At 60.4% G+C, this 57,671-nt stretch carries 44 protein-coding genes and 1 tRNA gene (1 of these 45 only partly in view); 15 read left to right on the top strand and 30 right to left on the bottom strand.

The window, feature by feature from the left end; translation table 11 throughout:
- The 3 genes from RRF64_RS09820 to RRF64_RS09810 all read right to left on the bottom strand — a co-directional run.
- Nucleotides 1-1,068 carry the 5' portion of a pectinesterase family protein gene (locus tag RRF64_RS09820; protein WP_323845710.1) on the bottom strand. Its footprint begins 36 nt before the window's first position, so 1,068 of the gene's 1,104 nt are visible here — the first part of the coding sequence; its start codon is at nucleotides 1,066-1,068; the stop codon falls past the left edge of the window.
- 131 nt (nucleotides 1,069-1,199) lie between these two features.
- Complete coding sequence (locus RRF64_RS09815; RefSeq protein ID WP_323845709.1) at nucleotides 1,200-1,970, bottom strand: rhamnogalacturonan acetylesterase; 771 nt, start codon at nucleotides 1,968-1,970, stop codon at nucleotides 1,200-1,202.
- Between the two features lie 129 nt (nucleotides 1,971-2,099).
- Nucleotides 2,100-3,443, bottom strand: a complete 1,344-nt coding sequence (locus tag RRF64_RS09810; RefSeq protein ID WP_323845708.1) for a pectate lyase family protein — start codon at nucleotides 3,441-3,443, stop codon at nucleotides 2,100-2,102.
- Nucleotides 3,444-3,453: 10 nt separating this feature from the next.
- On the opposite strand from RRF64_RS09810, the gene RRF64_RS09805 reads away from it, so the two are divergent.
- A complete protein-coding gene (locus tag RRF64_RS09805) occupies nucleotides 3,454-3,720 on the top strand; it encodes a hypothetical protein (protein WP_323845707.1) in 267 nt (88 codons plus the stop codon).
- Nucleotides 3,721-3,836: 116 nt separating this feature from the next.
- Here RRF64_RS09805 and RRF64_RS09800 read toward each other — a convergent pair whose 3' ends face one another.
- The 3 genes from RRF64_RS09800 to RRF64_RS09790 all read right to left on the bottom strand — a co-directional run bounded on the left by RRF64_RS09800 (nucleotide 3,837) and on the right by RRF64_RS09790 (nucleotide 11,918).
- Nucleotides 3,837-6,842, bottom strand: a complete 3,006-nt coding sequence (locus tag RRF64_RS09800; RefSeq protein WP_323845706.1) for a TonB-dependent receptor — start codon at nucleotides 6,840-6,842, stop codon at nucleotides 3,837-3,839.
- An 81-nt stretch (nucleotides 6,843-6,923) separates the two neighbouring features.
- Complete coding sequence (locus RRF64_RS09795) at nucleotides 6,924-9,581, bottom strand: fibronectin type III domain-containing protein (RefSeq protein ID WP_323845705.1); 2,658 nt, start codon at nucleotides 9,579-9,581, stop codon at nucleotides 6,924-6,926.
- A 258-nt stretch (nucleotides 9,582-9,839) separates the two neighbouring features.
- Nucleotides 9,840-11,918, bottom strand: a complete 2,079-nt coding sequence (locus RRF64_RS09790; protein WP_323845704.1) for a pectate lyase family protein — start codon at nucleotides 11,916-11,918, stop codon at nucleotides 9,840-9,842.
- 456 nt (nucleotides 11,919-12,374) lie between these two features.
- Between RRF64_RS09790 and RRF64_RS09785 the strand changes: the two genes are divergently transcribed.
- Both RRF64_RS09785 and RRF64_RS09780 read left to right on the top strand, forming a co-directional pair.
- Nucleotides 12,375-12,596 carry a DUF2061 domain-containing protein gene (locus RRF64_RS09785; RefSeq protein WP_323845703.1) on the top strand — a complete coding sequence of 74 codons (222 nt, stop codon included), beginning with the start codon at nucleotides 12,375-12,377 and terminating at the stop codon, nucleotides 12,594-12,596.
- Between the two features lie 98 nt (nucleotides 12,597-12,694).
- Nucleotides 12,695-14,080 (top strand): M28 family metallopeptidase, encoded by a 1,386-nt coding sequence (locus RRF64_RS09780; RefSeq protein WP_323845702.1) that lies wholly within the window; start codon nucleotides 12,695-12,697, stop codon nucleotides 14,078-14,080.
- A gap of 177 nt (nucleotides 14,081-14,257) precedes the next feature.
- On the opposite strand, the gene RRF64_RS09775 is transcribed toward RRF64_RS09780, so the two are convergent.
- The gene (locus RRF64_RS09775) at nucleotides 14,258-14,659 is read right to left on the bottom strand and encodes a RidA family protein (RefSeq protein ID WP_323845701.1); all 402 of its coding nucleotides are present in this window, start codon (nucleotides 14,657-14,659) and stop codon (nucleotides 14,258-14,260) included.
- 97 nt (nucleotides 14,660-14,756) lie between these two features.
- Complete coding sequence (locus RRF64_RS09770) at nucleotides 14,757-15,650, bottom strand: LysR family transcriptional regulator (protein ID WP_323845700.1); 894 nt, start codon at nucleotides 15,648-15,650, stop codon at nucleotides 14,757-14,759.
- Between the two features lie 232 nt (nucleotides 15,651-15,882).
- Here RRF64_RS09770 and RRF64_RS09765 point away from each other — a divergent pair, with 232 nt between their 5' ends.
- The 3 genes from RRF64_RS09765 to RRF64_RS09755 are packed head-to-tail and all read left to right on the top strand — an operon-like array spanning nucleotide 15,883 to nucleotide 20,022.
- Nucleotides 15,883-16,569, top strand: a complete 687-nt coding sequence (locus tag RRF64_RS09765) for an ABC transporter ATP-binding protein (protein ID WP_323845699.1) — start codon at nucleotides 15,883-15,885, stop codon at nucleotides 16,567-16,569.
- The gene (locus RRF64_RS09760) at nucleotides 16,545-18,947 is read left to right on the top strand and encodes an ABC transporter permease (RefSeq protein ID WP_323845698.1); all 2,403 of its coding nucleotides are present in this window, start codon (nucleotides 16,545-16,547) and stop codon (nucleotides 18,945-18,947) included. The genes RRF64_RS09765 and RRF64_RS09760 overlap by 25 nt, the downstream gene beginning before the upstream one ends.
- On the top strand, nucleotides 18,940-20,022 hold the full coding sequence (locus RRF64_RS09755) for a lipocalin-like domain-containing protein (RefSeq protein ID WP_323845697.1): 1,083 nt from the start codon (nucleotides 18,940-18,942) through the stop codon (nucleotides 20,020-20,022). The genes RRF64_RS09760 and RRF64_RS09755 overlap by 8 nt, the downstream gene beginning before the upstream one ends.
- A gap of 182 nt (nucleotides 20,023-20,204) precedes the next feature.
- Here RRF64_RS09755 and dsr1 read toward each other — a convergent pair whose 3' ends face one another.
- The 5 genes from dsr1 to RRF64_RS09730 all read right to left on the bottom strand — a co-directional run bounded on the left by dsr1 (nucleotide 20,205) and on the right by RRF64_RS09730 (nucleotide 25,798).
- Entirely contained in the window at nucleotides 20,205-24,038 is a 3,834-nt protein-coding gene (gene dsr1, locus RRF64_RS09750) for an anti-phage defense-associated sirtuin Dsr1 (RefSeq protein WP_323845696.1), read from the bottom strand.
- 357 nt (nucleotides 24,039-24,395) lie between these two features.
- Nucleotides 24,396-24,542 carry a hypothetical protein gene (locus RRF64_RS09745; RefSeq protein ID WP_323845695.1) on the bottom strand — a complete coding sequence of 49 codons (147 nt, stop codon included), beginning with the start codon at nucleotides 24,540-24,542 and terminating at the stop codon, nucleotides 24,396-24,398.
- A gap of 51 nt (nucleotides 24,543-24,593) precedes the next feature.
- Nucleotides 24,594-24,803: a hypothetical protein gene (locus RRF64_RS09740; RefSeq protein WP_323845694.1), complete on the bottom strand. Its 210-nt coding sequence runs from the start codon at nucleotides 24,801-24,803 to the stop codon at nucleotides 24,594-24,596.
- A 103-nt stretch (nucleotides 24,804-24,906) separates the two neighbouring features.
- Nucleotides 24,907-25,485, bottom strand: a complete 579-nt coding sequence (locus RRF64_RS09735; protein WP_323845692.1) for a hypothetical protein — start codon at nucleotides 25,483-25,485, stop codon at nucleotides 24,907-24,909.
- A 64-nt stretch (nucleotides 25,486-25,549) separates the two neighbouring features.
- On the bottom strand, nucleotides 25,550-25,798 hold the full coding sequence (locus RRF64_RS09730) for a hypothetical protein (protein ID WP_323845691.1): 249 nt from the start codon (nucleotides 25,796-25,798) through the stop codon (nucleotides 25,550-25,552).
- A 707-nt stretch (nucleotides 25,799-26,505) separates the two neighbouring features.
- Between RRF64_RS09730 and RRF64_RS09725 the strand changes: the two genes are divergently transcribed.
- Nucleotides 26,506-29,070: an arylsulfatase gene (locus RRF64_RS09725; RefSeq protein WP_323845690.1), complete on the top strand. Its 2,565-nt coding sequence runs from the start codon at nucleotides 26,506-26,508 to the stop codon at nucleotides 29,068-29,070.
- Between the two features lie 190 nt (nucleotides 29,071-29,260).
- Here RRF64_RS09725 and RRF64_RS09720 read toward each other — a convergent pair.
- From RRF64_RS09720 to rpsU, 7 genes are all read right to left on the bottom strand, one after another.
- A tRNA-Ile gene (locus RRF64_RS09720) sits at nucleotides 29,261-29,337 on the bottom strand.
- A gap of 84 nt (nucleotides 29,338-29,421) precedes the next feature.
- Complete coding sequence (locus tag RRF64_RS09715) at nucleotides 29,422-30,492, bottom strand: autotransporter outer membrane beta-barrel domain-containing protein (protein WP_323845689.1); 1,071 nt, start codon at nucleotides 30,490-30,492, stop codon at nucleotides 29,422-29,424.
- A gap of 204 nt (nucleotides 30,493-30,696) precedes the next feature.
- Entirely contained in the window at nucleotides 30,697-31,086 is a 390-nt protein-coding gene (locus tag RRF64_RS09710) for a diacylglycerol kinase (RefSeq protein ID WP_323845688.1), read from the bottom strand.
- A gap of 120 nt (nucleotides 31,087-31,206) precedes the next feature.
- Nucleotides 31,207-33,081 carry an RNA polymerase sigma factor RpoD gene (gene rpoD / locus RRF64_RS09705; protein WP_323845687.1) on the bottom strand — a complete coding sequence of 625 codons (1,875 nt, stop codon included), beginning with the start codon at nucleotides 33,079-33,081 and terminating at the stop codon, nucleotides 31,207-31,209.
- A 193-nt stretch (nucleotides 33,082-33,274) separates the two neighbouring features.
- Nucleotides 33,275-35,242: a DNA primase gene (dnaG, locus tag RRF64_RS09700; protein WP_323845686.1), complete on the bottom strand. Its 1,968-nt coding sequence runs from the start codon at nucleotides 35,240-35,242 to the stop codon at nucleotides 33,275-33,277.
- Between the two features lie 36 nt (nucleotides 35,243-35,278).
- A complete protein-coding gene (locus tag RRF64_RS09695) occupies nucleotides 35,279-35,725 on the bottom strand; it encodes a GatB/YqeY domain-containing protein (RefSeq protein ID WP_323845685.1) in 447 nt (148 codons plus the stop codon).
- 195 nt (nucleotides 35,726-35,920) lie between these two features.
- Nucleotides 35,921-36,136 (bottom strand): 30S ribosomal protein S21, encoded by a 216-nt coding sequence (gene rpsU / locus RRF64_RS09690; RefSeq protein WP_020411530.1) that lies wholly within the window; start codon nucleotides 36,134-36,136, stop codon nucleotides 35,921-35,923.
- A gap of 319 nt (nucleotides 36,137-36,455) precedes the next feature.
- On the opposite strand from rpsU, the gene tsaD reads away from it, so the two are divergent.
- From tsaD to folK, 3 genes are read left to right on the top strand one after another with little or no spacing between them, the layout of a single operon-like run.
- Entirely contained in the window at nucleotides 36,456-37,490 is a 1,035-nt protein-coding gene (gene tsaD, locus RRF64_RS09685; RefSeq protein ID WP_323845684.1) for a tRNA (adenosine(37)-N6)-threonylcarbamoyltransferase complex transferase subunit TsaD, read from the top strand.
- A 3-nt stretch (nucleotides 37,491-37,493) separates the two neighbouring features.
- Nucleotides 37,494-37,880 carry a dihydroneopterin aldolase gene (gene folB / locus RRF64_RS09680; protein WP_323845683.1) on the top strand — a complete coding sequence of 129 codons (387 nt, stop codon included), beginning with the start codon at nucleotides 37,494-37,496 and terminating at the stop codon, nucleotides 37,878-37,880.
- Nucleotides 37,881-37,882: 2 nt separating this feature from the next.
- A complete protein-coding gene (folK, locus tag RRF64_RS09675) occupies nucleotides 37,883-38,380 on the top strand; it encodes a 2-amino-4-hydroxy-6-hydroxymethyldihydropteridine diphosphokinase (protein ID WP_323845682.1) in 498 nt (165 codons plus the stop codon).
- 75 nt (nucleotides 38,381-38,455) lie between these two features.
- Here folK and RRF64_RS09670 read toward each other — a convergent pair whose 3' ends face one another.
- Nucleotides 38,456-39,568, bottom strand: coding sequence for an NADH:flavin oxidoreductase (locus RRF64_RS09670; RefSeq protein ID WP_323845681.1), 1,113 nt, complete (start codon nucleotides 39,566-39,568; stop codon nucleotides 38,456-38,458).
- A gap of 128 nt (nucleotides 39,569-39,696) precedes the next feature.
- Between RRF64_RS09670 and RRF64_RS09665 the strand changes: the two genes are divergently transcribed.
- Nucleotides 39,697-40,158 carry a winged helix-turn-helix transcriptional regulator gene (locus tag RRF64_RS09665; protein ID WP_323845680.1) on the top strand — a complete coding sequence of 154 codons (462 nt, stop codon included), beginning with the start codon at nucleotides 39,697-39,699 and terminating at the stop codon, nucleotides 40,156-40,158.
- 38 nt (nucleotides 40,159-40,196) lie between these two features.
- Here RRF64_RS09665 and RRF64_RS09660 read toward each other — a convergent pair whose 3' ends face one another.
- The 5 genes from RRF64_RS09660 to RRF64_RS09640 form a co-directional block, all read right to left on the bottom strand.
- Nucleotides 40,197-41,279 carry a type 1 glutamine amidotransferase domain-containing protein gene (locus tag RRF64_RS09660; protein ID WP_323845679.1) on the bottom strand — a complete coding sequence of 361 codons (1,083 nt, stop codon included), beginning with the start codon at nucleotides 41,277-41,279 and terminating at the stop codon, nucleotides 40,197-40,199.
- A 102-nt stretch (nucleotides 41,280-41,381) separates the two neighbouring features.
- Nucleotides 41,382-42,638, bottom strand: a complete 1,257-nt coding sequence (locus RRF64_RS09655; protein ID WP_323845678.1) for a sensor histidine kinase — start codon at nucleotides 42,636-42,638, stop codon at nucleotides 41,382-41,384.
- Complete coding sequence (locus RRF64_RS09650; protein WP_323845677.1) at nucleotides 42,625-43,317, bottom strand: response regulator transcription factor; 693 nt, start codon at nucleotides 43,315-43,317, stop codon at nucleotides 42,625-42,627. The genes RRF64_RS09655 and RRF64_RS09650 overlap by 14 nt, the downstream gene beginning before the upstream one ends.
- Before the next feature lie 66 nt (nucleotides 43,318-43,383).
- Complete coding sequence (locus tag RRF64_RS09645) at nucleotides 43,384-44,127, bottom strand: pteridine reductase (protein ID WP_323845676.1); 744 nt, start codon at nucleotides 44,125-44,127, stop codon at nucleotides 43,384-43,386.
- Nucleotides 44,120-45,370, bottom strand: a complete 1,251-nt coding sequence (locus RRF64_RS09640; protein ID WP_323845675.1) for a multifunctional CCA addition/repair protein — start codon at nucleotides 45,368-45,370, stop codon at nucleotides 44,120-44,122. Before RRF64_RS09640 ends, RRF64_RS09645 begins: the two co-directional genes overlap by 8 nt.
- Before the next feature lie 533 nt (nucleotides 45,371-45,903).
- On the opposite strand from RRF64_RS09640, the gene RRF64_RS09635 reads away from it, so the two are divergent.
- Nucleotides 45,904-46,470: a helix-turn-helix domain-containing protein gene (locus RRF64_RS09635; protein ID WP_323845674.1), complete on the top strand. Its 567-nt coding sequence runs from the start codon at nucleotides 45,904-45,906 to the stop codon at nucleotides 46,468-46,470.
- A 75-nt stretch (nucleotides 46,471-46,545) separates the two neighbouring features.
- Here the strand turns inward: RRF64_RS09635 and RRF64_RS09630 are convergent, their stop codons facing one another.
- The 3 genes from RRF64_RS09630 to RRF64_RS09620 form a co-directional block, all read right to left on the bottom strand.
- Nucleotides 46,546-48,135 (bottom strand): SpoVR family protein, encoded by a 1,590-nt coding sequence (locus RRF64_RS09630; RefSeq protein ID WP_323845673.1) that lies wholly within the window; start codon nucleotides 48,133-48,135, stop codon nucleotides 46,546-46,548.
- Nucleotides 48,135-49,415, bottom strand: coding sequence for a YeaH/YhbH family protein (locus RRF64_RS09625; RefSeq protein WP_323845672.1), 1,281 nt, complete (start codon nucleotides 49,413-49,415; stop codon nucleotides 48,135-48,137). The genes RRF64_RS09630 and RRF64_RS09625 overlap by 1 nt, the downstream gene beginning before the upstream one ends.
- Before the next feature lie 130 nt (nucleotides 49,416-49,545).
- The gene (locus RRF64_RS09620; protein ID WP_323845671.1) at nucleotides 49,546-51,468 is read right to left on the bottom strand and encodes a PrkA family serine protein kinase; all 1,923 of its coding nucleotides are present in this window, start codon (nucleotides 51,466-51,468) and stop codon (nucleotides 49,546-49,548) included.
- 367 nt (nucleotides 51,469-51,835) lie between these two features.
- Between RRF64_RS09620 and galE the strand changes: the two genes are divergently transcribed.
- Nucleotides 51,836-52,864, top strand: coding sequence for a UDP-glucose 4-epimerase GalE (galE, locus tag RRF64_RS09615; RefSeq protein WP_323845670.1), 1,029 nt, complete (start codon nucleotides 51,836-51,838; stop codon nucleotides 52,862-52,864).
- Nucleotides 52,865-52,906: 42 nt separating this feature from the next.
- On the opposite strand, the gene RRF64_RS09610 is transcribed toward galE, so the two are convergent.
- Nucleotides 52,907-54,019: a CapA family protein gene (locus RRF64_RS09610; protein ID WP_323845669.1), complete on the bottom strand. Its 1,113-nt coding sequence runs from the start codon at nucleotides 54,017-54,019 to the stop codon at nucleotides 52,907-52,909.
- Nucleotides 54,020-54,163: 144 nt separating this feature from the next.
- Between RRF64_RS09610 and RRF64_RS09605 the strand changes: the two genes are divergently transcribed.
- Entirely contained in the window at nucleotides 54,164-55,411 is a 1,248-nt protein-coding gene (locus RRF64_RS09605; RefSeq protein ID WP_323845668.1) for a beta-barrel domain-containing protein, read from the top strand.
- Complete coding sequence (locus RRF64_RS09600; protein ID WP_323845667.1) at nucleotides 55,411-57,558, top strand: peptidase domain-containing ABC transporter; 2,148 nt, start codon at nucleotides 55,411-55,413, stop codon at nucleotides 57,556-57,558. Before RRF64_RS09605 ends, RRF64_RS09600 begins: the two co-directional genes overlap by 1 nt.
- The last annotated feature ends 113 nt before the right edge of the window (nucleotides 57,559-57,671 follow it).

The following is a 57,671-nucleotide window of genomic DNA, read 5'->3' as shown; positions in this document are numbered from 1 at the left end:
GATTTTTTCCCGCGTATATCTTGCGGCCTTCACTTCGCTCAACTGGCGCCGCCGGGCACTGACCGCGGCGCCCGGGCCGCGGCTGCGGTATTCAAAAAAGCGCGTGTCCTCCGGCTCGAACATCATGCTCTTGCTGCCGTCGCGGCTGGTGCCGCGCATCGAGGCCCAGCCGTCCCGGCTGATATGGTCGTCCATATAGGTTTCGATAAAGATGCTCGCACCGATTGCATCGGGATCCGCATAGCGGCCGTCCGCAAAGGTCGTCGTGGGATGCCAGGGCCGGCCGAGGGGAACCGAACTGACGGGCACACCCGGTTCCCTCAGCAGCCGGCAGTTGAGGAATACCAAGCCGTAGGGGTTGCCGATATTGGTGCTGGGTGCGGTCACGTAGCCGGACGGGCTGACCTTTGTCGCGCGCCGGCGGCTGACGATATCGCTGTGCTCGAACAGCGCCGTGCCGGCGCCGAAGATGAAGTCCACATTGCCCTCGATGACGCTGTGCAGAAAGTAGCTGCGGCCGCGGTTGGCATACAGCGTGTCCTGGTAGCCGGAGAGTCTCACATTGCGGAAGGCGGCGCGGTCGGCCTCACCGTCCAGGGCCAGCGCCACCGCCTGGGTGCCGCGGATTTTCTCCGTCGCCCTGCGGTCGCGGGCGTCGTTGGCGAGGAAATCGAAGCTGTTCTCCAGGGTTAGATTTTCAGCGCGGAAGTCGGGCGCCAGCACCGTCAGCGTCGCGGAGCGGAAGGTACCCCAGGTCTCCTCCGAACCCGGCATCTTCTGGCCGGCATAGGCGTCGTAGCGGATCACCGTCTTGTCCCGGTCCTCCCCCAGCAGCGTGATGTTGGGTTTGTCGACGGTCAGTTTTTCCCGGTAGTGGCCGTTGCGGATAAATATCACATATGGCTTTTCCGCCGAAGGTGGCGCGGCCTCGAGCGCCGCGCCAATGGACCGGTAAATTTCTTGCCCGGATTCTGCAGCCCCGTTGGGATCGACAATGGCCTGGTAGCCAAGGGCGGCTGTTGCGGAGTGGAAAAATACTGCCAGAACGGCAGTGAGCAGGTATCGCATTACGGATTTCTCTGATTCTGTTGTTGCCCCCTTGTAGGAGCGGCGGGGCGGCCATCCGCCCATGGCCGCGATTGATGCCGGAGGATTCGGGCAGTCCGATCGCGGCCAACGGCCGCTCCTACAGGGGTTTTTCAGTATTTCAAAGTCAAATGCTTCGGATCCGGCTCACGCAGTTTACCGGCCAGCGGATGCTCCATTTTCCGCAGCTCCCTCAATACCAGCTGCGCCACTTCCCGCGCACCCAACTGATTGAAGTGGGTATCGTCGCGCACGCCATTTGGATAATTGGGATGGGTGTCCGGCGGGATATGCATAAAGCGCAGCGCCGAGGCCTCGTCACCCTGGGACTGGAAGTAGTCGCGGGAGATGGCCTCCATATCGATAAAGTCCACCTTCTCGGCCGCGGCCACTTCCCTCGCCAGCGCGGCGTAGGGGTGGGTGTGCTTCACCTTGCCTTCCTCGTCGAAATAGCGGCGGGTGACCGGGGTCATCAGCAATGGCCTGGCCCCCCGGGCGCGGCTCTCGCGAATAAAACGGCTCAGGTTGGCCTTGTACTGGCCCGGCGTCGTATAGCGGTCGGTCTTGTGTTCGACCTCGTCGTTGTGGCCGAACTGGATAATGACATAGTCGCCGGGGCGCAGTGCCTTCTCGATGCCCTGCCAGCGACCCTCCTCGATAAAAGTGCGGGTGCTGCGGCCGTTCCTGGCCCTGTTATCGACTTTGACGCCGTCGCCGAAGAAGGTGGCAAAGGGCACGCCCCAGCCGGTCTCCGGGTAGTCTTTGACTTCCTTGATGGACATGGTGGAGTCGCCGGCCATAAAAATGGTCTGCGCCTGCGCCTGCGCCTGCGCCTGCGCCAGTGTCGAGATAAATAGCGGTAGTAAGCAAAGCCATTTTCTCATTTACGGACCTCAGTGATTTACGTCCTTGTAGGAGCGGCCCATGGCCGCGATCACTCCGCGATTAACGGATGGATCGATCGCGGCCATGGGCGGATGGCCGCCCCACCGCTCCTACAAGATAATTCCGAACTACTGACAGGCGACCTTGCCCAGACCGAGCACATAGTCCTGGTCGTTCGCCAGCGGTGAATTGAAGGGCATTTCGCCCCCGGTACCCGCGGTTGCGCTGATGTAGTCCGCCAGCGCCTGTCCGGCGGCGATTTTCTGTGCGGTGATCGTATCCCGCGAATCCTGGGAATAGTCCGCCGGCAGATCCGCCACTGCGCCGCTGGCGGCGGTGAGGTCGCGGAAGTCGGCGGCGTCCAGGTTGCAGGCGGCGTCCGCCAGCCAGATGCGCGTGCCCTCGACGCGGAAGTTACCGCCATCTATGTCGGTCACCAGGTTGGCTTGCAGGTAGTCCAGCGAATCGGTGCCGATGCCCTTGTTCACCAGCAGCATATTGTCCTGCCACAGGACACTGGCGCCGACGCGCAGGCTCAGCAGCTCGCGGCGGTAATTCATAAACAGGTTGTTGAACATATGCGAACTGCCGCGGCGAATCAGCGGCACCCGCCGACCGCCACTGCCGAAGGTATCGTAAAGGGCATCGCGGGTGACGAAGGCATTGTGGTGCATCGTCGTGCGGATATTCGCGTTCTCCGCGCGGTCGTCGCTCGAGCCGTGCAGGCTCGCCCGTTTCACGTCCAGCAGGCGGTTGAAGGACATGGTGACATGGTGGGCGCCGCGTTTGATGTCGAACGCGGAGTCGCCGGTGAACTCAAAGGTATTCTTGTGAATCCAGAGATCTTGCGAGCCGCTGGTGGCGCGGATCATATCCGGGTCGAGACCGTGGTCTTCGGTGTGGCCGGCACCGCGAAAGTCCAGGTGGGTGAGGACCACATTGTCGGAGCCGTTGCTGTCGGTGCCTATGGCAAAGCCGCTGAAACGGAAATAGGCCTTGCTGAGGCGGCCGTCGATGGTCTTGTTGCTGCCGATCAGCGGATTGCGGATCGGCAGATTGCCATCGTTCAGGCGCTTGTTGAAAAACTCCGCCAGGCAGGCGCTTTCCGCAGTATAGCCGTTGGTCTCGCACCACTGGCGATAGTCGAGGCACTGCGCCTCGGTGCCGCCGATGGCGTTCTGGACCGACGCTGCATCGCAATAGTTGCGATACAGGGCGACTTCGCTTTCTTCGGCGAAGTCGAACTTGTCGAATACTATCCAGTTGTGGGCATCGCCGTTAATCGCATCGACAATCTGCTGCTCAACCGACGTACTGCCGCTCTTGCTGATAACGGTCAGCTTGCTGTTGCCGTCCGGATCGTAACCGCCACTCGCATTCTCGCCGTAGCCGACCGCGCGGCCCAGGGTTTGCCACAGGCACTCGACGATTTCCTGGTCGGTATCCAGCTCTGCAGAATCTCGCCAGTTCACGTTCGGATCGGTGGCCAGTGAGCGGCAGGCCTCGCTGATACCTGCCTCACCGCCGGAAGACGAGCCGCCACCCGAGGAGGTGCTGCCTCCCGACGACGTCGAGCCGCCAGACGAAGAGCCGCTGGAAGTGGATCCGCCGGAAGACGAACTGCTGGGAGATCCGGCATTTGCCGGCGGAATGGTATTGCCGGAACCCGAGCCGCCACCGCAGGCAGAAAGGAGCAGGGCGAAGCTGCTGAGCGCAGCCAGGGCGTACATCCGATACGTCATCGAGTAATCCTCAACAGAGCCACTGAGGCGCGGTAAGAAAAAATTGCGCGGTCATCGACCAAAAAAAGGCCCCGCGAGGCGGGGCATAAGGCTAGGGCATGATGATGCGCATTAACTGCTGGTTTAGAAATCGACTGACAGGCCGAGCTGGTAACCGGGGCCGTACTGCTCGACATCGAACAGCATGCGGCCACCAGAATAGCCGTTGCCGACGAAATAGTACTGGCCGACACTGTCGGTAATATTGATGGCATCCAGGTAAACCCGTACGCCGTCCATCACCCGGTAAGTGGCCTTCACGTCGAAGGTCACCGCTTCATCCTGGTAGATGTCGGCCCAGGCCTGACACTGGGTCGGCAGTCCGGACAGGGCGTCCGCAGCCTTGTCTGCGGCGGTACAGCTGCCGATGCGCTTGAGGATTTCGCCGGTGTAGTTGGCGATAAAGCGCACGGACAGATCGTCGTTCTCCCAGCCGAGGGTCAGGTTGGCGGCCAGGTCTGCCTGCTCCGGCAAGCGAATGCTGTCCTCGCGCACGGTATCGCCCACCTTGCCGTCGCTCTTCTGCACGGTCAGGTTGGACTGGATAAAGAGGTTGTCCAGCCAACGGCCTACCGGATGCGCCTCCCAATAGCCGTCGAAGTACTGGCTGTAACTCAGTTCGGCACCGTACACGGACGCGCTTTCACCATTTAGATAGGTGTTGGCATTGCTGAGCATAAGGTCGGCGGGGATCTGGAACATGGTCACCTGTTCCACCGGCAGGCGGAACGGCAGATCACTGATGGCGATATCCACTCCGGAAGCATCGACGATAAAGTCGCTGATATCCTTGTAGAAGAGCGCACCCTCGAGGAAAGTGTCCTCGCCGTAGTAGCTCAGCGACAGGTCCAGGTTGGTGGCCCGCATCGGATCCAGGTCAGGGTTGCCGATGCGCACGGAATTGTCCGCGGCCATCGCCAGAAACTGCGCCTGATAGTCCAGGTCCTGGCCATTGTCCGGTGTGATATCCGCGGGATCGTCGCCGCAGAGCGTCTTGTTCTCGAAATCCGCCGGGTCAAAGTTCGGATCCGTATTGCAGAACACAACCCGGTCGGTGACCTCGAAAAAGGCGCGGCTCTTGCCGAAGTCCGGGCGGCTGAAGCTGGTCCACAGGGCGGCGCGGCCAAGCAGCTTTTCACTCAGCTCGTGGCGGTAGTGCAGCGCCGGCAGGAAGTTGTCGTACTTGTTGCCGATCTCCTCCAGTGGCAGCGCAATGTCGAGCGACGTCAGCCCGTTGGGGTCCTCGTTGCGGTCGTTGCGCAGCGCCATATAGCCGGTGGATTCGAACTGGGTGCTCTCGTAGCGGGCGCCGGCGATCAGGGTGGCATTGTCCAGTACCTGGAACTCCGCCATCAGGTAGGCGGCGGAGGTGTCTTCGCTCAGCTCGTAGTCCAGCTTGGTGGAATCCAGCTCCTGCTGTTCCGGGTCGTAGTTGTCGCCGATGGCGCGGGTGGCGGCAATCAGGCGTTCCGCTTCGCGCTGAGTGATAAAGGCGTGGTCGAAGTTGGCGTTTTCGGGAATATAGTTTTCGAAATCGCCCAGTCGGGCACCCGCCAATTCCTGACAGAGCGCATCGCCATTACAGCCGGCCACGCTGCGATCGAAGGGCACGATGCTAGCGCGGTTCTTGTCGTTGCTGCGCTCCCGCTGCTGGACCCTGATGCCGCCCTTGACGTAATTGAGCGGGCCGCCCTCGGCCCAATCCCTGCGCAGGTTCAGCCCGAACTGGTCCACGGCGTCTTCACGCAGGCTTTCCTCCAGGAACAGATTGTCATAACCCAGGTTGGGCTGGGCCGCACTGCCGTACTGATAGCCGTTCGCGCCGGAAATGGCGCCGCTGGTAATGCTGCCGCTGTCCGCCAGCTCGGTGAGCTGCGGCCCGGAAATGATTTGCCCGTTCAGATAACCCTCGTCGGACTGGCCCAGCGCGTTCAGCTCGCGCAGGCGGAACTGCACCCGGCGACCGTCCGGCTTTTCATTTTCGCTGCGGGACGTCACCAGCTCGTAATCCAGTTCCCAACCTTTGCCGAAGCGATTTTCGCCGCCGAGCGCCAGGGTGTTGGTGGTCACTTCCGATTCCTGGATAAAGAACTGCTGTTGCAGATCCACACTGCCGCCGCCGAATACATTACCGTTCGGATTCAGGAAGGCCACATCGTCGGAGTCGTCGTAGTTGAAGCGGTAGTACTCGCGCAGGGCGATATCTTCATCCGAATAGCTGGTGTGGTTGAATTTCAGGTGATAGCGGCTTTCGTCGTCGGGCTGGTACTCCAGATTGAGCAAGGCCGCCAGGCGTTCGCGTTCGGCGTTTTCCTGCCGGGTCTCGAACTCCCATGGAATCAGCATGGTCTTGTCGCCGACGGTGACAAAGGTCGGCAGCGTGTCGGCATGATGCCGGGTCTCGTAGCCCTGGGTGACACGTTTCTCCCAGGAAGCGGTGTAGGCCACGCCAAGCGTGTCATTCAGGAACAGGTTGGTACCCTGCAGCGTGAACTTGGGCGAGTTGTCCTCGGCCTGATCCTGGTAGTAATTCTGCGCGTTGATCTTGAAGGTGTTCTGGCCGCGATCCAGTGCCGACAGGGTCTTGACGTTGATGGAGCCACCGATCGCATCCAGGTTCATGTCCGGGGTCAGGGACTTGTTCACCTCGATGGACTGCAAGACGTCGGAAGGCAGACTGTCGAGGGAGAAGGCGCGGTCCTCCAGTGTCTCGTTGGCGCCGCCACCGGCGTTGGCCATGGTGCCGCCGTCCATCGTCACGCTGACCAGGCCCGGGCCCAGGCCGCGCAGGGAGACGAACTTGCCCTCGCCCTCGCTCTTCTGCAGTGTGATGCCGGGCATGCGCTGCAGCAGTTCCGCCACGTTCTGGTCGGAAAAGTTGCCGGCGTCATCCTGGGTGACGATGGAGCTGAAGTTGTCCTTGTCGCGCTCGGCGGCGCGGGCATTGATATCGGCACTGCGCACGCCCTCGACGTAGACCTCTTCCATCGCTGCGTCGCTCTGACTTTCCTGCTGTTCTTCCTGGGCGAGTGCCTGCAGGCTGGCCAGGGCAATGGCCAGCGGCAGGATTTTTTTGCTGTGATGTTTCATTGTCTTTTTTCTCCCATCCATATTCGGGCGCACCTTGCCGGCTGGAGCGTATTTCCAGCCGGCGGCTCGCAGCCCGTGTTATTAGTCCTGGGTAATGGTGATTTCATCGAACTCCAGCGTCAGGTCGTCTCCCGGCGCGCCGTAGACGCCCACAAACCAGCTGGAGGGGAAACCAACGCTGCCCTCATCCTTAAAGGCCGAACTGTTCAATTGGGTGAAGTCGTTGGGGAAGTCCGCGGGCGCGGCCGAGCGGATCACGCGCGGGGTGCCCGCTTCGTCGACTATCTGGATACGCAGGTAGTCGCCGATGGCGAGTGCGGCGCTGGAGCGCGAGCGCTTGGATTCCGCGGTGTCGCCGACATCCAGCTTGTGCGCGCGCGAGCCATCGAAGGCGGGCGTGGCGGTCTCACTTACCCAGTAGTCGATGGTGGCGAAGCGGCCCACCTCCTGAAAGGAAGCTGCGGGAGTCACGCTCTCCATCACCGCGACGCCGAAGCGGTAGCTGTTGCTGCTGGTCACAAACGGACTGCCATCGGTGGTGGTCACGGATTTCAGCCGCGCGGTGAACGTGAAGTTGCCGGACACCTCGCGGTAGGCGAAGAACTTGCGCACGGAATCCGAGCTTACGCTGCCGCCGGCGGCGGCAATGGTGACCTTGTCCGCTTCGTTCAGCAGTACCGAACCGGAGGGCGCGGTACCGCTTTCGCCGCCGAGATCCAGCGCCGCGCCGGTCCAGGCTTCGGCGCCGGCCGCATAGGCGCCCAGTTCGCCGATGGTGTCGGGCAGCTGGTCGACCAGTTCGGACGGGGCCTTGGCAGCGGTGGCGGCGTCGGTGGTCCAGACAATCCAGTCCACTTCCGCCAGGTGCGCCGAGCTTGAGTCTTCTCCGACCCTGAATTTGTTTTCACCGCCGGCATCCCGGCCGGTGCTGGTCACGTCGATCACCGGTGCGTCATTGCCGTCGATGTAGACCTTGGCCGTTAGGGTGTCGGCGTCGGTCATCGTGAAGGCGATATGGTAGATATGGAAGTCGCCGTCCTGCAGCGGTGCCTCGGCCTTCACATCCTCGGTGCCGTCGGTGAACTTCTCCAGGTGAATGCGGCCGAGCTCTTCGCCCTGGTCCGGGCGCAGCATCATATTCACGCGCTTGCTGGCTTCCGCGAAATAGGTCTGCATTTCGAAGCCGCGCTGTGCCGGATCGGCGGCTTTGATGCGCGCGATTGCGGTGAAGTGCTTCGGATAACCCGCGGCAAAAATATCGGCAATTTCACCGCGGCTCTTGTATGCGGCATCCGCGGTGGTATCGAGCAGGGCGGTGCCGAGCTTTTCATTTTCGGCACTGGTGACCGCCGTAAACAGCGTCGGATCGGAGCTGCCAAAATCGAAAGTTCCCTGTACCGAGGTGTCGTAAACCACTGAGCCGTTTTCGCTCGGGGACAGGCAGCCGTCGTAGACACTCCAGGGAATGGCCGTGTCCACCTGGGTGGTGGGCGCACAGCTGTCGCCCACCGGCGCCGGCGGCGCTTCCGGGGTGGCGGTACCCGCCTCACTCCAATCACTCCAGCCGGCGGCGTTCCTGACCCGCAGGAATACGAAATAAGGGGTGTCGTTAGTTAGTCCTTCGAGCGTATGTGGTGAGCTGACGTCTTCTAACGGGGTCGCCTTGGTAACGTCGTTCTCATTACCGTAGGCAAGGTCGTATTGCAACGCACCGACGATGCCATTCCAGGTAACGCGGATACTAGCGTCGCCGCCGCTGACGCTCGGGGCTTCCGGAGTTGCGGGTGGGCTCGCCGGGGCAAAGACGTTACAGGCCGGCAGCGCCGCCTGGCCGTTCTCGCTCTGAGCTTCGATCAGTAAGTCGTCGATCATCACCGTGGCCGAGCTGTCGGCGCGGAACTGCAGGAAGGATGTGGCGGTGCCCACCAGCTCCGGACGGGAGTCCAGCACTTCACCGGCCACCAGGGTATTGCCGGGAATGTTGACCTCCACGCGCTGACCGGGCACCAGCAGATTGGCGTTCACGTTGAAAATGCGCGAACCGCGGCTGCCGCCGCCGTGGAAGGAGTTGGCCTCGCCGGTGCTGTTGTTGTCCACATAGATCTGCATCAGGCCCGAACCATCGGCTTCCTTCACGCAGAAGGAAACGCGGTAGCTCTGGCTCAGGTCCAGCTCGCCCCAGGTGGTCAGGTCATCGGAAGTGGTCGAGTTGATTTTGGGGTCCGAGGCGCTGTTGTCGGGCTTGGTCTGGCCGATGGCGAAGCGCGCATTGTGGATCAGCAGGGCCGGATTGCCGCTGTCGTTCTTCAGTCCCAGGCGGTCTGCCAGGTCATCGATATAGCCGTCGCCGGCAACGGAAGCGTCGTCAAAGAAGCAGCAGGTGGGATAGTAGAAAGATGGCCACTCGTCACCGTTCACTGCCGCAACCGCTTTGTAGTCGGGGCTGAACAGGGTGATGTTGTCGTTGCGGTCCATATTGGCGAACTGGTCGTCGCCAAAGCTCTCACTCAGGATTGGCCCTTCACTTGCGCCGCCGGAGGAGCCGCCGCTGGAAGAACCGCCACCCGACGATCCTCCGCTGGATGAGCCTCCGCTGGATGAGCCCCCATCAGAGGCAGAACTGGCGGGCGGCGTGTTGACGACATCGCCCTCGTTGTCCGAATCGGCGCCGCCGCCGCCACAGGCGGTCAGGCAGCTGAGTAGAAAAAGGGAGGCCGCGGTGCTGTGCCAGGCTTTCATGGTTGATCCTCTCTACGTCATCGCTAGTTATTGTTATCGAGCTCGAGTACCCAGAGTCTCAGCTTTGTAAACCTTGTGGTTTGGCAATCTAAGCAGATTGGTCAGACATATTCAACCGGGAATAGAAATTGGTAATGCTGCCCATGGGAAGGTGAAACGGTGGGGGAGTTAAGGGATATAAGGCAGGTGAGGGCCAAACGAAGAAGGCGCCCCGCGGGGCGCCTCTCGATCCTGTGAGATAGGATGGTTACTGCGTCGCTAGTTGCAGCTGCCCGCCGCCGGGTCTATGCCGGTCACGGACAGGTTGTCGATATTGGCCAGGCCCGAGCTGCCGCTGGCCTGCAGGCGCAACCGGTTGGTTCCGGCGGCGAGGCCCACGTCCACCGTGCCGCTGTCGGCGTAGCCGGTCCAGGCACCGGTGTCGGGCATGGTGATGCCGGCCACCTGGCCGCCGTTCACCAGCACGTTGGCGGGTCTGTCGCCGCCGCCGTTGGCGAAGCGCCACTGCAGGGTGTAGACGCCGGCCGCAGGTGCGGACAGGGACCACTCGACGCCGGTGCCGCTGGCGTTGTCGGTATTGGCATAGCCGCTGCCGGTGTAACCGGCGTGTTCATTCTCCACCGCGCCATCTACCGAACAGTAGCCGCTGGCGTTTTCCTGCAGCGTGATGGTCGCGCTAGTGCCGCCACCGCTGGAACCGCCGGAAGACGATCCTCCAGAAGACGACCCTCCAGAAGAAGAGCCGCCTGAGCTGCCAGAGCCCCCTGAAGAGGAACCGTCACCGGTCGCGTTGTAGACCTCGAACTCGGCGATCTGCGGCGCGCCGCTGGCGCTGTCGATCGTCAGGTTGAGCTTGTCCATGCTGACGTCGCCGAGATAGACCTGCATGGCCGCGCCTATGCCGGTGCCGGATGCCAGCTCCTGACCGTTGTCGTGGTTGATCAGGCGCCAGCTCTGCACCGCGCTGCCGATTTCGCGGATGATCACCGTGTTGAAGTTGCCGCCGAAATCTTTCACCGAGATGCGCTCGCCGCTGGCCGAGCCCGGTTGCCAGTAGCTCTGCAGGTCGCCGTCGATCACATTGCCGTAGCTGCTGCCGCCGCCCTTGCTGCTGCCATCGGCGCCGCCGCCGAGCGCCAGGTTCGGACCCAGTTCACCGGGCTCGCCACCGGAACTGCTGGAACCTCCTGACGAGGAGCCACCGCTCGAAGATGAGCTGGAGCTGCCGGATGAGCTGCCCCCCGAAGAGGATCCGCCCTGGCTCTGGCAGTTGCCGTCGGATACCAGCAGACCTTTGTTGGCGCCCGCCGTGGCCAGCACTATCTGCGGCACGCAGCCGGCATCGTCCAGCGGGTACGAATAGGGAATGCTGATGGAGGTGGTCGACACGGGATTGGGGCCGGCCGGGTGGTTGTCATCGCCGTCCGCCGTCCAGGTGATATTGGAAAAGATATTGCCGTTTACATCCCAATAGCCCATGTCGTTGGTGTAGAAGGTGCCCAGTACGTCCTTGGAGTCCTCGAAGTAATTGTTGTCCGCCCGAATGCGTCCGCCGATGCGCGGATTCATACCGGAATCCCTGATGCCGCGGTAGTGGTTGTTGAATGCATGCGCGGTGGCGTGGCGCAGCAGCGGCACCCGCGACTTCAGGTTCTCGAACAGGTTGTGGTGGTAGGTCACGGGACCGTTGGTGTCGTCGCTGTCGCTGGAACCGACCAGGCCGCCGCGGTCCGATCCGCGCAGTATGCTGTAGGACAGGGTGACGTACTGGGTCGTGGCCTTCATATCGAACAGGCCGTCGTAGCCGTCGCTCTCACCGCCGGAGGCCTCGAGCGTGACGTGGTCCACCCACACATTGAACACGTCGCTCTCCATGCCGATGGCATCGCCGCCGTTGGAAGTCGGCGAGCCGGATTTCTTCACGTTCCGCACATGCAGGTTCTGCAGAATGATGTTGGAGGCGTTGCGGATATGGATGCCCAGCTCGTCGAACAGCGCGCCGCTGCCGACGCCGATGATCGAGACATTGCTGACATCCTTGATCTCGATCTTGTCCTCGGCGGTATTGCAGCTGGCACCAGAGACCTTGCTGGTATTGCCGTGATTGATGGTGCCTTCGACCTGGATGACGATCGGCGTGTCGCTGGCGGCGCGGTTGCACAGGGCCGCGTGAATCTCCGTGCCGGAGGTCGCGTAGACGACGGCACCGCCCGCACCGCCGGTGGTGCCGCCGTTCTGCGAGGCGAAGCCCACCGGTTGCGCCGACGTCGAGGCCGACATTAGCAATCCGCCCAGCAGCGCCCCGAGCGCTGCCGGAATTTTTACTTTGGTTTTCATGTGTCTATCCGCGTTCTTATTCGTTGTTGGATGGATTCGACAATCAGTCACTGCGGCCGGGACCGCGGGAAAAGCACAGCCGGCTGATCATCATCGCTGAACTGCATTCCCCCGACTGGCGGGCCGACGTACCGCGCGGCACCGGGGTGACACTTTTGGTTGTCCAATATCAAAAGTGGCTAGACCAAAAGTGATAGGGAGGTTAGTCAGGTGGGATTTTCCTGTAAAGCCTCTCGGTGTGAATTTTGCCTTTTGATGTCTCTCGAGATGGCGTATCTGTGGGCTACGGCACAATCCCGCGCGGAAGCGGGCGCCAGGGCGCGCGGCGTACTTGGCAATACCGCACCGGCACTATCGATAGCGGTGGACAATTAAGCCGACAAATTTTGATCATTTCTCCAGGTGAGAATGATTCGCAATAATTCCGCATCGCAACCAGCAACGTGGGGCAGCACCATGTTAAAGACCATCAGCTTTGCCATAGTCCATATGACCGTCGCCTTCGCGGTCGGCTTCCTGATGACCGGCGATATCCTGGTCGGCAGCGCGCTGGCGCTGGTGGAGCCGCTGTGCAATACGGTGGCCTATTACTTCCACGAGAAGTTCTGGAAGCGCCTGGAGCTGGGCCGGCACGGGGCGCAGAGGGCTGGCAGCTACCGGGATTCGCTGTACGCCTGATCGCGAAGCGGGGTTCCAACGGGCAGGATCATCACGTCGATCTGCGTTAGCATGTGCCCCCCATAACATGCATAACACTGCCCGCCTGGAGGTCCACCTTGCCCCGTTTCGCCCTGATTCCCACGGTTCTGCTCACCCTCGCGGCCGCGCCCGCCCTGTCACAGCCAAATGCCGATGCGGCGCTGCTGGAAGAGATCCGGCGGGATGTCTCCGCGGACCGCATTGAGCAGGATATCCGCACCCTGGTGGGCTTCGGCACCCGCCACACATTGTCGGAAACCGAGTCCGACACGCGCGGTATCGGTGCCGCGCGGCGCTGGGTTTACGAGGAGTTCAAGCGGATCAGCGCGGCCTGCGATGGCTGCCTGGAAGTCTATTACCAGTCCGATTTTATTGAGGGCGAGCAGCGTATCCCCGAGCGCACCGAGGTGGTCAACGTGATCGCTGTTCAGCGGGGCACCGTGGATCCCGGGCGCTATGTGATCATGTCCGGCGATATCGACTCGCGCGTGTCCGATGTCATGGACTCCACGTCGGACTCGCCCGGCGCGAATGACAATGCCTCCGGTCTCGCCGGTGCCATCGAGGCGGCGCGGGTTTTGAGCAAGCACAAGTTTGCCGGTTCGATCGTCTACGCCGGCCTGTCGGGGGAAGAGCAGGGCCTCTTCGGTGGCAAGATCATGGCCGCCGCGGCGCAGAAGGGCGGCTGGCGTATCACCGGTGTGCTGAACAATGACATGATCGGCAATATCGAGGGCATCAACGGCGTTATCAACAACACCACGGCGCGGGTCTTCATGGAAGGCACCCGCATGAACGAGAGCGCCGAAGAAGCGCGCATGCGGCGCTTTACCGGCGGCGAAGTCGATTCCCCCTCGCGCAACCTCGGCCGCTATGTGCACAAGATTGCCGAAAACCATATCCCCAACCTGGACGTGATGATGATTTACCGCCTGGACCGCTTCGGTCGCGGCGGCCACCATCGCCCGTTCAACGACCTCGGTTATCCCGGCGTGCGCATCATGGAAACCAACGAGAATTACAATCGCCAGCACCAGGACCTGCGCACCGAGAATGGCATCCGCTACGGCGACGTGATCGAGGGCGTCAACTTCGATTACGCCGCCAAGCTGACCTCGCTCAACGCGCTGACCATGGCCGCCCTGTCCAGGGCGCCGGCGCCGCCGGCGAAAGTCAGCATCGAGGGCGCCGTCTCCCCCAACACCACGCTGAAATGGCAGGCGGCAGACAAGCGCGAGAAAAGCCTGCTGGCCGGCTACAAGATCTACTGGCGCCTGACCGACGAACCCACCTGGACCAACAGCCGCTATGTGGGCAATGTCGATGCATACACGCTGGAGAATATCGTGATCGACAATTATTTCTTCGGCGTGGCTTCGGTGAGCAAGGACGGCTTCGAGAGCCCGGTGGTATTCCCGGGGCCGGCGGGCTCCTTTTATCCAGATGAATCCGGCTCGCAATAGCTGGCTGGGAATAGGATGTTGCCCCCGATAGCGGCGCTGGATTTAATAGTGCTTTTGGCGTTGTTAGGTGGCTGAACAAAAAAAGGAATCCACCGGCGTGGCGCCCTGGCCGTATGGCAGGGCGACTCCCGCTGGCGCGATCAAATTGCAATTGCGATGCGCAACCTCCGGCTGTCCCTATTTTGACACTTTTGCCACTGCTTCAATTTCAATCAAAGTATCCGGGGTTGCCAAAGATGCGACCCCGATCCCGGTCACTGCGGGCCGGGCTGCGCCCAGATATCCGGCGATGATGGGCACTATCCTTTCCATATGCTCTGCCACCTCTCCCCTGACATAGACACGCAGTTGCAAGATGTTTTCCGCGGATGAATTTGCGGCCTCCAGTACGGTCAGCAGATTCTTTGCCGCGCCTTCTGTCTGTGCTTCTATGCTGGTATTTTTCACCGCGTAGTTGCTATCCCAATCCACCTGCCCGGATACGAATACCAGCCCAACTTCTGTATCAACCTTGGCGTGCGACATACCGGATGGCGTGCCGTCATAGAGACCTGCGGGATTGACGTTCTGAATACTCATGGAAACCTCACAATCTGGTGCGATAAGTGCAGGGTCAGGTTAGAGGCGCGGAGCTGAGTTATCCATACAGAAGGGCTTGTGGCCGATACAAGCAGCGCTATATTGACGCGGAAAACCGTTTGCTGACCAGATCGAGCAGCCAGGCCATGAAGGAATCGCTCCTGGCGCCGGGATGGTACGCCACTACGACTTCATAGCCCGGTGGATATTTTTCAAGAGGAATTTCAGTCAGCCCCTCACATGGTAGCAGCCGGGAAGGGATAAAGCCGACCAGGTCCGTTTGTTTCAAGTACTCCTGTGCCATGAAGAAAGATGGGACTGAGACGACCACATTCCGGCGCAGGCCCTGCCGTGTGAACCAGGCATCGGCCGATCCCTTGAAGCTGCCGGTTCCGGGTGATGTCACGACGAAATCATGTTCTACCAGTCGCTCGAGCGATAAGGAGCCATCGAGATTGATCGCTTTGTTTGCCGATACACAGAGGTATTTTTCGGTAAACAATGACGCGGAGATCAGGCCTTCGGGCACATATCCTTCGGAAGTAAATGCCAGGTCAATCTCTCCCTGCTGCATTTTCTTTGTCAGATTGACGCTCTCGATGTTGGCGACAATGACTTTCACCCCGGGCGCTGATTGTCGCAGCGTCTTGATCAAGTTCCCGACGATGACCCTCTGCGTATAGTCGGTGGCGGAAATCACCAGGGTTCTTGCTATTTGATTGGGCGCGATGGATTCAGGCAGCGGGATTTCGTTGAGATGACTAAGTACCTTGTGAATATGAGGTTCAATCAGTTTTGCATAGGGGGTGGGTTTGACGCCGTGGCCAGTGCGGACAAAAAGCTGGTCGCGGAGAATCTCTCTGAGTTTTTTAAGCTGCAGGCTGATCGCCTGTTGTGAGAGATCGAGGTGCTCCGCTGCGGATGATATGTTTTCAAACCTGTACAAGGCGTCGAGTGTTCGCAGGTGGTGTATTTCGAGTTTCTCTATCATGCTGAACTGGCCTGACGACAATGCGATTTTTGGGCGCTGAATCGAACCTGCAAGGATTCTGGCAATTGTGGTGGATAGACAGTGCAAGCTTACTCCGACAATGATCTGGCCGCCTCCCGTTTGTGGCATAGCCGGGAGCTGAAGCCGCAATCCGGCCTGGCTCTATACTGTGGCAGCCAGTAACTGGCGGCCTGTCACTTTCAACCGGGGACCGATCCGAAGCGATGGAGCCATGAACGATGTCCTGATACAGGCGCGGGATCTCTGTATGTCCTACCGCACCGGCCGCGAGCGGATCGGCGTGCTGCGGGGATTGTCGCTCGAGCTGCGGCGCGGCGAGGCGGTGGCCGTTATCGGACCCTCGGGCTCCGGCAAGAGCACGCTGCTGAATCTGCTCAACGGCCTGCTGCGCCCCGACAGCGGTCAGCTGCGCGTGTTCGGCCGCGAGCAGGCCGAACTGGGCGAGGGCGACTGGGCCGCATTGCGCCGCACCCGTATCGCGACCCTGTTTCAGGACGGCAATCTGATCCCGACGCTGACGGTGGCCCGCAATATTGCCTTTCGCGCCGGGCTCGCCGGCCTGGAACAGCACGGCGGCCAGGCTCTGCTCGAACGCCTGGATATTGCCGACACCGCACAGCGCTATCCCGATCAGATTTCCGGCGGTCAGCGGCAGCGGGCCGCGCTGGCCTGCGCCTTCGCCATGCAGCCGGAACTGATGCTGGCCGACGAACCCACCGGCAGTCTCGATCAGACGACTGCCCAGCGCGCGATACCGCTGTTCTTCGACGCCATCCGCGAGCGGGCGCTCGGCGCCCTGATCGTCACCCACAACCCGGAGCTGGCCCGGCGCTGCGACCGGATCCTGGAACTGCGGCAGGGAGCCCTGAGCCCATGGGACTCGGCAGTGTCTTCCTGAGCCATTACCGCCGCCATCCGGGTCAGCTGGCCGGCTTGCTGCTGATCCTGATCTGTGCGGCGATGCTCTGGAGCGGGGTCCGCTCACTGACTGGCCGGGCTGAGCATGCCGTCGAGCAGTCCAGGGCCGCGCTGGAACCGCGCCTGAGCGTGGTGCGCGTCGATGGCCGCCCCGTCGACGTGGCGGATTTCGCCCGCCTGCGCCGGGCGGGCCTCTGTGTATCGCCCCGGCTGCAGGTGAGCTTCCCGCTTGCCGATACGCCGGACGTTGTCGGTATAGATCCGTTCACTGCCGGTTGCCTGCGCCAGTACAGCGTCGGCACCGGCGTCGGCATCAGCGTCGTCGATGAACTGCTGGCCGGGCTTGACCGGCCAACGCTGCTCGGCGCTGCCGCGGACCTGGCGCGCTGGCAACAGCTGTCGCTGCCCGGCAGCGGCGATTACCGGCTCGACGCAGTCGAGGGCCTGCCGTCGGGACTGCTGCTGTCAGACATTTCAGTAGCCGCCGGACTGGCATCGGTCGGACGCGCCACGCTCGAGATTCTGCTGCCGGCAGCCGAGCTCGACAGATTGCCGCTGCCTGAAGGCTACAAAGCCCGGATCGAGGATTACGGCGTCGAACCGGATCCGCTGGTGGAAGCCTTCCTGTTTAATCTCAATGCGTTGGGGGCGCTGGCACTGCTGGTGGCGGCGCTGCTGGTGCGCAGTGTCTATCGTTTTGCGCTGGAGCAGCGGCGGCGCACGCTCGAGATTCTGGTGCGGCTCGGTGTGCGGCCCGCGCGGCTGCGGCTGGCGCTGGTCGCGGAGGTATTGCTGCTGGCGCTGGCCGGCGCCAGCCTCGGCGTCCTGTTCGGCGAATGGCTGGCGGCGGCCATGGCCGACGGATTCCGGGGCACCCTCAGCGGACTCTTCGGTATGGACACCCTGGCGCAGCGCCCGCCCGCGGCAGCAACCTGGCTGGGCGTGCTGCTGATCCTGGCGCTGGTCGTCGGCTGGGCCTGCGTCGATCTGCTGTTGCTGCGTCGATCTGCGCAGCCGGCCGCGACACAGATGGGCGAGCGGCGCTGGCGGGCAGCGCTGATCGCGATGCTGTTTCTAATGCTGGCGTCGCTGGCCGTGCTGCTGGCGGCGGAAAAACTCTGGCTGATATTCCTCGCCACCGCTGGCTGTCTGGTCGGCGCCGGCCTGCTGCTGCCCGCGTTGCTCAATCTGCTGCTGGCGCGGGCGGAGCGCCGCTGCCGGGATCAATTATCGGGCAGCGGCGCCCCGCTATTGGAGTGGTCCTGCGCCGAAATGCGCGCGCTGTGCCGGCTGCAGCAGCTGCCGCTGACGGCACTGGCGTTCGCGATCGCAGCGGTGATCGGCGTGCAGGCGATGGTCGCCGGGTTCGAGGCAACCTTCGCTCGCTGGCTCGACCAGCGCCTGCGGGGCGATCTCTACCTCGATCCCGGTCGCCCCCTGGTGGAGAGCGCGGCCGATGAGTGGGGCGGACGGCTGCAGGCTCTGCCCGGGGTGACGGCGGTACTGCCGATGGTGCGCGGCCGCGGCCTGCTCGGCGGGCTGCCGGTCGATGTAATGGCGCTCGATCCGGCCTCGCCGCTGGTGCGCGGCTGGCCCTTCCTCGCCGCCGCGCCCGATCCCTGGCCGGCGCTGGCGGCGCGGGGCGTGCTGATCAACGAGCAGCTGGCCCGGCGCCAGTCGCTGGCGCTGGGTGACCAGGTCCGCTTCCGCCTCGGCACCGAGCCGCAGGCGCGCGAAGTGATCGGCATCTACGCCGACTACGGCCGCCCCGAGGGCGAGCTTATCGTGCCGGTCGCGACCTTGCCGGACGCACTGCCCGGGCGCTACACGACCTTTGTGCTCGGGTTGAACGGGGCCGGCGGCATCGACTGGCAGGACTGGCCCGAGCAATACCCGTGGCTGGCCGGCAGCCGCCTGCGGGATCAGGCGGGACTGAAGCGCGCGGCCAACGCCGCCTTTGCGCGTACATTTCAGATGACCCGGCTGCTGAACGGCCTGACGCTGGCCCTCGCCGGCACGGCACTGGCGCTGATGGGCTTGGTGATTTTCCGCATACGCCAGCGCAGCTATACATTGCTGCATGTCTATGGCGTGCCGCGGCGGCGACTGCGCCGGCGATTGATCGCCCACAGCATGCTGATTACCGGCTTGCTCGGACTGTTGGCGACCCCGCTAGGGATTTTCCTCGGCTGGGTGCTGGTGGCGCGGGTCAATCCGGCGGCCTTTGGCTGGGCCCTGCCACTGCAACTCTACCCCGGCTTCTGGCTGCAGGTCTGGCTGGCCTGCCTGCTGATCGGCGGCTTTGTCGGCGCGCTGATGCGCGACCCGGTGCGACTGGAGACGCTGAAGAATGAATAGCGCGGGGCGGCTACTTCTGCTGCTTGTGCTGCTGCTGAGCGGCTGCGAACAACCCGCCGACCGTGAGGCGTCCCTAACCGCGCTGCGCGAGTCGCCGGAAGGTTTCACGCAGGCGGCGCCGGGCATGACCGTCAGCCTGCCGGAGGGTATGGGGGCGCACCGGGATTTCCGTCTCGAGTGGTGGTACCTGACCGCCAACCTGCGCAGCAGCGACGGCGAGCGCTTCGGCGTGCAGTGGACGCTGTTCCGCATCGGTCTGCGGCCTGGGCCCTATCAATATGGAGCGCAGGACAAGGAACCGGGCTGGCGCCGCGACGAAATCTGGCTGGCCCACGCGGCGCTGAGCCGTCCCGGCGATCACCGCTTCGCGGCCCGCAGCGCCCGGGGCGGCACCGGCCAGGCCGGCGTAACAGCGCAGCCATTCACGGCCTGGATCGATCACTGGCAGCTCGATAGCCATGAGGAGGGCCGCTGGTCGCTGGCCGTGGAGGGCGACGACTTCGCCTACCGGCTGCAACTGCAGCCGCGCCTCCCCGCGGTGCTGCACGGCGAGCGCGGCTTCAGCGCCAAATCCGCCAGCGGCGGCGGCTCCATGTATTTCAGCTACCCGCTGCTGGCGATCGACGGCGAGGTGACAGTCGACGGCCGGCGTTTCGAGGTAAGCGGGCAGGGCTGGTTCGACCGGGAGTGGAGCAGCCAATACCTGCAGCCCGATCAAGAGGGCTGGGATTGGTTGGCACTGCACCTGGACGACGGCCGCCACCTGATGCTGTTCCGCATCCGCGGCGCCGAACCCTATTTCACCGGCACCCTCGTCGCCGCCGACGGCAGCGCCCGAAGCCTCGGCGCCGATGACTTCAGCCTGCAGCCGCGCGAATACCGCGACAGCCGCTTTGGTAAAGTGCCGGTGGTCTGGCAGCTGCAATTGCCCGCGGCCGGGCTGGATCTGGATATCCGCTCCTGGCCTGGCGATTATTGGAATCCGGGGCGTTTGCGCTATTGGGAGGGGCCGGTCGGCGTCAGCGGTAGTCACGCTGGTGAAGGCTATCTAGAGATGACTGGGTATGGAGGCTGACAAGAGAATGGCGCTTGGTCAATTGAACTTGGCTCCTAACTTATTGATATGTTTAGAGCTTTTTGTTCAATGGCGGTGCTGGTGCCCCCAAATGTGCCCCCAAGTGTTCACGGCTGTAGATATTTTCAGGAATCGAAATTGGCTGGAGGGCCAGCCAATGACGATTTCCAACGACGAATTTGTTAGAGGCTACGCCGTCGTGAGTATTCAACAAGCTTCTTGAGCCGGACATCCTGTTTAAGGCTTGGCATGTTCTCTTCAATCGCGTCCAAACACTTAATCAAGTCACTTGAAGCCCACGGCTGGTCATCAATAAGAGCATCTAAAAATTTCAAGGCGTCCTCAGGGAAACGTTTCGGTAAGCCAGATTCTTCCATAAGATGGACGACGTAATCGGGATGCTCAATGGGGCAGAGCCAGTCGTATATTGCCTTAAGTGCTGATGGGAACTCACCTCTCGATGCTATAGCCAATCTCGATAGACTTTCTGCAATGCTGTTTGAAGCAAGATTACTTGATTTTGGCCAAATATTCTGCCAGAAGGGTTGGATGCGATTTTTCCAGTATTCTTCACGTTGTTCTTCTGCGCTTTCAAGTGCGTGCAAGAGTGCGTGTGCAATTTCATTTAGGCCTTCTTGGGGCAGCGCTCCAACTGCCAACTGAAAATCTGCCATGCTGTAACCCTCGAGATTGGTCAAAGCCACAAAGGTCAAGAAAGCGGCAAATTGACGGCGATGCTCACCTAAGTCTTCATAGTGATGGGCTGTTTCGATGAACTGTGACTTGAATGCCAACAGGAGCGGAGGGTAGATTCGAGGCGACCACAAGAAACCCTCCCAAGATCCTTTTGCTTCGATTGGGCTGTTCTTCCAATCGAATAAAGGTAGCAGGTTCTCTTCCGTCCAGACTCGGTCGACGCGAAACAAAGGGATCAAATGAGATGCTAATATCACTCTGCCAGGTCGAAATCGAACTACATTGCTGTTACATATTTTAGTGAAAAATGGCTCGATATTAGCGGGCAGACTATCGTTATCGCTTGGTTGTTGATTGAGCCATAAATTCAGTAACCCTTGGGTAATGCGGCCGATTGGATTGTTAATGGCACTGAAAACAGGCTGCTTTTCTGCATCTTCATCTTCATCTTCATCTTCATCTTCATCTTCATCTTCATCTTGATCTGGAATCTCCAGTATGCGCTCACACAGATCTAGAAAGATGGGTTCTGGAGCGATGATTGTCTTAGATGAGGCCTCTAGCCACCAAGTAATGCTGTACAGCACCTCCTCAACAATATTTTTGGGCATGGTGTGCACAAGTGGTGCTGCATATCTCCATGAGCGTTTCACTTTGCCTTTATCACTCCAAGCTTGGAGAGCTGTTCTCCAGCGATCTTCAGGCCAAGTTCCCTCTTGGGCTAGATCGCAGAGCGCAAAAAGGCTGTTTAGCAAGTGAGTGCTGCACGTTTCTCGCCATGTGTCCTCATAGAACACCTCGTCTTTCGGCAAGGGTTGTTTCAGCCATGTTACTAAATCCTTGCGTTTGGACGGCGCGATATCGACTTTGCGACGGCTTTCAAAATCCGGAGAGCCTGTACCGCTAGTCCATCGTAGGAATTCTTCTCGCTCATGCAGCTCAAAGCGCCAGTCAGGATATTTTTGTTTGGCGGCGGTGAGCCAAGTGTGAGCTTTTACTCCGAGAGGAAGTCCAGATGCCTCAAGTTTGGCAAGTCGGATCCAAGTAGCGTGCCTCCGAAGGTTTTTCCATTTGTTTGGCTCGATCTCGTCTTCGAACACTGCGCGTGGAGGACCCTTCAGGATGGCCATTTCCAAACATTTTTGGGTGTTTGGAGAGAGAGGGTTGCCCTGTAGTACTAAGAGGCGCATGACTTCTCGGTGAAACTCAGGCAGCCATATCGTATCGTCTGCTAACAACCAATTGGCCCATTCTTCGGGCTTTATGCTGTCCTCCTGGCTGGCAGCAAAAAGAGCGAGCCGCTTAAAGGTTGGGTATGGAATTTGGAACCAGTTCTGTGCAATTCGAGTTGCACGTGCTGAGTTGACACGGCGAACTTCCAGCCATGCATCACGCAGAAGCTCAATGAGCACTACCCACTCACGAAATCCTCGATTCTGCCAATGAGGGCTGATTGATGATAAGTCCCAGAAAGAACGATCATTTTGAGCATTTGCTTCGCCTAGTTCAGAAAGTAAATCTAGCGCGTCAAGCAGGAGTTTCTGAAAGTCATCAATAAGTTTCGGAAGTGAATCTCTCCAGTATTTGTCATCTTGATTCCGGAGTATGGAGCGCGGATGGCCTGACGCCAATACAAGCTCCCAATCTACCAATTGTCTCAGTCGCTGAGGAGTTTCAACTTCATCATCGATGCCTGGCCAAACATGACGCTCGTCGAGAGAAATTCTTGGTGATAATAGTTTTCGAAGCTCTAGCCTTAGACTGGTAGATAAGCCATCCCGCTTTAGCCTAGATCTCCATTCGTAGAGGTTGCTACTGCTCACCGGTGACTTTATCAGGCCAGTCAACATCAACCGCCAAAGTGTTTCCATTAGGGGGGTCGGGATCGCGTTGGGGGCGTTAGCTCGAATTTCGTCTAGTTCATCAGCTCTTTCCTCGCTTTTTAGCTGTGCGAAAAAGGTTAGCTTTTCTTGTATAAGCCAATGCCAGCGCTCGTTTAATTTACCACCATTTTTGGATAGCCAAATTATTAGTTTGGGATCATTTAGGTGACGGACGAGCCAGCGTGCAAGCTGAAACATGACGTCGTCCCATCGAGTGCTAGTATTTTCCCGTGATGATAGCGACATCCATTCTGTAAGGCTGTAAGGAGCTGGGCGGCGAATCAGGCTGAAGCGAAGCTTTGCATCCACTTTAGATCGTGGAGGTACTCCGAAGCGGACTAAGTCACTATGCTGGTACCGGTCTTCAAAAAAGGTTTCTAGCCATGCCAGTGGTGGTGCGGGGTTGAAGTCAGCGAAACGTCTTGCCGGTAAACCAGACTCATCTGATAAAGCCCAGATCATACGGCCAACAAAATTATCTTGTTTTGTGCTGTTTGATGGGTGCGCCAGTGCCTGATTGATTACTATGCGTTCTTTTCCAAGGGTATGATCACGATAAACCGCAGACCAGGATTTCAGTGTGTTATGTAGCGCAGAATGGTCGTGTGTGCCTTGCGGAACTTCATAGAGTATGGGGTTTACACCCTTGGCAGCCCATTCAATTTTTTGGCTTTGCTCCTGTCCAGGTTTGTAGTCTCCAAATGCATAAGCCTCTGGAGTTACTTCGCCTAACATGCGATCAGCTGCCAAGGCATCCATCATGTAGCGTAGAACTGGATCATTAATACTATAACCCACGAAGCAAACTACATAGTTGCGGAATAGCTCGCTAATGAATCGCGAGGCCCATCGCTCGGTGAGATAAGCCAGACCGAAATCACCGCTTGTGAGTACTAGTCGATGAAGGGCAGTGTCATCATCATTTTTTTGTAGAAGGCCGTGTAAGTAAACCAATCCATCCCAGCGGCTATTTTTTGGGATAGGTAGCATAGGTGCAGCAAAGACAGTATGAGGCTGCTTGGTGCGCCTCGCTACGTACTCAAATACACGATCAAAGTTTGTTGTTACCATCCGCAGAATGCCTTCACGATTGCGTGCCAGGTGTAGCAGTGCGGCATGAGTGTCCGTGGCACCTATTCTGCGAAGTTTGGGTTTTAGTGCGGTTGCTAGTGCGTTGCGCACGGTTAAGCGCTGACCAGAAATGCGTCTCTCGAGAAGATCTAATGTGGCGTCAAACTGGCCCCGTGAGTAGGCTTCCTTTTCAATATCTGATAGTTTTGTGCCGACCAAACTATAAATCTTATCGACAAGTCCTTTAAATCCCGGCAGTCCTGCCGGGTAGGATATGCCAGCACCGCAAAAGAATACTACGCGTCCTTCCTCGTGGGCTTGGAGTAGTGCGTCAGGTATATCTGGTCCATCAGGTACAAACTGCATACTCTATTTTTCTTCCGGCTAAAGAGGTATTTGTTTTTTTGTCACAATAATGATTCTAACGCCTTGCCTCAGTGCTGGCTATTAAGATGCTAATTCATAACTCTGTAAGCTGTACGAAAGTGCCAAGTTCGCTGAGGTGACCTGGTCAATCTAGAGTTCGTCCAGAAAATCGAGGTTATTACCCAATGTTCACCTCGTTTAATAGTTGGGGTCAGAGCAAAGTTTTGACGCCGTTAATAACTGCTTGATCCGGGTAAAGAATTCATGCTGTCAGACGAAGGCTGTTTCAGGTAGCCCTGTGATATGAGTCGTCGCATCGAACGGAACTTGCCGAATGCGGCTCCTCGTTTCGTCAACCTACCAGAATTCGACCTCGTCGGGGATGGCGTGAAAATGCGTGCGCACATAGTATTCGGCCAGCGATTCACCCGTCTTGGGGTTCAGGTCCCGTTTTACTGTAAAGAGCTTTTTATAGCTGCGTGGCGCCAGAAAGAAATACAGCATCGCCTGGTCCCAAGTGGTGAGCTTGGCAGAAGGGATATTGCCGCTCTCGGTTTATGTGTGTGACTTGCATTCGATGATCACCTTCTGCTCCTTGCAGCCGAGATCGAACTTGTGCTGTTTCTGATTGAGGTGGCCAATGGGCAGCCAGAAAGGCCGGATAAGCGACGGGTAAGAGGCTGTCAGCAGCGAGTGCACCAGCTCCTCGAAATCCGCGCCGACGGCAGTGTTGCTCAGTGCGTCTCTTCTCTGGTGGTTTGTCATTCCATGCAGCCCCGGTCCTAATAGATGGCGTATTGCCAGGCGTATAGTTGTATTTTTTAGCTGAACTTACGGACTAATAACGTGCGCGCGCTGGGTCGATTTCCTAGGGGGTTACTGCCTGCGCAAATGCGTCTTCCTGTGAGAATCCTTCCATTAGCAGCTCGATGATCAGTTCACGGCTGTCTTGCACTGACTTCGGCAGCGTGGCCTTATGCTCGCGATAGTAGGTGAACATCAGGTCTTTTGCGGCCTTTTTCGAACGCTTTTTCCTGGGCGTTATTTGCTGCTGCACGCCTTCGATATAGAGATCGAATTCAGTGGAAACATTTGACCAGTCACGCGCATACACCTCTTCCCTGGCCTGCACAGGATTGTAGTGTTGGGTGTACCCGGAGCCACACTCGCCGGATCCCTTGTTGATAATCAGGGAGGTCAGGTCGGGGAGTTCTCTTTCATCGGTGAAAAGCCGTACAATATCCAGCCTTCTTCCGGCTGATACCGCGATCGCGTTTTGGACCTCAGGTCTCTCCGGGTATTCCGCTTTGGCCTTATCTACCAGCTCGCCATAAGTCATGCAATGTTTATGCTTGGCGAGGCCGATCAAAATTGGATAGTAAGCCGCCGCCAACTGCACGTCAGTTAGAGTGACATTTTTATAAAGGCCTTCCTTGTTTTTGCTCATATCAACACCTTTTGCCTGTCTCAACCAAGAGCAAAAATCTGCGTGCTCTGCTTCAACGGCATGTTTATTTGGCTTTTCTGGCCCTGATCACGAGAGTGTTTTTAACCGGGTCGATTTCATATTTAACTATTTCAAACGACCACTCATCAAAAGTCATCTCTTTGAGAAAGCTATGAGTGTCTGCCGATAATAGCTTGATGACTTCGTTTGGCCACATGGATTTAGGCGGTATGTATCCATCGTGGTCCAGAAATTTAACCTCAATATTCATCGGGCCTGGGTTCGAAAATAGCGATAGGTATTCGGGGGTCATATTTTGTTCTTTTAAAAATCATGAATTTGCTAGGTTCCAAATAATAGAGGTCCAGAGAGGTGAGAGTAAAGTCATGCGGGCCGATTTACGCACAGTGACAAGCTTCGCTGGAAAAAGCTAAGGGACAAGATGGGATTGCGTTCTCGACTGACGTGAGTGAATCCGAAGGCCAAGTGGATTGGATCAGTTTGGCTGAGGTAAACCGGGCGGGGGAGAGGAAATGGTGGCCTTCCGTCACTTGAAGTTCAGTGCTAACTGATTGATTTATAAGGTTGTGTGGCTGTAATCGGTAGGCGGGTACCCCCGCATGTACCCGCAGTTGTATCCGCTGGGCTGTCCACGTTCTTGGTGATGGTACCGGCCTGTGACTCACTGCTAGTTGTTGTGGGCGGCGTCGGCAGGTCCTGGAAAATGTACTCGCTCACGCTTTATAACTCCAATGCCTTCACTGATAGCTCGCCATGACAGCTCGCCTTCCCCAGACTTACGTGCGCAGCGGCAGCCCTTCGACTTCTGCCGGCATCAGAATCGACACGGCCGCCGGCGTGGCGCGACTCCGGAAGCGGGTGATGTGCCCACACCTCAGATCAAGGTGCTTACGCTGATGACCGCATGATTGCAACGCTATGCGTGTTTACTAGGCTTCAAGGGGGCAGCAACAGCTGTTCGCAGTTTATGAACCGGTAATCAAGCATCGAGGACTGATCATGAAAGTCGTGCCATGGATGGTGGCAGTTGTCGCCTTCGCGGTCGCAATTCCGGGGGTGGCGCAGCAGGTGACTGGCAAGCCCGGTTCACCGAGTGCGACGACGACGATTCCGGGCAACCAGCTGCCCCCACCAGCGCCGAAATTTGGTGGCGTGATCAAGGAGGGCGCCCTGCAATCCACACCCTGGTGGCCGCCGCGGGTGGTGCCGCCCAAGGACGCGCCCAACATCCTGCTGATCATGACCGATGACGCAGGCTTTGCGATCAACAGTGTCTTTGGGGGCGTCATTCCGACCCCGTCGATGGAGCGCATTGCCGAAAGCGGGCTGCGCTACAACCGGATAATGTCCACCGCACTGTGCTCGCCGACACGCGCCGCATTGATTACCGGGCGCAATCATCACTCGGTCGGCTTCGGCGTGATCGCCGAGCAGGCCACCGGCTTTCCCGGCTACGACAGCGTCATCGGCGTGGACAATGCGACGATCGGCCGCATCCTGCGCGACAACGGTTACGCGACCAGCTGGTTTGGCAAGAACCACAATACACCGACCTACCAGGCCAGCCAGGCCGGGCCCTTCACGCAATGGCCTACCGGTATGGGCTTCGATTATTTCTACGGCTTCGTTGGCGGCGATGCCAACCAGTGGGGGCCGAACCTGTTCCGCAACACCACACAGATCTATCCCTTCAGCGAGCACCCCAGCACCCTGAAGATGGACCGCTCTGATCCCAATGCGAAGATCTGGCCGGTCACCGGCCAGGAGTCGTCCTGGAACCTGATTACGGCGATGGCCGATGACGCCATCGACTGGATGACCCGCATCCACCAGACCGACCCGAACCAGCCGATCTTCCTCCACTATGTGCCCGGCTCCTCGCACGCACCGCACCACCCGACGAAGGAGTGGGTGGACAAGATCCACGCCATGCACCTGTTCGACGATGGCTACGAGAAGCTGCGCGAGCGCATTTTCGAGAACCAGAAAAAGCTCGGCGTGATCCCGCCGGACCAGAAGCTGACGCCCTGGCCGAAAGACATACTCCCGCCGTGGGATACGCTCAGCGAAGATGCCAAGAAACTCTACATCCGCCAGGCCGAAGTCTTCGCCGCCTACGTGGCCTACAACGACCACGAGATCGGCAGGGTGATCCAGGCCTTCGAGGACCTGGGCAAGCTCGACAATACCATCGTTATCTATATCAATGGCGACAACGGCACCAGCGCCGAGGGCGGGCCGGAGGGCACCTTCAACGAAGTAGCGTTCTTCAACGACGTGCAACCACCGGTAGACGTACAGATGAAGTACTACGAGGCCTGGGGCACCGAGTTCGCCTATAACCATATGTCTGCGGGCTGGTCCTGGGCCTTCGACACGCCGTTTGACTGGTTCAAGCAGAACGCCTCCCGGCTCGGCGGTGTCAACCAGAACATGGTCATTTCCTGGCCGAAGGGCATCAAGGACAAGGGTGGCCTGCGCGAGCAGTTCATGCATGTTATCGACGTCGTGCCCACCCTGCTGGAAGTTACCGGCATCCCCGCGCCCGAATACGTGGACGGCATCAAACAGAATCCCATCGAGGGCACCAGCTTCGCCTACACCTTCGACGCCAAGAACGCCAAGGCAGAATCGCGCCACAAGACCCAGTACTTCGAGATGATGGGCCAGTGGGCGCTGTATCACGAGGGCTGGCTGCTGAGCACCAAGGTCAACCGGGCGCCGTGGCAGGCCTTTGGCGAGGCCAATGCGGACCCGCTCAACAATCAGACGTTTCAGCTCTACAACCTGAACGAGAGTTGGAACCAGTCCGAGGACATCGCTGCCAAGCACCCGGACAAGGTCAAGCAAATGCGGGAAATGTTCGTCGAGGAGGCCAAAAAATATCAGGTGTTCCCGCTCAGCGCGTCGGTGGCGGCCAGGGTGGCAGCCGCGCGCCCGAGCCTCACTGCCGGCCGCTCCGAGCTGGTCTACACCAGACCGATGACCGGAACTCCGCAGGGTGATGCACCGTTCTTGCTCAATACCTCCTACACCCTCACGGCGGACATCACTGTGCCGGAAGGCGGCGCCGAGGGCATGATCGCGACCTCCGGCGGGCGCTTCGCGGGCTGGGGTTTCTACCTGCTGGAAGGCAAGCCGGTGTTCAACTGGAACCTGCTCAACCTCGAGTGGGTGAAATGGGAAGCACCGCAGGCGCTCGCCCCGGGTCAGCACACCATCGAGTTCGACTTCAAATACGACGGCCTTGGCCTGGGCACCATTGAGTACAACAGCTTCGCCGGTGTCGGCAAGGGCGGTACCGGCACGCTGAAAATAGACGGAAAGGTGGTCGCCACGAAGCGGATGGAGAAGACGATCCCGATTATCCTGCAATGGGACGAGAGCTTTGATATCGGCTCCGACACGATCACCGGCATCGACGATACCGACTATCTGCCACCTTTCCCGCTGACGGCGAAATTGAACAGGCTGACGATCAAGATCGACCGTCCGCAGTTGTCACCGCAGGACATCAAGAAACTGGAAGCGGGTATGAACAAGGCCGCCCTCGGCATTCAATAGCGACGTTGGAACAATCGGGGACAAAGTAAGGATTCGGCGCCCCATGACGCTTTGCAGTTCCGCTAAATAAAATTAATTATTTTCCGACAAATGGCACTGGAGATTCAGTGTCGATAATCGACTGGGGATTAGCTTTAGAGAGTCGATTGGATACACGCACCGTAGAGCGCATAGCGGCTAGAGGAGAAGATGGTGGGCCCTCCGGGACTTGAACCCAGGACCTGCCGATTATGAGTCGGATGCTCTAACCAACTGAGCTAAGGGCCCACACAGTTGCCTGCATATAGGTCGCAGGCGGTTGGGCAAAGTACTCGATTTTCCCTTGTAAATCAACGCCTTTTCCCCGGCGGGCTACCAGGCGAAGGCGAAGCCCAGGTTGGCGCCGGCTGCCTCCCAGTCCAGGTCGTCGACCGAGCGCTGGTAGCTGACATTGATATAGGCGCCGCCCCAGTCGCGCTGCAGCAGCACCAGGCCGCCACCGATTTCCGCCCAGGTCGAGCCGCGGTCGTTTTCCAGGTAGAGGCGGTTGTCGAACTGCAGTTCATCGTGGCCGTCGAGGGTGTGCCAGAGGTTGCCGAACAGGTAGTACTGGTTGTCGCCCTCGCGATTGTAGCCGCGCAGGCCCGCGCGAAACGTGAGCTCCGGCGTTACGTCCGGCTCCACGCGGGAGAAGCCGTCCTGATATTCATTGAAGTTGGTGTAGTTGGCGATCAGCTGCAATTGCGGCTCGAGGTTGAGCCGCGCACCCGCCTGAAAGGTCAGCCCCTGTTCGATGGAAATGCTGAGCTGCGGGCCGTAGATGCGATCGCCGATGTCGCGGCTGGAACGGCTGTCCAGTTCCACGTAGGCGACCTTGGTCACCACATCCAGATAACTCTGATTGATCCGGTAGTCGGTAAAGTAGCCGCCGATATAGTGGCTCTCCAGCTCGTTGCGGCCGGCATCGAAATTTCTGATGCCGCGGACGAAGCCGTTGACGTCGCCCGCGGCGCGGCTGCTGCCGACAAACAGCCCCATCTCCTGGGAGCCGCGGCAGCTGGGGCCGGCGTAGATGTTGCCGCCCAGCTGGAATCCGCCCAGGTGGCCATCGAAGCGGCTGTAGACATCGCCCTCCCAGTCCAGGTCGCCACTTTGGTAGTAGAGGCGCAGCCAGCCGTTGTTTGCACCCTCGCTCCAGAAGCGCTGCTCTCCGCGCCGCTTGTGATAGCTGCCGAGCTCGGTCAGCGACAGGTATTGGGCCAGGGATTTGGCCTGGGCGTAGAGGGGAATTTCCGGGCGATACAGTGAAGCGGGTTCTGCGCCGTCGCAGACCGCGCCGCTGTCGCTGCAAGCGGCGAAGAGCGACTGGGGGGTGGCAAAAGCGGCGGCCAACAGCAGGCCGGCACAGTGGCGCAGTATGTCCTTTGCGCGCGAACAAGACATAAACCTTCCCTGGTTTATTGGTGGGATTCTTTTAGAGCAAAAAGTCTAGATGAGCCGCGTGCGGATGCCGGCGGCAGAAGAAAATTTAGGGGACTGGGGGGCGCAGTCGCACTCGCAGTCAGTGAGAGCGGGTCATGCGGGCCGCGGGGGCCGGCATGTATGGTCAATCGCCTGCAGGGCAGGCTCCCACTGGGGGCGGGGCGGTCAGGCGATCCAGCGCGGCAGCAGAATGGTGCCCCAGGTGAACAGCCACAGCAGCAGCGCGAGGGATACCGCGGCGGAGCCAGTGTCCTTGGCGATTTTCGACAGCGGGTGTTTCTCCGGACCTATGCGGTCGATGGCCGCTTCCACCGCGCTGTTCAGCAGCTCGACGATCATCACCAGCAGGGTGGCGCCAATCAGGATGGCGCGCTCCAGGCCACTCTCGCCGAGCCACAGCGCCAGCGGGATCAGGAATATGGCCAGCGTCACCTCCTGGCGGAAGGCGGCCTCGTTGCGCCAGGTGGCGAGCAGGCCGTGCCAGGAGTAGTAGGTGGCGTCGATCAGTCGGGAGAGTCCGGTCTTGCCCGGCTTGTTGATGAATTCTTCTTGCATGGTGGTTTTCTTTCGGCGCATCTTCGCTGCCGGCAAACAGTGACATCGATCTGCCGGCTGTCATCGTCTTGTCACAAAAACATAAAAAAGCCCGGCGGGGCCGGGCTTTTAGTTTAGCGCTTATTCGTCGAGGAAGCTGCGCAGATGTTCAGAGCGGGACGGGTGGCGCAACTTGCGCAGCGCCTTGGCCTCGATCTGACGGATCCGCTCGCGGGTCACGTCGAACTGCTTGCCCACTTCTTCCAGCGTGTGGTCGGTGTTCATGTCGATACCGAAACGCATACGCAGGACCTTGGCTTCGCGCGCGGTCAGGCCGGACAGTACGGCGCGGGTGGCGTCGTGCAGGCCGGTCTGGGTGGCGGTGTCGATCGGGGACGCCTGGTTCTGGTCCTCGATGAAGTCGCCCAGATGCGAGTCCTCGTCGTCGCCGATCGGAGTTTCCATCGAGATGGGCTCCTTGGCGATCTTCAGCACCTTGCGCACCTTGTCTTCCGGCATGTCCATGCGCTCGCCCAGCTCTTCCGGCGTCGGCTCGCGGCCCATCTCCTGCAGCATCTGGCGGCTGATGCGATTGAGCTTGTTGATGGTCTCAATCATGTGCACCGGGATGCGGATGGTGCGCGCCTGGTCCGCGATGGAGCGGGTGATCGCCTGGCGAATCCACCAGGTGGCGTAGGTGGAGAACTTGTAGCCGCGGCGGTATTCGAACTTGTCCACCGCCTTCATCAGGCCGATGTTGCCCTCCTGGATCAGGTCCAGGAACTGCAGGCCGCGGTTGGTGTACTTCTTGGCGATGGAGATCACCAGGCGCAGGTTGGCCTCGACCATCTCCTTCTTGGCGCGGCGGGAGCGCGCCTCGCCGATGGACATGCGGCGGTTGATCTCCTTGATCTGGCCGATGTCCAGCTGGGCGCGATCCTGGCACTGGGCCAGCTTGCGCTGCGCGCGAATGATGTCTTCCGCCACCTGGCGCAGGGCATCGGAGTAGTCGCGCTTCTTCTTGATGATGCTCGGGATCCAGTCCTCGTTGACCTCGTTACCCGGGAATTCCTTGATAAAGGTCTTGCGCGGCATCTTCGCTTTCTTGATGCACAGATTCATGATGACGCGCTCCTGCTCACGCACGTCGTCGAGAATGTTGCGCACCTCGTTGTACAGCGGATCGAACTGGCGCGGTGCCAGCTTGAAGTAGCGGAAGATCTCGCCCACGGCTTCCATGGCCTCACCGGCCTGCTTGGAGTCGCGGCCGCTCTTCTTGATCGCGGCATCGGCTTTCTTCTGCGCGGCGACCAGCTGCCTCATGCGTTCGGCCAGCTCTTCCGGGTCGATGCCGCCGGCGGTCTCTTCCTCTTCTGTCGAGGAGGAGTCATCCTCGTCATCGTCGCTGTCGGAATCGCTGTCGTCGCTGTTGCTGGAGTCGGTGCTGCTGCTGGTGTCGTCCTGACCCGCCTGCGCACCCGGGGGCACGTCTTCGGCCGGGTCGAGCCAGCCGGCGACCACATCGGCGATGCGGCGCTCGTCCTTTTCGATCAGGTCGTATTCGTCGATCACGTGCTGTACGGCGCCGGGCCAGTAGGCGAGGGCGGCCATCAGTTCGCGCAGGCCCTCTTCGATACGCTTGGCAATGGCGATCTCGCCCTCGCGCGTGAGCAGCTCGACGGTGCCCATCTCGCGCATATACATGCGTACCGGGTCGGTGGTGCGGCCCACGTCGGATTCCACCGCGGCCAGGGCGGCGGCGGCTTCGGCGGCGGCGATCTCGTCAGCGGAGCTGTCGCCCTCGGCCATCAACAACTCTTCGGCATCCGGTGCGCTCTCGAACACCTTGATACCCATGTCGTTGATCATGCCAATGATGTCTTCCACCTGATCGGGATCGGAGATGTCCTCCGGCAGGTGGTCGTTTACTTCTGCATAGGTCAGATAGCCCTGCTCTTTACCGCGGGCGATCAGTTCCTTGATGCGCGAAGTCTGCTGTTGGGTTTTGTCGGTCATGCACAACCCTGAAAAGTAAGGAGAAAATACGGGACAAAGACGCGGGATTATAGCTTATTTGCGATAGCAATAACCACTCTGGCTGTCAAGTTGAGCCGGGGTGCGATGTGTGGTGTGCTGGGATCCCGATCCCGTCCGGGGATGAATCAATATGGTGCTGGGCCCAGGAATTTCAAGGCCCGCGCACCGGTGGTCACTCGTCCTTTCGCTGCCAGTTGGCCAGCAGCGCGCGCTGTTCCGGGCTCAGCGGCCCGTTGCTGCCCTTGAGCTGCTGCAGCAAGTCACGGTTGCGCTGTTTCCTGGCCGCCTGGTCGAGGCGCTGTAGGCAATCAGCGAGTTCGGCCTGGGGGTCGTAGTCCATCTGCGGACCCAGGTTGCCTGCGATCGGGTGGCTGGAGGACAGCCTGGTGAGGATCTCCAGCGATTCCCTGTCCCTGTGGGCCATCCAGTGGCCGAAAAACTGATTGCGGTTGCAGCCCGGTCGCTGGTGCATCACGTCCAGCACCTCGCCGAACAGCTGCAGGTCCGGGTGGCCGCTCTCGCGAAACCGGCGGCTGTCCTCAATCTGTTCCGCCAGCTGCGGGTGGTGCAGCAGCAGGGCGATCAGCTTGCGCTCGGTCGGCAGGCGGTACTGGCCGCTGCGGCGCGATGCGGCCGCCGGCGGCGGCAGCCGGTCGCCGGTGTCGGGCGCGTAGGCTTCCGCCGGCGGAAAATCGACGGGAGGCTCATCTGCGGCGGCGGGTGCAGCGGGCAGCGGGCGCGACTCGCGCGGACTCTGGGGTTGTGGTGTCGGTTGCGCCGCCCGCGCGCGGGCCTTTTCCGCGCTGATCACCTCCTGCAGGGTTTCCCGGTCCAGACCGGTGCGCGCCGCCAGCTGCTGGAACATCAGCTGCCGGTAGACGCCGGCGGGCAGCAGGTCGAGCAGCGGCGCGGCCAGTTTCGACAGGCGCGCGCGGCCGTCCATGGTCTGCAGGTTGATGCCCTCGCCGAGCAGGTCGAACAGGAAGTCCTCGAGCGGCCGCGCCTGCTCGTCGAGCAGTTGCCGGAAGCGCTCGCCGCCCACCTGGCGCACCAGGGTGTCGGGGTCCTCGCCCTCGGGCAGCAGCAGGAAGCGCAGGCTGCGGCCGTCCTGCATCTGCGGCAGGGCCGACTCCAGTGCGCGCCGGGCGGCTGCGCGGCCGGCCTGGTCGCCGTCGAAACAGAACACCAGTTCCGCCGTGTGGCGGAACGCCAGTTGAATATGCTCTTCGCCGCAGGCGGTGCCGAGGGTGGCCACGGCGCAGCGGATGCCGAACTGCGCCAGCGCCACCACGTCCATATAGCCCTCCACCACGATCAGCCGCTCGAGCGAGCGGTTGGCCTGGCGCGCCTCCCACAGGCCGTAGAGTTCGCGGCTCTTGTGGAAGATCGGCGTCTCCGGGGAGTTCAGGTATTTGGGCTTCTCGTCCCCCAGCACCCGCCCGCCGAAGGCGATGGCGCGGCCGCGCTGGTCGCGGATCGGGAACATGATGCGGTTGCGGAAACGGTCGTAGTGGTGGCGCTGCCCGGGCGCCGTCTTGGCAAAAGAATTGCCGTCGCTGTCCTGGCGGCGGATGGCGAGTCCGGCCTGCTCCAGCAGGTCGGCCTTCTGCGGTGTGTCACCCAGTTCGCTGAGCAGGTTGTCCCAGCCCGGCGGCGCCAGGCCGATGCCGAAGTCCCGCGCTATCTCGCCGGACAGGCCGCGGTTGCGCAGGTAGGCGATAGCGTGGCCGGCCGTACTATGAGAGCGCAGCTGGCTGCGGTAGTAGTCGGCCGCCTTCTCGGTCAGCTGGTAGAGCGACTGGCTCTCCTGGCGGCGCCGCTCCTGGCCCGGGGCCAGCTGCTCGCGCGGTACTTCCAGACCCAAACTCCCGGCCAGCTTCTCCACCGCCTCGGGAAAGCCGAGGCGGTCGTACTCCATCAGGAAGCCGACGGCATTGCCGTTGGCGCCGCAGCCGAAGCAGTAGTAGAACTGCTTGTCCGGACTTACCGTGAAGGATGGTGTTTTTTCATCGTGAAACGGGCAGCAGGCGGAATAGTTTTTTCCGGTCTTACGCAGTTTGACCCGGCTGTCCACCAGCTCGACGATATCCGCCCGCGCGAGCAGGTCGTCGATAAAGTGCTGGGGTATCTTGCCGGCCATAGAATCCTGCTGCTGTGTGGGTCGGGAAGCCGGTGATTAACCGAGCTGCGCCTTCACCAGTTTGCTGACCACGCCCATGTCGGCGCGGCCCTGCACCTGTGGTTTCACCTGGGCCATGACTTTGCCCATCTCCGCCATGCCGCTGGCGCCGGTGTCCTTGACCGCGGCGATGACGATCTCGGCGATCTCGTCTTCGGACAGCTGTTCCGGCAGGAATTCCTGGATCACGTCGATCTCCGCCCGCTCGATCGCCGCCAGCTCGGCGCGGCCGGCTTTCTCGTACTGGGTGATGGAGTCGCGGCGCTGCTTGGTCATCTTGTCCAGCAGGGCGAGGATGCGGGCGTCGTCCAGCTCGATGCGCTCGTCCACCTCCACGCGCTTGATCTCGGCGTTGATCAGGCGCAGGGTCGCCAGTCGCTCTTTGGCGCGGGCCTTCATTGCGTCTTTGGTCGCTTGAGCCAGGGTGTCCTTGAGGGTGCTCATAGTCAGTGATCCGGAGTTTGCGTGGTTATCGATTCGGGCCCGTAAGGATAGCGCGTCTGCCACGGGCGGAAAATGCGGCGGGGGAAACGAAAAACGGCGCGCGAGTCGGACTCGCACGCCGTCTTGAACTGTCCGCTGCGGGGCTGGCCCCGCCCGGCGACCTCACTGAGGCAGACTTGATGCTGCCTGCAGTTCTTAGTAGAGGCGCTGGAACTTGCGGTTTTCGCGCTGCAGCTTCTTGGCGTGACGCTTAACAGCGGCAGCGGCCTTGCGCTTGCGAACGGCAGTCGGCTTCTCGTAGAACTCGCGACGACGTACTTCGGACAGTACGCCGGCCTTTTCGCAGGAGCGCTTGAAGCGGCGCAGGGCGATATCGAAAGGTTCGTTGTCTTTGATTCGTACTGAGGGCATTAGGATACCTGTAAAATTCGTTTCTCTCGGCCATTCCGGCAATGCTCTCGCAGTTGCTTCCGGTGGCCGGTTCACAGCGAGGGCGCAAATTCTAAACACTCGCCTACGGGATCGCAAGGCCTTTTGCCTTCTTGTTATGCGGGGCCATCCGGGGCCTCTCATAACAGTCGCACCGGCAAATCTGGCGCAAAAAGGCGGTTTTGCCGGATTTGCGTTGCTCGCGCCGTCCCTCGGCGCCGGCGGCGGTGCATCCCTGCACCGCTACTAGCCTTTCGAGTATGATAGCGACCCCTCGAAGTAGTCACGAGTATGAGACCAAGTGCGCGTTCTGGGTATTGAAACCTCCTGCGATGAAACCGGCGTCGCCATCTACGACACCGAAGCCGGTCTGCTCGGTCACGCCCTGTACAGCCAGGTGGACCTGCACGCCGATTACGGCGGCGTGGTGCCGGAGCTGGCCAGCCGCGACCATGTGCGCAAGCTGCTGCCACTGGTGCGCCAGGTGATGCGCAAGACGGATACCCGGCCGACGGATCTGGACGGCATCGCCTATACCGCCGGCCCGGGGCTGGTGGGCGCGCTGATGGTGGGCGCCTGCGCCGGGCGCGCACTGGCCTATGCCTGGGGGATTCCCGCGGTGGCCATCCACCATATGGAGGGCCATCTGCTGGCGCCGATGCTGGAGGAGAAGCCGCCGGCCTTCCCGTTCGTCGCGCTGCTGGTGTCCGGCGGCCACACTCAGCTGGTGGATGTGCGCGGTCTCGGCGAGTATGAATTGATGGGCGAATCCCTCGACGACGCCGCCGGCGAGGCCTTCGACAAGGCGGCCAAGATGCTGGACCTGGATTACCCCGGCGGGCCGCGCCTGGCGGCGCTGGCGGAGAAGGGCGATCCACAGCGCTTCACTTTTCCGCGGCCGATGACCGACCGGCCGGGTCTGGATTTCAGCTTTTCCGGCCTGAAGACCTATACATTGACGACCGTGCGCGAGCACGCACTGGCTGACGGGCTGCCGGACGAGCAGACCTGTGCCGATATCGCCGCGGCCTTCCAGGAGGCGGTGGTCGATACGCTGGTGATCAAGTGCCGCCGCGCGATCAAGGCCTCCGGACACAAGACGCTGGTGGTGGCGGGTGGGGTTTCCGCCAACAAGCTGCTGCGCGCGCGGCTGGAGGCAAAACTGAGGGAGGACGGCGCCAGCGCCTACTACCCGCGCCACGAATTCTGCACCGACAACGGCGCCATGATCGCCTACGCCGGCAGCCTGCGCCTGCAGGCCGGCGAGCGCGCGGATCTGGCAATAGAAGTGCGGCCGCGCTGGCCGATGGTGGAACTGAAGGGGAGTCTCAACTGACCCATGGATATCGTTTATATACGGGATCTGAAGGTGGATACCATCATCGGCATCTACGACTGGGAGCGCGAAGTGCGCCAGACGGTGAGCCTGGATCTGGAGATGGCCTTCGATATCAGTGAGGCTGCGCGTACCGACAATATCGAGCACACCCTCAATTACAAGGCGGTGGCCAAGCGCCTGATCGCGTTTATCGAGGGCAGTGAATTCCTGCTGGTGGAAACCATGGCGGAGCAGGCCGCGGCCATAGTCCGTGACGAATTCAATGTGTCCTGGCTGCGCCTGCGCCTGTCCAAGCCCGGCGCCGTGCGCGGCTCGCGCGATGTCGGCGTGATCATCGAGCGCGGTGGCAGGCCGGCCAGTGGCGCCGCGGCCTTTTCCGGAGGCTGACCGTGGCGCAGGTATTCCTCAGTCTCGGCAGCAATATCGATCGCGAGCGGCATATCCGCGCCGGACTCGATGCGCTGGCGCAGCAGTTCGGCGAGCTGCAGGTTTCCCGCGTCTTTGAAAGCGTGGCCGTGGGTTTCGATGGCGACAACTTCTACAACTTGGTGGTGGGCATTCACACCGACCTGCCAGTTGGCCAGCTGGCCCTGCGCCTGCGCGAGATAGAGGATGCCAACGGCCGCCTGCGCGCCGGCCCCAAATTCAGCGCCCGCACCCTGGATATCGATATCCTGACCTATGACGACCTGACCGGTACCGTCGACGGCGTAAAGCTGCCGCGGGGAGAGATCCTCAGGAACGCGTTTGTGCTGCTGCCGCTGGCGGAGCTGGCGCCGGAAGTCGTTCATCCGGTGGAGGGAAAGACTTACCGGCAGTTGTGGGATGGGTACGATCAGGCATCGCAAAAGCTGTGGCCGGTCGATTTTGACTGGCCGGGACAATAGCGGCGCCGTGCGTCGATAAATAATAAAAAAGCGGCCGGATCCGGCCGCTTTTTACTTTCTGCCTTCCGCGCCGGGTCAGCTCAGGCTGGCCAGTGCTTCCTTGGTGAAGGGTACGATTTCGTGCTCGCGCCCGTCCCGCATTTTCACCAGCCAGTTCGGGTCCTGCAGCAGGGCCCGCCCCACAGCGATCAGATCGAATTCGCCGTTATCCATGCGCCGGGTCAGTTCGTCCAGGCCCGTCGGATTGGCGGTGCCGCCCATGCCCTGGTTGTTGCCGCCGATAAAGTCATCGTCCAGGCCGACACTGCCCACGGAAATGACCGGCTTGCCGGTAAGCTCTTTGGTCCAGCCGGCCAGGTTGAGATCGGCACCCTCAAACTCCGGCTCCCAGAAGCGTCTGGTGGAGGCGTGGAAAATGTCGACGCCGGCGTCGACCAGCGGCGTCAGCAAGCGCCGCAGCTCGTCCGGGTTCTGCGCCAGCCTGGCGCCGTAGTCCTGCTGTTTCCACTGGGAGTAGCGCAACACTATGGCGAAGTCCTCGCCCACGGCATCGCGCACGGCTTCGACGATCTCCACGGCGAAGCGGCCGCGGTTCTCGATGGAGCCGCCGTACTCGTCGTCGCGCTGGTTGGTGCCCTCCCAGAAAAACTGGTCGATCAGGTAGCCGTGGGCGCCGTGGATTTCCACGCCGTCGAAGCCGACATCCTTGGCCGCTTTGGCCGCGTCGGCGAAGGCGCGCACCACTTCCCGGATATCCTCTTTGGTCATGGCATGGCCGTTGGTTTTGCCCGGCTTGAACAGGCCGGAGGGCGAGTGCCCTGGTACGGATTTGTCCGGCCCGATACCTTCCTTGCGCACCGAGCCCACGTGCCACAGCTGCGGGATGATCTGGCCGCCGGCAGCGTGCACTTCGTCCACGACTGTCTTCCAGCCCGCCATGGCCTCGTCGCCGAAAATCGCCGGCACATTTTCGTAGCCGTTGGCGGCCCGGTGGCCGACGAAGGTGCCCTCGGTGATGATCAGGCCGACCTCGCCCTCGGCGCGGCGGCGGTAGTAGCTGGCCACCTGGTCATTGGCGACATAGCCGGGGGAGAAGGTGCGCGTCATCGGCGCCATGGCCACGCGGTTGCGCAGCTTCAGGGATTTGTGCGCAAAAGGGCGCAGCAGACTGTTCAGGGAACCGCTCATGTCACTCTCCGGAATTTCACTTGGAAACGGCGGGCCGGGTCCGTCACATGACTGATCCGGCAAAAATGGTTGCGTTATGAAACTTGATTTGGTTTCTTAATGCAACCTTTTCCGCTTATACTGCGCCCATGACACGCAAACGTTTTGATGATCTTGGCTGTTCCGTGGCCTGTGCGCTCAACGAAGTGGGTGACTGGTGGTCCCTGCTGGTGATCAAGCAGGCCATGCTGGGCACGCGGCGCTTTGTGGACTTCCAGCACGGCCTCGGCATCGCCAAGAACATTCTCTGCGACCGCCTGGCCCGCCTGGTGGACAACGGCGTGCTGGCACGCGTCAATGCGGGTGAACACGGTACCCGCTATGAGTACCGCCTGACCGACAAGGGGCGGGACCTGTTCACGGTTGTGGTTGCGCTGCGCCAGTGGAGTGAGCGCTGGAACGGCAACAGGGACGATATGCAGCTGGTGGATCGTGTCACCGGTGCATCAATTGCACCGGTGGTCGTGCGAAACGCTGAAGGCGAGACGCTGACCGTCAGGGATGTGTCGTTTGTGGGCAAGGATGGTCAGCCGCTGGAGCGGGCTGGCTAAATCACAGGCCGTCGCGACGGCGGTCGCGTCTGTGGAGATTAACGAGTTTCGTGTTTTTTGGCCTGTGCCAATAGCCTCGTAATATCCAGGGATTTCCCCCAATCGCCGCGCATGATCGCCACTATGCCGTGCATTGCCAGCAGGCGGCGGTCTATGTGTGCCTCTCCTTGTGTGGCAATTTGTTGCAACTTTTTCTCGGCCAGTGCCAATCCCTGCTGCTCATAGGCGAGCAGTAGCTCGACGGTTTTTTCTGCGGGAGTTGCCGCGCGCGGCACGGGCGTGTATCCAAGTGCCTCGACCATCGCTTCCGCCACGGCCCAGGTGGACCAGGGGTTCTGTCCCGTCAGCAGCTGGCCGTGGATACTGATCTGTTTCAGGTAGGCGGGGCCCGGCTCGAAAATTGCGCCCCTGTCGCGCAACCGATCTTCCAATAGGAAGGGAAACAGCTGCGGCGCGTCGGGAATCAGAAAGAGTTCTTCGTCATTGGTAAATCCCGTTACCCGCTGGCCCGCCACTAACGCTTCGCCATTTGCCAGCGTGACATTGGCCAGAGCAGCCGGTCCGTGGCAGACGGCGCCGATCACCCTGCCACCATCGTAGAGATCGCGAACCAGACGTTGTATCGCCGGGTTGTCGGGAAAGTCGTACATGGCGCCCTTGCCGCCCACAAAGAAAACGGCGTGGTAGTCTGCGGCCGAAGCCTGTTCTACCAGGATGCTGTTTGCCAGCTTTCTCTGTGCTTCCGGATCATTGAGAAACGCATAGTCGAAAGGGCCCATATCGTCTTTGTCGATCACAACCGGGGGCTCGCCGCCCGCAGGGCTGGCGATATCCACGTCGAAGCCATTGGCGGTGAATACATAGTAGGGACGGGACAGCTCGGTCAGTTCGTAACCGGTGGCCTTTCCGCTGTTGCCCATGGTCCCGGTACTGGTGACGACCGCGAGTATTTTGCCCCGGCTTTCGGCCGGTCTCTGCAGGAGGTAGTCCAGGTCGGCGGGCAGCATCTGGGCAAGCACACTGTGATTCTGTGGCGGCGGAATCAGGCCTTTTAGCCAGAGCCCGGTCCCGACCAGTGACAAGACAAGAATTGAAAAGCTGAGTAGCAGTTTTTTTCCCATGGTAGGTTCTCCTGGTTGACGGAGGTACCTTAAGGGCCGCCGGGTAAAATCCGGGTGAAGTGGCAAGCCTTGCGGATGGCTCTTACTCCTATCGGGCTTCGATCAGGTTGGGAAATGCGTGGGAGTTATTGTGCACCTGAACAGGCCGTTGGCGCAGTCGACGCTAAATTCCCAGTCCAGTGCGGCCAGTATCCGCTTCACCAGGAAGAGCCCCTGGCCCAGGCCGTCGCTCTTGTCGCTCTTTCCTCCGGGAAGTAAGAATCTATCCGTATCGAAGTTTTCCGCTATCGGGTTCTCGAAAACCAGGGCACCTTTCTCTGCATAGATGCGCAGCTCCGGCTGCGATGCGTGGCGGATGGCGTTGTTGAGCAGGTTGTCGATCAGCAGCGCGGCCAAGTTGCGGTTGCCGAGGCTGTGGTATTTGCGTGGTAACTCCAACCGAGCCCGAAACTGCATTTCCGCGATCCTGTGGTGCTGGGCGAGTATGCGCTCTTCCAGCAGCGATCGAATTTCCACGGGTTCCCGCGCTATGGATTCGGCCCTGGCCAGTGCCAGCAGCGCCGAGACGGTGCACTCCATCTGCTCCACAGTGCTGTGGAGATCCTCCTTTTCCCCTTGTGACAGTTCCCGACGGAGGGACAGTGCCAGGGTGTTCTTAGCAATGGTGATGGCGGTGCGCAGTTCGTGGCTGGCATCCCGTGTAAATTCGGACTCGCGCCGCAGGGCGAGTTTGAGCTGGTTGAGCGTCGTTTCCAGAGTCCTGGCCAAAAAGCCGATTTCATCTTTCGCGCTGGTGGCAGCTAGGGATAGCGGCGCACCGTCTTTCTGCCGACTTCTGACTTCCTCGGCCAGGGCGATCACCGGCCTGATGGTTCGAGATGAGATCCGGTAGGCGACCCACAGAGCCAGCGCCAGGGTAACCAGCAAGGCGGTGAAAATTAGCCACAGCAGTCCTCGGGACTGGCGGGAAACGGTGAGTAGTCGGCCCACCTCGGCGGCCAGTATCGGCGAAGTGTTTTCATCCAGACTCAGTCTGCGCAGGTGGAAATGCCGCTCGGCATCGCCGAACCACTCGGCCCTGTTCGCGCCCTCGGGCAGTGCCGTGCGAATTTCTGCCGGGGCCGGATTGCTGGCGGAATAGAGCTGGATGTAGGGAAGTCGCGGGCGGGGAACTTCACCACTGGCGAGGTACTGCCCTTCGATATATGCGGCTTCATCGGCGAGCAGATTGTCCAGCACCTGGTCCTCGATGATATAGGCCACCAGCGCGCAGATAGCGGTATAGACGAGGCAGAGCAGCAGGGTGAAGGCGCCGAAGGTGGCGAAAACACGGCGCTGCAGGCTGTTATCTATCCGCACCGGGGACCTCCAGCTGGTAACCCAGGTTGGTGATGGTCTTCAGCATGGGCGCGGGAAAGGGTTTGTCCAGCGCCTGGCGCAGGCTGTAGATATGGGATTTCAGCGCGTCGGTTTCCGGCGGATCCTCTCCCCAGATCTGGTGTGCAATGGCTGAGCGGCTCACCGGCTCCGGGTGGGCCTCGACGAGCATGGACAAAATGCGAAAGCCGATGGATGTGAGTTTGAGCGGCTGCCCGGCTCTTTCGGCGCTGTGTTCGCGGCGGCGGACTGTGAGTTCGCCGATGCGGATGTGGTCGCTTCTGTGCAGGTGGTTGCGCCGGGCCAGGGCGCGGCAGCGAAGGGCCAGTTCCCGCGGGTCGAAGGGCTTGCACAAATAGTCGTCAGCACCGGTTTCGAAGCCCTCGGCCTTTTCGGCAAAGGCGTCCCGTGCCGTAAGCATCAGCACCGGCATATTCACCGGTGCCCGTGCTTTGATCTGCCGGCAGACTTCCAGGCCGTCGATATCCGGCAGACCCAGGTCGAGGATGACCAGATCGTAAATCTGCTCCAGTGCGAGGCGACTGCCGAGGCGGCCGTTGAGGGCGAAGTCGATCCGCCAGCCGTGCGCCTGTAAAAACTCCCCGGTCTGGCGCGCGAGGATGGGATTATCTTCGATCAGCAGAATCTTGAGGTCGTTCACCGGCACAAGTCTTGTTATTTGTTGGCAGGGTCATTGTGACAAGATGCTGGTGAAATTGCAGTGAAATCAGATATTCAGGTTGCGGCCGCCGTCCACCGCGATCACCTGGCCGCTGATGTAGGGCGCTTCGCTGACGAGGAAGCGCACGGTGCGCGCAATGTCATCGGCGCTGCCGGTGCGCGCCAGTGGAATGCGCTCGAGAATCTGCGCCTTGGCTGCTTCGTCCACGGTTTCCTGTTCCGGCCACAGAATCGCACCGGGGGCCACGGCGTTGACGCGCACTCTTGGTGCCAGCTCCAGGGCCAGGCTCTTGGTCAGCATGACCAGGCCGGCCTTGGCGGCGCAGTAGATCGGGTGCCTGGGCATGGGGCGCTCGGCGTGGATGTCGGCCATATTGACGATGCAGCCGCTGATACCACTGTTACTGCCGCGCGCCAGGGACTCCGCCAGGGCCTGGCTCAAGAAGAAGGGCGCCTTCAGATTGCTGCCGATCAACTGGTCCCAGTGGTCCTCGTTCGCACGGCCGACCGGTGTCGGAAAAAAGGCCGAGGCGTTGTTGACTAGTACATCGACACCGCCCCACTGCCGTATCGCTTGTTCGGCCAGCTGTTCGCAATCGGCGGCACCGGCCAGCTCGCTGTGCAGGGCGGCGGCGGAATCGGGGCGGATGGCGTTCAGTTCGTCGACCAGCTGCTGCGCCGCGGTGGCGGAGCTGCGGTAGTGGATGATGACCCGATGATCCCGATGCAGCTCGCGGGCGATGGCGCGGCCGAGGCGTGCGGCGGCGCCGGTGATCAGTGCGTTACGCATCGCCATCGTTCTCAGGGTCGTCGTTATCAAGGAACTGGTCCTTTACCTTGGTAATTGCTGAGATGCGGGCGCGGTCCAGTGCCTTGCCCAGTTCGGCGCCCTCATAGCCCTGCGCTATCAGCGCCTCGGCGGTCACCGCTGCGGCAGCATCGCGCACTTCGCGCAGGTAGTCCACCTGGGGGTAGTGGCGGTCCTGCAATCCCTTGCGGCCGCGGGCGTCCGCCTCGCAGGCGAGCAGGAAGTATTCGAATCTCTCCGGGCGGCGCAGGGCGTCGAGGGCGCGCAGCATTTTCATCAGGGTCTGCGGGCGCAGCTCGAAGGCTTTGTGGCAGTGCAGGTGGTACTCGCACACCCCCGTCGCCAGCGCGGTCAGCTGCTTGGGGACGCGCCAGCGCTTGCAGACGTCGCGCACCAGCGGCAGACCGGCACACTCGTGGCCGCGGTGGCTGGGCAGTATCTCCTCCGGGGTCACGCCCTTGCCGAGGTCGTGCACCAGTACCGCAAACCGCACCGGCAGCTCCGCCGGGGCGGCGCGCAGGGCCATCAATACGTGCTCGCCGGTATCTATTTCCGGGTGGTGCAGGGGCGGCTGGGGAACGCCAAACAGCCGTTCGACCTCGGGCAGCAGTATCTGCAGGGCGCCGCACTCGCGCAGCACGCGGATAAAGATGTCGGGATCCGGTTCCGTCAGTGCCCGGCTGATCTCCTTCCATACCCGCTCGGCAACCAGGTGCTGCACTTCGCCTTCCTCCACCATCTGGCGCATCAGCGCCATGGTTTCGTCGGCGATGCTGAAGCCGAGGTGGTGGTAGCGCGCGGCAAAGCGGGCCACGCGCAGTATGCGCAGCGGGTCTTCGGCGAAAGCCGGGGATACGTGGCGCAGCAGGCGCGCTTCCAGGTCGGCGCGGCCGCCATAGGGATCGATCAGCTCGCCATCCTCGCTCTCGGCCATGGCATTGATGGTGAGGTCGCGGCGCAGCAGGTCCTGTTCCAGCGTCACGTCGGCTGACGCATGCACCGTGAAGCCCCCATAGCCGTGGCCGCTCTTGCGCTCGGTGCGCGCGAGCGCGTACTCCTCACTGGTTTCGGGGTGCAGGAAAACCGGAAAGTCCCTGCCCACCGGGCTGAACCCCAGCGCCCGCATCTGCGCCTCATCGCCCCCGACCACCACCCAGTCGCGCTCCTGCACGGGCCGCTCGAGCAGCTTGTCGCGCACGGCGCCGCCGACCAGGTAGGTCTTCACGGAAACTGTTCCGGGGTGGGGGGAGTTCGGTGCCGGGGTGAGTAGTTCACTGCCATAAATCCAATAGTTCCGGCGCCGCCGCATCGGGACACAGGGGCGGTTAGAGAAGGGCTTGGGAGTTTTGGCAAGATAAAAAAAAGGCCCCGAAAAAACAAGGGGGCCCAGGGTCTTAGGGTATTCGCTTGGGGAATATCCACTCACCATTCAAAAGAGAGAGATGCCCTGCCTGGCAATCGCCCCGAGGGGCCTCGGCATCCGACTAACCTGCCGATTTGTGACCATTCTATTTAACCTGTCACAACTGTCAACTCTATCTTTCAGTATTTTTTGAGGGGGTTCTTCCGCCGTTCGTCAATGAAATTACAAAGGCCGAGTTTCAGACTGATTTTGCAGTGTTGAACAGCATAATTTATAAGGGCATTTCGAAAGGACAGGATAATTTCGCGTTGAACGGCAAATTTCAGCCGCTTGTTGCGCAAATGGACTTCGAAAGTGCCTGCCAGTAATTGCAGGATGTTGGGGGAATAATAAAGATGAGCGAATTGCACGTGCTTACCACCGGGGAGGCTGCGAGATACTGCGGTGTGAACTTCCGCACCGTTATTCGCTGGATAGAACGGGGTCAGCTCAAGGCGTACAAACTGCCGGGCCGCGGCGATCACCGTATCTGCGTCGAGGATTTTGTCGGCTTCCTGCGCGACAACTCCATGCCGGTACCGAGCGAGTTGGCGGCCGCCAGCCGCAAGGTGCTGCTGCTGGCGGCCGATCCGGAACTGACCGCCTCCGGGCGCCAGGCGCTGCAGCAGGTCGGCTGTGACGTGGAAGTGGCCGGCGACAGTTTCGTCGCGGGTACTCTGATGACGGCCTGCAAGCCGACGCTGATGGTGATCGATGCGAACCTGACGGGCGTCAACGGTTTCCAGATCCTGGACCACCTGCGCTCGCGCAGTGAATATGCCAATGTGCGCGTTCTGGTCGTCGGACCGGCCGGCGAGCGGGACCCGCAGCGCTGGCTGAACGCCGGTGCCGACGCGCTGGTGGCCCATCCGGGCGAAAGCAGCGAGCTGGCGGCCAAGGTGAGGCTGCTGCTGGAAATTTGACCGAAAGCAGAATGCGGAATGATGAATGCGGAACAGAGGCAGCTATTGCCGTTCCGCATTCATCATTCCGCATTATTAGATCGGCTTGGGCACCAGCATTGACTCCTCCTCGCCATCGGGGCGGTCGCGGCCCAGTTCCGGACAGTGGTAGCTGGCGGTGATTTCCTGGCCGTTCAGGCTGTGCAGATGCACGTCGAAGCCCCAGAGCCGGTGCAGATGCTTCAGCACCTCGCCGGTGTCCTTGCCGAGGGGGCGGCGGCGGTACTGGGTGTGGTGCAGGGTCATCGAGCGATCGCCGCGGGTGTCCACGGAATAGACCTGGATATTGGGCTCGCGGTTGCCGAGGTTGTACTGCCCGGCCAGGTTGGCGCGCAGCTCGCGGTAGCCATCCTCGTCGTGAATGGCGCTGACCAATATCTCGCTGTCCCGGTCGTTGTCGCTGATACAGAAGAGCTTCATGTCGCGCATGACCTTGGGCGACAGGAACTGCAGGATAAAGCTCTCGTCCTTGAAATCGCGCATCGCAAACTGCAGCGTGTCCTTCCAGTTGCTCCCCGCGATATCCGGAAACCACTGGCGGTCCTCGTCGGTGGGGTTTTCACAGATGCGTCGCAGGTCGCTGAAAATGCTAAAGCCCAAGGTATAGGGATTGATGCCGCTGTAGTGGGGGCTGTCGAACGAGGGCTGGTAGATGACATTGGTGTGGCTCTGCAGGAACTCCAGCATAAAGCCTTCGGTCACGCGGCCGCGTTTGTACAGTTCCGTCAGCAGCGTGTAGTGCCAGAAGGAGGCCCAGCCCTCGTTCATCACCTGGGTCTGGCGCTGCGGGTAAAAATACTGCGCGAGCTTGCGCACTATGCGCACGAGTTCCCGTTGCCAGTTCTCCAGCAGCGGCGCATTCTTTTCGATGAAATACAGGATGTTTTCCTGTGGCTCCTCGGGGTAGCGTTTGATCTCCGCCTCCTCCGCGCCCGCGCCCATTTTGGGTATTGTTCGCCACAGATCGTTCAGCTGGCGCTGGCGGTACTCCTCGCGCTCCTTCTGCCGGCGCTCCTCTTCCACGGCGGAAATCGGGTAGGGGCGTTTATAGCGGTCCACGCCGTAGTGCATCAGTGCGTGGCAGGAATCCAGAATTGCTTCCACCTCTTCCAGGCCATGCCGCTCCTCGCAGCGGGCGATATAGTTCTTGGCGAAAATCAGGTAGTCGATGATGCTGCTGGCATCGGTCCAGGAGCGGAACAGGTAGTTGCCTTTGAAAAAGGAGTTGTGCCCATAGCAGGCGTGGGCAATGACCAGGGCCTGCATGGTCATGGTGTTCTCTTCCATGAGATAGGCGATGCAGGGGTTGGAATTGATCACTATTTCATAGGCGAGCCCCATCAGGCCGCGCTGATAGTTGTTCTCAACACTGATGAACTGTTTGCCGAAAGACCAGTGGTTGTAGCCCACCGGCATGCCTACCGACGAGTAGGCGTCCATCATCTGTTCGGAGCAGATCACCTCGATCTGGTTGGGGTAGGTGTCCAGGCCGAACTCTTCCGCCAGCGCGCCAATGGCGCGGTCATATTCCTGAATCAGTTCGAAGGTCCATTCAGACGTGGTGGATATGGGGCCGCTGGATTCGGATTCCGGCGCGCTGGTGCCGGTAGTGAAAGTATCTAGCATCAGGCGGACACCTTCTGGCTGAACAGTTGGCGGAAGACCGGGTAGATATCCTGCACATCGACAATCTGTTCCATGGCGAAGTGATGGGGAAAGACGGCGCGCACGCTCTCGTACTCCTCCCACAGCGCCTGGTGATCCCGCGGGGTAATCTCCACATAGGAGTAGTACTGCACGTGGGGCATGATGTCGTCGATCAGTATTTTGTGGCAGGTGCTGGAATCGTCATTCCAGTTGTCGCCGTCCGACGCCTGGGCACCGTAGATGTTCCACTCGCTGGCCGGATAGCGTTCGCGCATGATGCGGCGCATCAGCTTCAGCGCACTGGAGACGATGGTGCCGCCGGTTTCGCGGGAATAGAAAAACTCCTCCTCATCCACCTCCTTGGCGCTGGTGTGGTGGCGGATGAACACGACTTCCGTGTATTCGTAACTGCGCTGCAGGAACAGGTAGAGCAGCAGGAAGAAGCGCTTGGCCATGTCCTTGGTAGCCTGGTTCATGGAACCGGAGACGTCCATCAGACAGAACATGACCGCGCGCGAGCGCGGTCGGGGCTGCCGCACCAGCAGGTTGTACTTGAGATCGAAGTCGTCGAGAAAGGGCACCCGGTCGATGCGCCGGCGCAGTTCGGCGATCTGGCCGCGCAGCGCATCTATCTTGCGCTGGTCGCGCAGGACCAGATCCTTGGCCTCCTCCTGCTCCAGGTCCAGTTCCAGTGTGCGCACATTGCGCCGCTTGCTGCTGGTCAGGGCGATGCGCCGGGCGTTGGCAGCGCGCAGGGAGCGCACCACGTTGAGCCTGCCCGGTGTGCCTTCATTGCTAATGCCGGCGCGCACCACCTGGAAGGATTCATTGCCGGCCAGGCGGCGCTTGATCAAGTTCGGCAGCTGCAGGCCCTCGAACATAAAGTCGAGGAATTCTTCCTGGGATATCTGGAAAACAAATTCGTCGACGCCTTCGCCGCTGTCGCTGGCACCACCGCCGCCGCCACCGCCGCCGGCCTGTTGCCCTTGGCGCGGTATGCGGTCACCAGTGATAAATTCCCTGTTGCCCGGCAATACCCTGTCCACATGGCCGCCGGGACCATGGGAAAAAACGGGTTCGTTGATGTCGCGGGTGGGGATGCTGATGCGCTCGCCCTTGTCCATATCGGTGATCGAGCGATTGTTCATGGCCTCGCCGACGGCCTTCTTGATATGGGCCTTGTAGCGTCGCAGAAACCGCTGGCGGTTAACGGTGCTTTTCTTCTTGCCGTTCAGGCGGCGGTCGATGATATAGCTCATATTACTGCCTCTGATCGGAGTGGTGCTGGCCGGAACTGACACTTTGCAGTGAAATTTCCGGCAGTTGGGCCGTGACTGGCTTTACTTCGGTGCCACTCCTCAATGACCGCTCCACTCCGTCACGGTGCTGTCACTGCGACTTGCGCACGCGCAGGTACCACTCGGAAAGCAGTCGTACCTGCTTCTCGGTATAGCCCCGTTCCACCATGCGTTCGACAAAGTCTGCGTGCTTCCTCTTGTCGTCTGCAGAAGCCTTGGTGTTGAAGGAGATTACCGGCAGCAGGTCTTCGGTATTGGAGAACATCTTCTTCTCGATCACCGCGCGCAGCTTCTCGTAGGAGCGCCAGTCCGGGTTCTTGCCCTGGTTGTTGGCGCGGGCGCGCAATACGAAGTTGACGATCTCGTTGCGGAAATCTTTTGGATTGGAGATTCCCGCCGGCTTCTCGGTTTTTTCCAGTTCCTCGTTCAGTGCGCCGCGGTCGAGGATCTCGCCGGTTTCCGGGTCGCGGTATTCCTGATCCTGGATCCAGAAGTCGGCGTAGGTGACATAGCGGTCGAACAGGTTCTGGCCGTACTCGGCATAGGACTCAAGATAAGCCGTCTGGATCTCCTTGCCGATGAATTCGACATAGCGCGGCGCCAGGTATTCCTTGATAAAGCCCAGGTAGTTCTCCTGTACTTCCGGCTGGAACTGCTCCTGTTCTATCTGCTGCTCAAGCACATAGAGCAGGTGCACCGGGTTGGCCGCCACCTCGGTGGCATCGAAATTGAACACTTTGGACAGTATCTTGAACGCGAAGCGGGTCGAGAGGCCGGTCATGCCCTCGTCGACGCCGGCGTTGTCGCGATACTCCTGCATGGTTTTTGCCTTCGGATCCGTATCCTTCAGGTTTTCGCCGTCATAGATGCGCATTTTCGAGTAGAGGCTGGAGTTCTCCGGATTCTTGACCCGCGAAAGTACCGAGAACTGCGCCAGCATACGCAGCGTATCCGGCGCGCAGGGCGCCTTGGCCAGCGAGCTGTTCTCCAGCAGTTTTTGGTAGATCTTGATCTCTTCCTGCACCCGCACGCAGTAGGGCACCTTGACGATGTAGATGCGATCGAGGAAGGCCTCGTTGTTGCGGTTGTTGCGGAAAGTCTGCCATTCAGATTCGTTGGAGTGAGCCAGGATAGTGCCGTTGAAGGGAATCGAGCCCAGGCCCTCGGTGCTGTTGTAGTTGCCCTCCTGGGTCGCGGTCAGCAGCGGGTGCAGCACCTTGATCGGCGCTTTGAACATTTCTACAAATTCCATCAGGCCCTGGTTGGCGCGGCACAGGCTGCCGGAGAAACTGTAGGCATCGGGATCGTTTTGCGGGAAGTCTTCCAGCTTGCGGATGTCGATCTTGCCCACCAGTGAGGAGATGTCCTGGTTGTTCTCGTCGCCGGGTTCGGTTTTGGAAATGGCGATCTGGTCGAGAATGGACGGGCGTATCTTGACCACACGGAATTTGCTGATATCGCCGCGGTACTCGTGCAGGCGCTTCACTGCCCAAGGTGACATGATGGTATTCACATAGCGCCGCGCTATGCCGTAATCCTCTTCCAGTATCTGGCCGTCCTCGTTCGGCGAGAAAAGGCTGAGCGGGGATTCGAATACCGGTGAGCCCTTGATGGCATAGATCGGAATCTTCTCCATCAGCGCTTTCAGTCGCTCCGCCAGGGAAGATTTGCCGCCACCGACCGGGCCCAGCAGGTAGAGGATCTGCTTTTTCTCCTCCAGTCCCTGGGCTGCGTGACGGAAGAAAGAGACGATCTGCTCAATGGCCTCTTCCATGCCGTAGAATTCGCTGAACGCTTCGTAGCGCTTGATGACCTTGTTGGAAAATATGCGCGACAGTCGCGGATCCCGGGAGGTGTCCACCAGTTCCGCTTCGCCGATCGCCATCAGCATACGCTCGGCGGGGGACGCATAGGCACTGCGATCGGTTTTGCACAGCTCCAGATATTCCTGGATGCTGAGTTCTTCATCCCGGATAGCCTCGTATCGTTCCAGGTAGTGATTGAATATCGTCATGATGTACGGCTCCCTGTAGCGTGTCGGACAGCGTTTGGCGCCCTGCCGGTCGAGCTGGATGAGTGCACAGATTGCTTCTTCTAATGTGCGTCTAACCCCTGGGGCTGGCGACCAGAGCGCGAAGCTGCTCCTCAGTCTTCGCGTTTGCGGAAATGCGAGTGGACGCGAAACGCTATCTTTATTACCAGTGCCAGTGGCACCTCTCTGCCGCGCGGAAGCAAAGGCGAAACAGCCTCCCGCTTTTTCAGCATAGCTTTCCGGGTAAGTGGCGGGGGCGAAATGGCGCCAACACAGGTTGATTTAGGCGGCAGTTTTACGATCTACTAGGCGCCGTCTTGAGAACATGAAGTGCACAAAGGAATTCATTATGGCCATCCTGGTGACTGGAGGCGCTGGTTATATCGGCAGCCACACCTGTGTGGAATTGTTGGCGGCGGGCTGGGAACCGGTGGTGGTGGACAACCTGTGCAACAGCAGCGCGGAGGCTCTGCACCGGGTTGAGGCCATTGCGGGACGGCAAGTGCCCTTTTACCAGGTGGACATCGGCGATGCCGCCGGCCTGCGCGAAATATTTTCCCGCCATGAGATCGAAGCCGTAATCCATTTTGCCGGTCTCAAGGCTGTGGGGGAATCTGTGGCGCAGCCACTGCGGTACTACGAGAACAATGTTTCCGGAACCCTGACGCTGTGTCAGGTCATGGCGGAATTCGGTGTGCGCCAGCTGATTTTCAGCTCCTCCGCCACCGTCTACGGTGACCCGGTGAGCGTGCCTATTCGCGAAGACTTTCCCACCGGCGCCACCAATCCCTACGGCGCCAGCAAGCTGATGGTGGAAAACATCCTGCGCGACCTCTGCGCCGCGCCGGGCAGCCAGTGGCGGGTCAGCCTGCTGCGCTACTTCAACCCGATCGGCGCCCACGAGAGTGGTACTATCGGTGAAGATCCCCGCGGTATCCCCAACAATCTGCTGCCCTATGTGGCCCAGGTGGCCGTCGGCCGCCTGCCGCAGCTGCAGGTATTCGGCGATGATTACGACACCGTCGACGGCACCGGTGTGCGCGATTATATCCATGTCGTCGACCTGGCCCGCGGCCACCTGGCGGCGCTGGAAATGCTGCGCCGCACAGAAACGGCGGACGGTTGCTACACCCACAACCTGGGTACCGGTCGCGGCAGCTCGGTGCTGGAAATAGTGCGCGCCTTCGAGCGGGCCAGTGGTCGCGAGGTTCCATACAGGATAGTCCCGCGCCGCCCCGGTGATATCGCCGCCTGCTACGCCGATCCGGCGCTGGCGGAACAGGAGCTGGGCTGGAAGGCCGAGTACGATCTCGAGCGGATGGTGCAGGACACCTGGCGCTGGCAGTCGCAGAACCCGAACGGCTACCAGGCGGGATAAGTTCGCCGGGCTGGCGGCGCCGCCGGCAGCGGATTTGCAGTGCTACCAGTTGAGCAGGAAAGCCTCTCTATCCGCCGATGGCCGCAGGGCCGCTCCCATGTGGCGGCACTCGCGGTCCAGCGTCCCCAATAGCCAGTCGCGATCGTCACTTGTGGGCTTCTGCAGGCGAAAACGCCGCATTTCAAACGGAATCACCTCCAGGCGGGTCAGCGCGCCGCTCGCGCGTTCCAGGTCGACGCAGTAGAGCGGCCGCAGGTGCGAACGATATTCCTCGTGACCGCTGATACCCTCATAGTCGTTGATCAGGTCCCCGCAGCCATACAGAATCGCCCGCCCCCGATAGACCTCTATGCCTTGGGGGTGATGAGAGGAGTGGCCGTGCACCAGGTCCACACCCAGGTCGATCAGTCGGTGGGCGAATTCCCGCTGTGAACGGGCGATGCTGTAGCCCCAGTTGCCGCCCCAGTGGATGGAGACGATGGCCAGGTCCCCGGGTCGGCGGTATTCCCGCAACTGTTGCGCAAGCGCCTCGGCCCCCTCTGCTGACAGCTGACCGATAACATTTACCCCGGCCCTATTTTCCGTCGCTGCCCAGTCTTGCGGAATACCGCTGCTGTAGTGGCCACAGGCAAAGAGCAGCAGCCGCGTTTCCCCCCAATCGATGATTGCCGGTTCGATCGCCGCGCTGAGATCGACTCCCGCGCCCGCTGTCTTCAGGCCAGATTTGCGCAGGCTTGCCAGGGTTTCCGTCAGTCCGTCGTAGCCCCAGTCCAGCACATGGTTGTTGGCGAGACCGCAGATATCGATCTGTGCGGCGGTGATGGCAGGAATGTTGCCCGGGTGCATGCGGTAGTTGATGCCCTTGCCGGGCCAGAAGTCGTCGCAGCTGGTCACGGCTGTTTCCAGATTGATAACCCTGCAATCCGGTTCCCGCACCGCCATGGCCCCGAGCGCCTCGCCCCACAGATAGTCGAACGCGACCGGTCGCGGAATGCCTCCGTTGCGTTCCTCCGCCAGTGTCAAATAACCCTCGGCTGAGCGCATAAAGGATTCATGGATCTGCGGGTCGCCGGCGCAGGGAAGTGCCTGGTCTATGCCGCGGCCTGTCATTACATCGCCGGTGAGAATCGTCCTCACAAAAGGTTTTTCGTTCATGGCGTTTTCAGTTTAGAAAAGTCGAATTTGAAGGGAGGTTCGGTTTATGTAATGGCGCGTAATTAAAAACACTTTGAATCCCCTGTCAGAGGTTTGCTAAAAAGCATGTCGCCAAATGATAAATACAAGAGTAAGGGATTAACGGTGACAGGATTATTCCGCCAGCAGGCCATGGCTCGGCAAGCAGACCGCCTGCACGGCGATATTCTGCTCCTGCCGCGCCTTTCCCACATGGTTATTCTGGCTCTGCTAGCGCTATGGGTACTTGTCGTCATCTTCTGGCTTGCGACCAGCAACTATGCGCGTAAGGAATCCGCGCAGGGCTGGTTGGAACCGACTTCAGGAGTGGTGCGGGTCTACGCCGAGCGCTCCGGTATTATCAAACAGGTTTTGGTGAGGGAAGGAGAAAAGGTAGTCAAGGAGCAGCCGCTGATAGTCGTCAATGGCGATCGTATTCTCGCTGACGGCAAACACCTCGAATCCGTGCTGCTGGCTGAGTATGAAAGCCAGCGCAAACTGCTCTCAGAGCAGTTGGAGCGAAGTGAAAGAGTCTATCGCCGGCAGCAGCAGGACATCGAGCAGCGTATCGCCGCCAGTGAGCAAGACATGGCACTGCTCGAAAAGCAGATAAGGATCCAGGCCCGCCGTTACGCCCTGATAGCAGAACAGGCGGAACGATATCGCCAGCTCAAGCGCGACGGTCATATCTCCTCGGCGGAACTCGACACGGTGATCGCCCAGGAGCTGGAACTGCACGCCGAGCGGCAGAGCCTGGCGCGCGGCCGAGTCAACCTGCACAATCAGATTCAGCAACTGGAAAACCAGCGCTCTCTGCTTCCCGAGGAGCACGCCAACAGCACCGATCAGCTGCGCGCGCGCCTCTCGGATCTCGCTCAACAGATCGCCCAGTTGCACGGCCAGCGGGCCTATATCGTAAAGGCTTCCAGAACGGGTGTGGTCAGTAATCTGCAGGCGAGGGAGGGCCAGCAGACGCAAACCAATATCCCGGTTCTGTCCCTCGTGCCCGAAGATAATGTGCTTACAGCCCAGCTGCTGGTGCCCGTGCGCTCTGCCGGGTTCCTGGATGCGGGCCAGCCGCTCAATATCCGCTACGACGCCTTTCCCTACCAGAAATTCGGCCTCTACCGCGGTGCCGTGACCGAGGTGTCCGATACCGTGCTCCTGCCGGACGAACTGCTTCACGCGCCCATCGCGGTGCGAGAGCCCGTCTTCAAGGTATCCGCCAAGTTGGCCCAGTCATCGATCAGTGCTTATGGAAAGGATTTCTCTCTCAAGCCGGGCATGACCTTATCCGCCGACGTGCGACTGGCCGAACGCAGCCTGCTGCAGTGGTTGCTGGAGCCCGTATACAGCCTGAAGGGGCGCCTGTAATGGAAACCGCGGCACAGGAACCAGTCGCGCAAGCGCGACCCGAACAGCTGCTGCACTTTACCACTGGTCGGCGGCTGCCGGTGATACTGCAGACAGAAGCCGCCGAGTGTGGCCTCGTCTGCCTGGCGATGGTCGCCGGCTACCACGGCTACGACACGGATCTCGCCGGCCTGCGGCGGCGATTCAGCATTTCCAGCCACGGTACCAATCTCAAGACCCTGATGGATATGGCCGGGCGCCTGCACCTGGCCGGCCGCGCCCTGCGGCTGGATCTGGAGCACTTGGGAGAGTTGCAGCTCCCCTGCGTGCTGCACTGGGATATGAACCATTTTGTGGTGCTCAAATCCGTACAGCGCGCAAAGATTAACCTTCACGATCCCGCGGTGGGAGAGCGGTTGTTGACTCGGGAGGAATTCGGCCAGCACTTTACCGGCGTGGCCCTGGAGCTCACTCCAACCGATGAATTCCAGGTCGGAGAAGACCGCCAAAGCCTTAAGCTCAGCCACTTCTGGTCTCGTATCACGGGGCTCAAACGTAGCCTGGTCCAGGTGATGTTGCTGTCACTCCTGCTGCAATTGTTCGCCGTTGTTGCGCCTTTCTATATGCAGACGGTAGTGGACGACGTCATCCTCCGCGGCGACGACAACCTGCTGCTGGTGCTGGCCATCGGCTTCGGCCTGCTGCTGTTGATACGCACTGGCACCAGTGCTCTGCGCGAGTGGGTCATATTGCATATCTCCAGTCGGCTCAATATGCAGATGGCAGCCAACCTATTCCGCCACCTGATCCGGCTGCCAATGAGTTATTTCTCCACCCGGCATATGGGGGACGTGGTTTCCCGCTTCGGATCGCTGAATAAAGTACGCGAACTGCTTACCACGGGCCTGGTAGCAGCGGTGGTAGACGGCATTATGGCGCTAATTACTCTCGCCGCCATGTTTTTCTATGACGTCGAGCTCACGCTTATCGTCCTGCTGGTGGTTGCCCTCTATGCCGCCTTGCGTCTGCTGCTCTATCGTCCCTTGCGGCTGCTGACCGAAGAAAAAATTGTTGCCCAGGCAAAGCACGATTCCCACTTTATGGAATCCGTGCGCGCCATCCAGACCGTCAAACTGTTCCAGCGGGAGAATGACCGTCAAGGCCAGTGGCACAACCGCCTGGCGGACGCTGTCAACAAGGATATACGTATCAGTCGATGGAATATTGGCTACGACACGATAAACCGCCTGTTGTTCGGCCTGGAAAATCTGCTGGTGATCTACTTCGCCGCCACCGCGGTGATGGGCAATATCCTCACCGTGGGCATGCTCTACGCCTTCATGAGCTACAAGACCCGCTTCGTGGAATCCATGGACGCGCTGATCGCCAGGTGGATAGATCTCAAGATGCTGGGCCTGCATCTGGATCGTCTGTCCGATATCGTTTTTACCCGGCCGGAAGAAATCGATCTGGGCAACGCACTGCCATTCGACTCCAGCCAGGCCGTACAACCACTCAGCGGCAGAATCGAAGTACGTAACCTCGGCTTTCGCTACGGCGAGGCCGAAGCACCCGCCTTTCAAAACCTAAATTTCACCATAGAAGCGGGAGAAACCGTTGCCATCGTCGGCCCTAGCGGTTGCGGCAAGACCACCCTGCTCAAATGCCTGATGGGTCTGCTGGAGCCGGGTGAGGGGGAAATCCTGATCGACGGCCAGCCCCTGAAACAGCTGCCGCACTACCGCAGCCAGATAGCCGGCGTCATGCAGGAAGACCAGCTGCTGGCCGGAAGCATCGCCGACAATATCGCCTGCTTCGAGCCGCAGCTCGATCTGAGGCGAATAACGGACTGTGCGCAGATGGCCTGTATCCACGACGAGATCGTGAAGATGCCCATGCAATACAACACTCTGGTGGGCGATATGGGAACCGGTCTCAGCGGTGGCCAAAAGCAAAGAATCGTGCTTGCGCGCGCCCTCTACCGCGCGCCGCGCATACTGTTCATGGACGAAGCGACCAGTCACCTGGATGTGGCGAACGAGTCTTTGGTCAACGACCATATCAAGCGGCTCGCCATCACCAGGGTATTGGTGGCACATAGACCGGAGACGGTCGAATCTGCAGGGAGGCAGATTTACATCAATCTTAGAAACCAAATGGAGAGTTAAATGCGTGAGTTAAATGTTTGTGAGCTCGACCGAGTGAACGGTGGTGGAGCGTTTGAGTATGCATTCGACGGTGCGGCAGCCGGGCTGAGCATTGGCGGGGGTGCAGGCGCATG

It is taken from the genome of Microbulbifer magnicolonia (assembly GCF_035117725.1).
Taxonomy (GTDB): Bacteria; Pseudomonadota; Gammaproteobacteria; order Pseudomonadales; family Cellvibrionaceae; genus Microbulbifer; species Microbulbifer magnicolonia.
The sequence above is the reverse complement of the archived record's forward strand: the minus strand, read 5'-3'. Positions and strand labels throughout refer to the sequence as shown.

Excerpts from the sequence above, each read along its gene's own strand:
- RRF64_RS09610 (WP_323845669.1), bottom strand. The coding sequence starts at position 54,019 with ATGAACGAAAAACCTTTTGTGAGGACGATTCTCACCGGCGATGTAATG.
- RRF64_RS09730 (WP_323845691.1), bottom strand. The coding sequence starts at position 25,798 with ATGACCCCCGAATACCTATCGCTATTTTCGAACCCAGGCCCGATGAAT.
- RRF64_RS09670 (WP_323845681.1), bottom strand. The coding sequence starts at position 39,568 with ATGAGCGGTTCCCTGAACAGTCTGCTGCGCCCTTTTGCGCACAAATCC.
- folB (WP_323845683.1), top strand. The coding sequence starts at position 37,494 with ATGGATATCGTTTATATACGGGATCTGAAGGTGGATACCATCATCGGC.
- RRF64_RS09645 (WP_323845676.1), bottom strand. The coding sequence starts at position 44,127 with ATGCGTAACGCACTGATCACCGGCGCCGCCGCACGCCTCGGCCGCGCC.
- RRF64_RS09635 (WP_323845674.1), top strand. The coding sequence starts at position 45,904 with ATGAGCGAATTGCACGTGCTTACCACCGGGGAGGCTGCGAGATACTGC.
- dnaG (WP_323845686.1), bottom strand. The coding sequence starts at position 35,242 with ATGGCCGGCAAGATACCCCAGCACTTTATCGACGACCTGCTCGCGCGG.
- RRF64_RS09770 (WP_323845700.1), bottom strand. The coding sequence starts at position 15,650 with ATGATAGAGAAACTCGAAATACACCACCTGCGAACACTCGACGCCTTG.
- RRF64_RS09735 (WP_323845692.1), bottom strand. The coding sequence starts at position 25,485 with ATGAGCAAAAACAAGGAAGGCCTTTATAAAAATGTCACTCTAACTGAC.
- RRF64_RS09815 (WP_323845709.1), bottom strand. The coding sequence starts at position 1,970 with ATGAGAAAATGGCTTTGCTTACTACCGCTATTTATCTCGACACTGGCG.
- RRF64_RS09790 (WP_323845704.1), bottom strand. The coding sequence starts at position 11,918 with ATGAAAACCAAAGTAAAAATTCCGGCAGCGCTCGGGGCGCTGCTGGGC.
- RRF64_RS09715 (WP_323845689.1), bottom strand. The coding sequence starts at position 30,492 with ATGTCTTGTTCGCGCGCAAAGGACATACTGCGCCACTGTGCCGGCCTG.
- RRF64_RS09600 (WP_323845667.1), top strand. The coding sequence starts at position 55,411 with ATGGAAACCGCGGCACAGGAACCAGTCGCGCAAGCGCGACCCGAACAG.
- RRF64_RS09795 (WP_323845705.1), bottom strand. The coding sequence starts at position 9,581 with ATGAAAGCCTGGCACAGCACCGCGGCCTCCCTTTTTCTACTCAGCTGC.
- RRF64_RS09785 (WP_323845703.1), top strand. The coding sequence starts at position 12,375 with ATGTTAAAGACCATCAGCTTTGCCATAGTCCATATGACCGTCGCCTTC.
- RRF64_RS09620 (WP_323845671.1), bottom strand. The coding sequence starts at position 51,468 with ATGACGATATTCAATCACTACCTGGAACGATACGAGGCTATCCGGGAT.
- RRF64_RS09665 (WP_323845680.1), top strand. The coding sequence starts at position 39,697 with ATGACACGCAAACGTTTTGATGATCTTGGCTGTTCCGTGGCCTGTGCG.
- RRF64_RS09695 (WP_323845685.1), bottom strand. The coding sequence starts at position 35,725 with ATGAGCACCCTCAAGGACACCCTGGCTCAAGCGACCAAAGACGCAATG.
- RRF64_RS09765 (WP_323845699.1), top strand. The coding sequence starts at position 15,883 with ATGAACGATGTCCTGATACAGGCGCGGGATCTCTGTATGTCCTACCGC.
- RRF64_RS09740 (WP_323845694.1), bottom strand. The coding sequence starts at position 24,803 with ATGACAAACCACCAGAGAAGAGACGCACTGAGCAACACTGCCGTCGGC.
- RRF64_RS09660 (WP_323845679.1), bottom strand. The coding sequence starts at position 41,279 with ATGGGAAAAAAACTGCTACTCAGCTTTTCAATTCTTGTCTTGTCACTG.
- rpsU (WP_020411530.1), bottom strand. The coding sequence starts at position 36,136 with ATGCCCTCAGTACGAATCAAAGACAACGAACCTTTCGATATCGCCCTG.
- RRF64_RS09725 (WP_323845690.1), top strand. The coding sequence starts at position 26,506 with ATGAAAGTCGTGCCATGGATGGTGGCAGTTGTCGCCTTCGCGGTCGCA.
- galE (WP_323845670.1), top strand. The coding sequence starts at position 51,836 with ATGGCCATCCTGGTGACTGGAGGCGCTGGTTATATCGGCAGCCACACC.
- RRF64_RS09775 (WP_323845701.1), bottom strand. The coding sequence starts at position 14,659 with ATGAGTATTCAGAACGTCAATCCCGCAGGTCTCTATGACGGCACGCCA.
- RRF64_RS09710 (WP_323845688.1), bottom strand. The coding sequence starts at position 31,086 with ATGCAAGAAGAATTCATCAACAAGCCGGGCAAGACCGGACTCTCCCGA.
- RRF64_RS09760 (WP_323845698.1), top strand. The coding sequence starts at position 16,545 with ATGGGACTCGGCAGTGTCTTCCTGAGCCATTACCGCCGCCATCCGGGT.
- dsr1 (WP_323845696.1), bottom strand. The coding sequence starts at position 24,038 with ATGCAGTTTGTACCTGATGGACCAGATATACCTGACGCACTACTCCAA.
- RRF64_RS09630 (WP_323845673.1), bottom strand. The coding sequence starts at position 48,135 with ATGCTAGATACTTTCACTACCGGCACCAGCGCGCCGGAATCCGAATCC.
- RRF64_RS09800 (WP_323845706.1), bottom strand. The coding sequence starts at position 6,842 with ATGAAACATCACAGCAAAAAAATCCTGCCGCTGGCCATTGCCCTGGCC.
- RRF64_RS09625 (WP_323845672.1), bottom strand. The coding sequence starts at position 49,415 with ATGAGCTATATCATCGACCGCCGCCTGAACGGCAAGAAGAAAAGCACC.
- RRF64_RS09755 (WP_323845697.1), top strand. The coding sequence starts at position 18,940 with ATGAATAGCGCGGGGCGGCTACTTCTGCTGCTTGTGCTGCTGCTGAGC.
- RRF64_RS09745 (WP_323845695.1), bottom strand. The coding sequence starts at position 24,542 with ATGCTGTATTTCTTTCTGGCGCCACGCAGCTATAAAAAGCTCTTTACA.
- rpoD (WP_323845687.1), bottom strand. The coding sequence starts at position 33,081 with ATGACCGACAAAACCCAACAGCAGACTTCGCGCATCAAGGAACTGATC.